Annotated in this window: 49 protein-coding genes and 3 tRNA genes (2 of these 52 cut by a window edge); 21 read left to right on the forward strand and 31 right to left on the reverse strand. The window is 60.5% G+C overall.

Annotation, left to right across the window (positions count from 1 at the left end):
• From ICM05_RS03935 to ICM05_RS03965, 7 genes are all read right to left on the reverse strand, one after another.
• A protein-coding gene (locus ICM05_RS03935; RefSeq protein ID WP_188023283.1) for an ABC transporter substrate-binding protein crosses the window boundary here: on the reverse strand, nucleotides 1-621 show its 5' portion. The gene continues 1209 nt to the left of window position 1, outside the view; the window shows 621 of its 1830 coding nt (coding positions 1-621); its start codon is at nucleotides 619-621; its stop codon lies off the left edge, out of view.
• Between the two features lie 263 nt (nucleotides 622-884).
• Nucleotides 885-957, reverse strand: a tRNA-Phe gene (locus tag ICM05_RS03940).
• 65 nt (nucleotides 958-1022) lie between these two features.
• Nucleotides 1023-1099: transfer RNA gene (locus tag ICM05_RS03945), tRNA-Asp, on the reverse strand.
• Between the two features lie 32 nt (nucleotides 1100-1131).
• Nucleotides 1132-1204 (reverse strand) — tRNA-Glu (locus ICM05_RS03950).
• Between the two features lie 142 nt (nucleotides 1205-1346).
• Nucleotides 1347-1634, reverse strand: coding sequence for a hypothetical protein (locus tag ICM05_RS03955; protein ID WP_188023284.1), 288 nt, complete (start codon nucleotides 1632-1634; stop codon nucleotides 1347-1349).
• A 72-nt stretch (nucleotides 1635-1706) separates the two neighbouring features.
• Nucleotides 1707-2999 (reverse strand): M18 family aminopeptidase, encoded by a 1293-nt coding sequence (locus ICM05_RS03960; protein WP_251364491.1) that lies wholly within the window; start codon nucleotides 2997-2999, stop codon nucleotides 1707-1709.
• 6 nt (nucleotides 3000-3005) lie between these two features.
• Nucleotides 3006-4553: a leucyl aminopeptidase gene (locus tag ICM05_RS03965; RefSeq protein WP_188023285.1), complete on the reverse strand. Its 1548-nt coding sequence runs from the start codon at nucleotides 4551-4553 to the stop codon at nucleotides 3006-3008.
• Nucleotides 4554-4650: 97 nt separating this feature from the next.
• On the opposite strand from ICM05_RS03965, the gene ICM05_RS03970 reads away from it, so the two are divergent.
• Nucleotides 4651-5679, forward strand: a complete 1029-nt coding sequence (locus tag ICM05_RS03970) for an LLM class flavin-dependent oxidoreductase (protein WP_188023286.1) — start codon at nucleotides 4651-4653, stop codon at nucleotides 5677-5679.
• Between the two features lie 102 nt (nucleotides 5680-5781).
• Here the strand turns inward: ICM05_RS03970 and ICM05_RS03975 are convergent, their stop codons facing one another.
• Nucleotides 5782-6066 carry a hypothetical protein gene (locus ICM05_RS03975; protein ID WP_188023287.1) on the reverse strand — a complete coding sequence of 95 codons (285 nt, stop codon included), beginning with the start codon at nucleotides 6064-6066 and terminating at the stop codon, nucleotides 5782-5784.
• Between the two features lie 86 nt (nucleotides 6067-6152).
• On the opposite strand from ICM05_RS03975, the gene ICM05_RS12915 reads away from it, so the two are divergent.
• The 4 genes from ICM05_RS12915 to ICM05_RS04000 all read left to right on the forward strand — a co-directional run bounded on the left by ICM05_RS12915 (nucleotide 6153) and on the right by ICM05_RS04000 (nucleotide 9127).
• Nucleotides 6153-7028 carry a GNAT family N-acetyltransferase gene (locus ICM05_RS12915; RefSeq protein ID WP_353055815.1) on the forward strand — a complete coding sequence of 292 codons (876 nt, stop codon included), beginning with the start codon at nucleotides 6153-6155 and terminating at the stop codon, nucleotides 7026-7028.
• An 83-nt stretch (nucleotides 7029-7111) separates the two neighbouring features.
• Complete coding sequence (locus ICM05_RS03990) at nucleotides 7112-7543, forward strand: GNAT family acetyltransferase (protein WP_188023288.1); 432 nt, start codon at nucleotides 7112-7114, stop codon at nucleotides 7541-7543.
• A gap of 14 nt (nucleotides 7544-7557) precedes the next feature.
• Nucleotides 7558-8019 (forward strand): MepB family protein, encoded by a 462-nt coding sequence (locus tag ICM05_RS03995; protein ID WP_188023289.1) that lies wholly within the window; start codon nucleotides 7558-7560, stop codon nucleotides 8017-8019.
• Between the two features lie 139 nt (nucleotides 8020-8158).
• Complete coding sequence (locus ICM05_RS04000; RefSeq protein ID WP_188023290.1) at nucleotides 8159-9127, forward strand: multidrug DMT transporter permease; 969 nt, start codon at nucleotides 8159-8161, stop codon at nucleotides 9125-9127.
• Between the two features lie 45 nt (nucleotides 9128-9172).
• Here the strand turns inward: ICM05_RS04000 and ICM05_RS04005 are convergent, their stop codons facing one another.
• The 6 genes from ICM05_RS04005 to ICM05_RS04030 form a co-directional block, all read right to left on the reverse strand.
• Nucleotides 9173-10384 carry a carbamoyl-phosphate synthase large subunit gene (locus ICM05_RS04005; protein WP_188023291.1) on the reverse strand — a complete coding sequence of 404 codons (1212 nt, stop codon included), beginning with the start codon at nucleotides 10382-10384 and terminating at the stop codon, nucleotides 9173-9175.
• An 11-nt stretch (nucleotides 10385-10395) separates the two neighbouring features.
• Nucleotides 10396-12582 carry a YhgE/Pip domain-containing protein gene (locus tag ICM05_RS04010; RefSeq protein WP_188023292.1) on the reverse strand — a complete coding sequence of 729 codons (2187 nt, stop codon included), beginning with the start codon at nucleotides 12580-12582 and terminating at the stop codon, nucleotides 10396-10398.
• A 6-nt stretch (nucleotides 12583-12588) separates the two neighbouring features.
• Nucleotides 12589-15168, reverse strand: a complete 2580-nt coding sequence (locus ICM05_RS04015; RefSeq protein ID WP_188023293.1) for a YhgE/Pip domain-containing protein — start codon at nucleotides 15166-15168, stop codon at nucleotides 12589-12591.
• Nucleotides 15169-15312: 144 nt separating this feature from the next.
• Nucleotides 15313-16398 (reverse strand): linear amide C-N hydrolase, encoded by a 1086-nt coding sequence (locus ICM05_RS04020; RefSeq protein WP_188023294.1) that lies wholly within the window; start codon nucleotides 16396-16398, stop codon nucleotides 15313-15315.
• Nucleotides 16399-16507: 109 nt separating this feature from the next.
• Nucleotides 16508-17188, reverse strand: coding sequence for a hypothetical protein (locus ICM05_RS04025; protein ID WP_188023295.1), 681 nt, complete (start codon nucleotides 17186-17188; stop codon nucleotides 16508-16510).
• A 72-nt stretch (nucleotides 17189-17260) separates the two neighbouring features.
• The gene (locus ICM05_RS04030) at nucleotides 17261-18661 is read right to left on the reverse strand and encodes a glutamate decarboxylase (RefSeq protein WP_188023296.1); all 1401 of its coding nucleotides are present in this window, start codon (nucleotides 18659-18661) and stop codon (nucleotides 17261-17263) included.
• A gap of 299 nt (nucleotides 18662-18960) precedes the next feature.
• Between ICM05_RS04030 and ICM05_RS04035 the strand changes: the two genes are divergently transcribed.
• Genes ICM05_RS04035 through ICM05_RS04055 form a run of 5 tightly spaced genes read left to right on the forward strand, consistent with a single transcriptional unit; the run spans nucleotide 18961 to nucleotide 22575 of the window.
• Nucleotides 18961-20319 carry an alpha/beta fold hydrolase gene (locus tag ICM05_RS04035; protein ID WP_251364492.1) on the forward strand — a complete coding sequence of 453 codons (1359 nt, stop codon included), beginning with the start codon at nucleotides 18961-18963 and terminating at the stop codon, nucleotides 20317-20319.
• 9 nt (nucleotides 20320-20328) lie between these two features.
• The gene (locus ICM05_RS04040; protein WP_188023297.1) at nucleotides 20329-20799 is read left to right on the forward strand and encodes a VOC family protein; all 471 of its coding nucleotides are present in this window, start codon (nucleotides 20329-20331) and stop codon (nucleotides 20797-20799) included.
• A gap of 43 nt (nucleotides 20800-20842) precedes the next feature.
• Nucleotides 20843-21316, forward strand: coding sequence for a tetratricopeptide repeat protein (locus tag ICM05_RS04045; protein ID WP_251364493.1), 474 nt, complete (start codon nucleotides 20843-20845; stop codon nucleotides 21314-21316).
• 38 nt (nucleotides 21317-21354) lie between these two features.
• A complete protein-coding gene (locus ICM05_RS04050) occupies nucleotides 21355-22149 on the forward strand; it encodes an alpha/beta fold hydrolase (protein ID WP_188023298.1) in 795 nt (264 codons plus the stop codon).
• Between the two features lie 51 nt (nucleotides 22150-22200).
• Entirely contained in the window at nucleotides 22201-22575 is a 375-nt protein-coding gene (locus ICM05_RS04055; protein ID WP_251364494.1) for a VOC family protein, read from the forward strand.
• A 28-nt stretch (nucleotides 22576-22603) separates the two neighbouring features.
• Here the strand turns inward: ICM05_RS04055 and ICM05_RS04060 are convergent, their stop codons facing one another.
• The 5 genes from ICM05_RS04060 to ICM05_RS04080 form a co-directional block, all read right to left on the reverse strand.
• Nucleotides 22604-23992, reverse strand: coding sequence for an FtsX-like permease family protein (locus ICM05_RS04060; protein WP_188023299.1), 1389 nt, complete (start codon nucleotides 23990-23992; stop codon nucleotides 22604-22606).
• Nucleotides 23989-24753 carry an ABC transporter ATP-binding protein gene (locus ICM05_RS04065; RefSeq protein WP_188023300.1) on the reverse strand — a complete coding sequence of 255 codons (765 nt, stop codon included), beginning with the start codon at nucleotides 24751-24753 and terminating at the stop codon, nucleotides 23989-23991. Before ICM05_RS04065 ends, ICM05_RS04060 begins: the two co-directional genes overlap by 4 nt.
• A gap of 573 nt (nucleotides 24754-25326) precedes the next feature.
• Nucleotides 25327-27165: a leucine-rich repeat protein gene (locus ICM05_RS04070; protein WP_188023301.1), complete on the reverse strand. Its 1839-nt coding sequence runs from the start codon at nucleotides 27163-27165 to the stop codon at nucleotides 25327-25329.
• Nucleotides 27166-27204: 39 nt separating this feature from the next.
• The gene (locus ICM05_RS12920) at nucleotides 27205-29295 is read right to left on the reverse strand and encodes a MucBP domain-containing protein (protein ID WP_188023302.1); all 2091 of its coding nucleotides are present in this window, start codon (nucleotides 29293-29295) and stop codon (nucleotides 27205-27207) included.
• A 14-nt stretch (nucleotides 29296-29309) separates the two neighbouring features.
• Nucleotides 29310-30098 (reverse strand): leucine-rich repeat protein, encoded by a 789-nt coding sequence (locus ICM05_RS04080; protein WP_188023303.1) that lies wholly within the window; start codon nucleotides 30096-30098, stop codon nucleotides 29310-29312.
• A gap of 274 nt (nucleotides 30099-30372) precedes the next feature.
• Here ICM05_RS04080 and ICM05_RS04085 point away from each other — a divergent pair, with 274 nt between their 5' ends.
• Entirely contained in the window at nucleotides 30373-31221 is an 849-nt protein-coding gene (locus ICM05_RS04085; RefSeq protein ID WP_215401735.1) for a M23 family metallopeptidase, read from the forward strand.
• 4 nt (nucleotides 31222-31225) lie between these two features.
• Here ICM05_RS04085 and chrA read toward each other — a convergent pair whose 3' ends face one another.
• Both chrA and ICM05_RS04095 read right to left on the reverse strand, forming a co-directional pair.
• Nucleotides 31226-32428: a chromate efflux transporter gene (chrA, locus tag ICM05_RS04090; RefSeq protein WP_188023304.1), complete on the reverse strand. Its 1203-nt coding sequence runs from the start codon at nucleotides 32426-32428 to the stop codon at nucleotides 31226-31228.
• Between the two features lie 32 nt (nucleotides 32429-32460).
• Nucleotides 32461-32955, reverse strand: coding sequence for an SRPBCC family protein (locus tag ICM05_RS04095; protein WP_188023305.1), 495 nt, complete (start codon nucleotides 32953-32955; stop codon nucleotides 32461-32463).
• Nucleotides 32956-33202: 247 nt separating this feature from the next.
• Here ICM05_RS04095 and ICM05_RS04100 point away from each other — a divergent pair, with 247 nt between their 5' ends.
• From ICM05_RS04100 to ICM05_RS04110, 3 genes are all read left to right on the forward strand, one after another.
• Nucleotides 33203-33925, forward strand: coding sequence for a VIT1/CCC1 transporter family protein (locus ICM05_RS04100; RefSeq protein ID WP_188023306.1), 723 nt, complete (start codon nucleotides 33203-33205; stop codon nucleotides 33923-33925).
• Between the two features lie 75 nt (nucleotides 33926-34000).
• A complete protein-coding gene (locus tag ICM05_RS04105) occupies nucleotides 34001-34336 on the forward strand; it encodes an MGMT family protein (RefSeq protein WP_188023307.1) in 336 nt (111 codons plus the stop codon).
• Nucleotides 34333-35235: a LysR substrate-binding domain-containing protein gene (locus tag ICM05_RS04110; protein WP_188023308.1), complete on the forward strand. Its 903-nt coding sequence runs from the start codon at nucleotides 34333-34335 to the stop codon at nucleotides 35233-35235. The genes ICM05_RS04105 and ICM05_RS04110 overlap by 4 nt, the downstream gene beginning before the upstream one ends.
• Before the next feature lie 90 nt (nucleotides 35236-35325).
• On the opposite strand, the gene pip is transcribed toward ICM05_RS04110, so the two are convergent.
• From pip to ICM05_RS04125, 3 genes are read right to left on the reverse strand one after another with little or no spacing between them, the layout of a single operon-like run.
• Nucleotides 35326-36294, reverse strand: a complete 969-nt coding sequence (gene pip / locus ICM05_RS04115) for a prolyl aminopeptidase (RefSeq protein ID WP_215401736.1) — start codon at nucleotides 36292-36294, stop codon at nucleotides 35326-35328.
• Nucleotides 36295-36303: 9 nt separating this feature from the next.
• Entirely contained in the window at nucleotides 36304-36930 is a 627-nt protein-coding gene (locus ICM05_RS04120; protein WP_188023309.1) for a response regulator transcription factor, read from the reverse strand.
• Nucleotides 36927-38186 carry a sensor histidine kinase gene (locus ICM05_RS04125; protein ID WP_188023310.1) on the reverse strand — a complete coding sequence of 420 codons (1260 nt, stop codon included), beginning with the start codon at nucleotides 38184-38186 and terminating at the stop codon, nucleotides 36927-36929. The genes ICM05_RS04120 and ICM05_RS04125 overlap by 4 nt, the downstream gene beginning before the upstream one ends.
• Before the next feature lie 244 nt (nucleotides 38187-38430).
• On the opposite strand from ICM05_RS04125, the gene ICM05_RS04130 reads away from it, so the two are divergent.
• Nucleotides 38431-38904, forward strand: coding sequence for a hypothetical protein (locus ICM05_RS04130; RefSeq protein ID WP_188023311.1), 474 nt, complete (start codon nucleotides 38431-38433; stop codon nucleotides 38902-38904).
• On the opposite strand, the gene ICM05_RS04135 is transcribed toward ICM05_RS04130, so the two are convergent.
• The 3 genes from ICM05_RS04135 to ICM05_RS04145 form a co-directional block, all read right to left on the reverse strand.
• A complete protein-coding gene (locus ICM05_RS04135; protein ID WP_188023312.1) occupies nucleotides 38901-41072 on the reverse strand; it encodes an acyl-CoA dehydrogenase in 2172 nt (723 codons plus the stop codon). The genes ICM05_RS04130 and ICM05_RS04135 overlap by 4 nt on opposite strands.
• A gap of 551 nt (nucleotides 41073-41623) precedes the next feature.
• Nucleotides 41624-43243, reverse strand: coding sequence for a DEAD/DEAH box helicase (locus ICM05_RS04140; RefSeq protein ID WP_188023313.1), 1620 nt, complete (start codon nucleotides 43241-43243; stop codon nucleotides 41624-41626).
• The gene (locus tag ICM05_RS04145) at nucleotides 43244-47713 is read right to left on the reverse strand and encodes an efflux RND transporter permease subunit (protein WP_251364495.1); all 4470 of its coding nucleotides are present in this window, start codon (nucleotides 47711-47713) and stop codon (nucleotides 43244-43246) included.
• Between the two features lie 101 nt (nucleotides 47714-47814).
• Between ICM05_RS04145 and ICM05_RS04150 the strand changes: the two genes are divergently transcribed.
• The gene (locus ICM05_RS04150; protein ID WP_188023314.1) at nucleotides 47815-49110 is read left to right on the forward strand and encodes a DUF445 domain-containing protein; all 1296 of its coding nucleotides are present in this window, start codon (nucleotides 47815-47817) and stop codon (nucleotides 49108-49110) included.
• Between the two features lie 44 nt (nucleotides 49111-49154).
• Here ICM05_RS04150 and ICM05_RS04155 read toward each other — a convergent pair whose 3' ends face one another.
• Nucleotides 49155-49799 (reverse strand): hypothetical protein, encoded by a 645-nt coding sequence (locus ICM05_RS04155; protein ID WP_188023315.1) that lies wholly within the window; start codon nucleotides 49797-49799, stop codon nucleotides 49155-49157.
• A gap of 172 nt (nucleotides 49800-49971) precedes the next feature.
• Here ICM05_RS04155 and ICM05_RS04160 point away from each other — a divergent pair, with 172 nt between their 5' ends.
• A complete protein-coding gene (locus tag ICM05_RS04160) occupies nucleotides 49972-50160 on the forward strand; it encodes a DUF3073 domain-containing protein (protein ID WP_188023316.1) in 189 nt (62 codons plus the stop codon).
• Between the two features lie 311 nt (nucleotides 50161-50471).
• On the opposite strand, the gene ICM05_RS04165 is transcribed toward ICM05_RS04160, so the two are convergent.
• From ICM05_RS04165 to ICM05_RS04175, 3 genes are all read right to left on the reverse strand, one after another.
• Nucleotides 50472-51215, reverse strand: a complete 744-nt coding sequence (locus tag ICM05_RS04165) for a phosphoglyceromutase (RefSeq protein ID WP_188023317.1) — start codon at nucleotides 51213-51215, stop codon at nucleotides 50472-50474.
• Nucleotides 51216-51232: 17 nt separating this feature from the next.
• Entirely contained in the window at nucleotides 51233-52351 is a 1119-nt protein-coding gene (locus ICM05_RS04170) for a folate-binding protein YgfZ (RefSeq protein ID WP_188023356.1), read from the reverse strand.
• 217 nt (nucleotides 52352-52568) lie between these two features.
• A complete protein-coding gene (locus ICM05_RS04175) occupies nucleotides 52569-52862 on the reverse strand; it encodes a hypothetical protein (RefSeq protein ID WP_188023318.1) in 294 nt (97 codons plus the stop codon).
• Nucleotides 52863-52995: 133 nt separating this feature from the next.
• On the opposite strand from ICM05_RS04175, the gene mshD reads away from it, so the two are divergent.
• The 4 genes from mshD to pstS all read left to right on the forward strand — a co-directional run.
• Nucleotides 52996-53898, forward strand: a complete 903-nt coding sequence (gene mshD / locus ICM05_RS04180) for a mycothiol synthase (RefSeq protein ID WP_188023319.1) — start codon at nucleotides 52996-52998, stop codon at nucleotides 53896-53898.
• Nucleotides 53899-53915: 17 nt separating this feature from the next.
• The gene (locus tag ICM05_RS04185) at nucleotides 53916-56042 is read left to right on the forward strand and encodes an RNA degradosome polyphosphate kinase (protein ID WP_251364496.1); all 2127 of its coding nucleotides are present in this window, start codon (nucleotides 53916-53918) and stop codon (nucleotides 56040-56042) included.
• Nucleotides 56039-57001 carry an NUDIX domain-containing protein gene (locus tag ICM05_RS04190; RefSeq protein WP_188023321.1) on the forward strand — a complete coding sequence of 321 codons (963 nt, stop codon included), beginning with the start codon at nucleotides 56039-56041 and terminating at the stop codon, nucleotides 56999-57001. Before ICM05_RS04185 ends, ICM05_RS04190 begins: the two co-directional genes overlap by 4 nt.
• 166 nt (nucleotides 57002-57167) lie before the next feature.
• On the forward strand, nucleotides 57168-57671 hold the 5' end (the start) of the coding sequence (pstS, locus tag ICM05_RS04195; RefSeq protein ID WP_188023322.1) for a phosphate ABC transporter substrate-binding protein PstS. Its footprint extends 588 nt past the window's final position; only the first 504 of its 1092 coding nucleotides appear in the window; the start codon lies at nucleotides 57168-57170; its stop codon lies beyond the right edge, outside the window.

The following is a 57671-nucleotide window of genomic DNA, read 5'->3' on the forward strand; positions in this document are numbered from 1 at the left end:
CTGTCCCGTCACTCGCGACTCGCCCTGCACTCGACCCTCGCCGAGCGCTCGAAGCGCCGCATCCAACGCGAATGCGGGAAGCGTCAGATCGCGAAGGGCCTCACCCGGTACCGGCAGCAAGAACCAGTCTTCAGCAGTCACGATTGCCGCGAGCGCGGATCGCGTGACCAGCTGATACCTCGTAAGCAGTCTCGTGATCTGTGTTGACACGGTACGAGGACTCGTACCAAACCGCGCCGCTATTTCCTTGTCCGAAAGCCCCGCCGCAATTAGCGTGGAGATCTCTATCTCACGCGATGAGAGCCCGCCTGGCGCATCAACCAAGCACTCGGCTGACAGCGATACGCGGGAGCACCCCGAACCGAACTCCTCGGGTACCAAACCGGCCGCAGCATCTGGCTCAGGTATTGAAACAGCACGACTCAAGCGAATGTGCCACCACTGCGTTCCGCGCTTCACCACGTACCCGGCAGCCGCCGCGTCAATGGTCTCGAAAGCCCACACGTGTTCACGCAAAAACTCGAACTGACCGGAGAGCTCACGTAGCTCGGCGTCAGGCAGCACAAAGTCCCATTCTCGGTGCCCTTGTTCGCTGCCGGGCTCGCGGAGTTCTGCGGGCATACAGCGAGCTTATTACGAGATGCGCAGAACTGAATTCACAGGAATCCGGCCACAGCGCTGCACACGGTTGCGGCCACTGCCGATCCCTCGAAGCGGAGCCATTCTGCCGAAACCATGCGTTTCATGCGCATGAAAGGGCCCATCTCGAGAGAAACCATCGATCTCGAGGGGCTGGGCCCAGGAAGGGCCAGCAAGGCACAAAAAAATGAACCCCCGCGATGTAGAAGCTACGCGGGGGTTCGGTGAAGGTGTAAAAGCCTTCGTGGCTCCGACGGGCGTCGATCCCGTGACCTCACGATTTTCAGTCGTGCGCTCTACCAACTGAGCTACAGAGCCAGATAATCACTGTTATGGCGATCACCTGAGATGAAGAAACCCTTCAAAAGAAGGGCTTTTCACCTTGGCGACCCTGACGGGACTTGAACCCGCGACCTCCGCCGTGACAGGGCGGCGCGCTAACCAACTGCGCTACAGGGCCATATTGTGTATTAAGTTGTGTTGGCAATCCAGTGACCCCAACGGGATTCGAACCCGTGTTGCCGCCGTGAAAGGGCGGAGTCCTAGGCCGCTAGACGATGGGGCCGAGGCTTTCACCCGCTGGCTTACGCTCGCTGGCTGCCGTGTTATAGCTTACGAGGAATGAGCAATATCTCGCAAATCGAGCCAAAAGCGCAGATCAGACGGTGTGTTAATGACGCACCGCCTTGCACAAGTGAGTGGGAAAACTAGCCGCCGAGAACGCGCTGCACTCGGTTGAGTGACATGTTCTCGAAGCGATCCACACCCACGCTCGTGCGCTGCTCGAAGTGGTACCCCATCTTGCCCTGCATGAGCATGCCGATGAGATGTGGCTCGTTTGCGTTCCACATAATCCAGGTGGGCTGACCGTTGGTGTTGGGGCCGAGGAAGGTGATCTCGATGTCCTGCGAACCAATGCGCTGGATACGCGGCTGCAACCGGTCGGTAGACAGGGCGAGCACCTGGTTCTCTGCCCGATTCTGCATCTCACTCATAGCTTGATCCTAGTCAATGTCTCTCCCTGGCGGGAGGCTAACTTGCGTCCGAAGACGCGAATGTTCAGGGGGTTACGCGAAAAACTCTGCAATAACGAGCGCGAGGCCGTGCAGATCATCGACGTGAGCGAGCTCACGTGCCGAGTGCATCGACAGCAGCGGCACTCCCACATCAACGGTGCGCATACCGATTCGGGTAGCGGTGAGCGGGCCGATGGTCGATCCGCACGGGACAGTGTTGTTCGACACGAAGTCCTGCGTCGGAACGCCTGCGGCGGCGCAGAGCGAGCGCCACAGCGCCCCACCGTGCGCGTCAGAAGCGTAGCGTTGGTTCGCATTGATCTTCAGCATCGGGCCGCGGCCTGCGAGCGGGCGCACGTTCGGGTCGTGCTTCTCTCCGTAGTTCGGGTGCACCGAGTGGCCGGCGTCTGCCGAGAGGCACCATGAGCCAGCAAGCGCGCGCTGGCGGTCTTCCACGCCGCCGCCGAGACCGGCCCAGAGACGATCAAGCACGTCGGCAAGGAACGGGCCGCTCGCACCGGAGCGTGTCTCGGAGCCGAGCTCTTCGTGGTCGAACGCGGCAAGCATTGAAATGGCGCCGTCAGCGGGTTCAGCAACGATGAGCGCAGCGAGGCCAGCGTAGGTCGAACTCAGGTTGTCGAGACGCGGCGAAGCGAAGAATTCGCTGCGGGCACCGATCCGCTCGGGATGCTGGGTGTCAAAGAGACGAAGATCGAAGCCCGCAATGTCGTCGGCCGTGATGCCCTCGTGCGCGAGGACCTCCGCGAGCGAGACATCTGCGCCAGCGATACCAATGATCGGCTGCGTATTGCGCTGACGATCAAGGTTCAGACCGCTGTTCGCCTCACGATCGAGGTGGATTGCGAGCTGCGGGATCCGCGCCACTGCCCCGGTGCAGACGAGCTTTTCCTCGCCAGCGCGCGTGACTACACGGCCGGCGACTCCGAGGTCACGGTCGAGCCAGGAATTGATCAGCGGGCCGCCGTACACCTCGACACCGAGCTGCGCCCAGCCGTGCGCGGTGAAGTCGGGCTGCGGCTTCAGCACGAAGCCGGGTGAGTCAGTGTGCGCGCCAAGTACGCGCACGGGGCTGGTCGCCGAGACGCCAGCACCAGCGCGCCACGCGATGATTGCACCGTCGCGGCGCACGAAAGCCGCTGGCGCAGCGGAGGCAGTGGGCCACGCCTCAGATTCGTCGAGCTCGACGAATCCGGCGCGCGTCAGCACCTCGGCAGCAGCAGCGGCCGCGTGATAGGAAGTGGGCGATGCGGCAACGAAGTCCGCAAAGTGCGAGATGAATGCATCTCGGTCAAAAACAGCCTCGTCGCGCATCGCCTCACCCATCGTTAGTTACTCAGCGTCTTCCTGTGCAAATTCAGCGGGAGCAATGAAGTTCTCCGCGAATTCAGCGAGCAGACGAGCGCCGAAGCCGGTCGAACCGGTCGAGCGCCAGAGATCGTCGCTCTCTGCCTGCATGGTGCCTGCGATATCGAGGTGGCCCCAGGGGGTGCCATCAACGAAGTCATTGAGGAAGAGACCAGCGAGGATCGCTCCGCCGTACGCGCCACCCATGTTCGAGATATCAGCGACATTCGACTTGAGCTGGTCGCGGTAGCGGTGATCGAGCGGCAGGCGCCAGATGTTCTCGTCAGTCGACTCAGCCGCTGCGTCAAGCTGCTCAGCGATGATGTCATCGTTTGCGAGCATCGCTGCGGTGCGGGTGCCGAGCGCGCCCATTGCCGCGCCAGTCAGCGTTGCGATGTCAACGATTGCGTCGGGACGGCGCTCGTTCACAGTCACGTCTTCGGTTGCGAGCACGATGCCGTCAGCGAGCACGAGGCGACCCTCAGCATCGGTGTTCTTGACCTCAACGGTCTTGCCGCCGCGGATCGTGAGCACGTCGCCGAGCTTGGTCGCACTGCCACTGGGCATGTTGTCGGTGCACATGAGCCAGCCGGTCACTGCGCTCTCGACGCCGAGGTCTGCAAGTGCGGTCATCGACGCGAAGACTGCGCCAGCGCCCATCATGTCGAACTTCATTGCTGCGTGCATTGCGTTCGAGGGCTTCAGGCTGATTCCGCCCGAGTCGTACATGATGCCCTTACCAATGAGCGCGAGGTGGCCCTCGGGATCAGCGGGACGGTAGCTGAGCTTGATCATGCGGGGTTCTTCGACCGAACCTGCGTTCACGCCAAGCAGGCCGCCGAGGCCCATCTCCATGATCTGCTCGCGGTCGTAGACCTCAACATCGAGACCGAACTCGGGGCCGATCTCAGCTGCGAGGTTGCCGAACTTCTCAGCGCTCAGGTGGCGGGGAGGAGTGTTGCCGAGGTCGCGTGCGAGCTCAGCGGTACGAGCGAGGATCAAGCCACGCTCGACGCCGTACTCTGCGTCTTCGAGATCTTCTTCAACGAGCTGGATCATAAGCTCATCAAGCACGACCGTCTTGGGGTCAGACTTCAGTGCATCGAAACGGTAGCGCGCGAGGATTGCACCCTCGATAGCTGCCTGCACTGCGACGTCAGCGTCCCAGTCGCGCGATGCGAGCACACCAGTGAGGTCGACCGCAATGCGACCAGCCTCGCGTGCACCGCGAGCGAATGCAGCGACCGCGTCACGCAGCTGTGCGGGGTTCTCGATCGGGTTTGCGCCGGTGCCAACGAGCACGGTCAGAGGCGTACCCGGCAGAAGCATGGTCTGGTTCGCAGCACCGGTGAAGCCGGCTGCGGCGAGCGCATCGCGACCGATCTCTGCAATGTCAGCGGGAAGCTCACCCTCCGAGGCAACGAACAGCGCGCGGGCCTGCGCGCCTTCGGCGAGCGTCGACGAGACGCTCACACCGGTCATGCGTTCGAGGGATGGAGCAGGGTTGAAAGCGGGATCAATCACAACACTCATACCTCTAAGCCTACTCCTGCGGTTCCTGACCGCACAGGCAGAATCAACTAATTCATATGCGCGGGAATATAACCCGCTGACGGGCGTTGCACCGAGTATGGAGAAATTTGGCTTTCTGTCCTTCGGGCACTACGGCAATGTGCAGGGATCACGCGTGCGCACCGCCGGTGACATGCTCAAGCAGACGATTGAAATCGCAGAGGGCGCTGATGAGATCGGCGTAAATGGCGCATACGTTCGCGTGCACCATTTCGCGAAGCAGGCGGCCTCGCCCGTACCGTTGCTCACAGCTATGGCTGCGCGCACCAAGCACATCGAGGTCGGCACTGGCGTCATTGATATGCGGTATGAAAACCCGCTGTATCTCGCCGAGGAGCTCGCTGCGCTCGATTTGATCGCGGATCAGCGAATCGCCATCGGCGTCAGCCGAGGATCACCCGAGACCGCCGTCCGCGGTTACGAGACGTTCGGCTACACGGGTGCCGAAGATCCCCGTGGCGCGGATCTTGCCCGTGCGAAGTTTGACGACTTCCTGCGCGCAATCGACGGCGAGGGTCTCGTCGAGGCTGACACCCGCATGGCTCCTCCCGGCTACCTCGCGATCGAACCGCAGTCTCCTGGCCTGCGTGACCGCATCTGGTGGGGTGCTGGCTCGCGAGCATCGGCAGAGGACGTCGGCCGCATGGGCCTCAACCTCATGAGTTCTACCCTCCTCACCGAGGCAACCGGTCAGTCGTTCGATGTGCTCCAGCGTGAGCAGATCGAGCTGTTCCGCGCCGCATACAAGGAGGCCGGCCACACGCGCACCCCGCGCGTCTCGGTCAGCCGGAGCGTGTTCCCGATCATGAACGAGCAGGACAACATGTACTTCGGGATCCGCGGCCAGGAAAGCAACGATCAGATCGGCATCATCGATGGCTACCGATCAACGTTCGGCAAGACCTACGCTGCTGAGCCAGACAAGCTCATCGAACAGCTGCTGCAGGATGAGGCGGTCATGGCGGCAGATACGCTCATGCTCACCATCCCGAACCAGCTTGGCCCCGAGTACAACCTCCATGTGCTCGAGTCGTTCGCGAAGCACGTTGCGCCCGCCCTCGGCTGGAAGCCGAACTGGGAGAAGTAAGGCCAGAGAAGCAGGACACTACTTCTCGTAGGTCAGCGAGAATGCATGACGTCGAGGGCGGTGGGAAATTCCCATCGCCCTTAGGCGTATCTGGAGTATCGCCTATTCGAACGCTTCCATGATGAAGATGCCGTCAACGTAAGCGCGCACGGGCTGGGGCTTGAACGCGGCAAAGAACTGAGCGCGACGTTTCTCGAAGCGCACGTGGTGCTGCTCGTTCGTCCCGACCGTGATTTCCCACGCCTTCATCGTGCTGAACGACAGGATCTGCACGGTACCCATCACCTTGACACCATCGACGGTGATCTTGATGCCGCCCCAGAACTCGTCAAACGAGAACTCAACCAGATGCTTCTCTTCGAAACCGACAACAAGGCTCATCTTCATGCACACGAGACTATCTACATGCCCAGCTCTCGCCAGCCAGAAAACCCCACTAGCTCCCCTACCCCGCAACTGACTACGCTTGACCCATGCCACTCTCGTTCCGCCCGAGTACCGATGATGATCTCGACTGGATTGTTGACCTTCGTGTTCGCGTGCTCCGCGCAGACTTTGAGCGCCTCGGCCGGTTTGACCCGGTGCGCGTTGGCCAGCGCATGCGCAACGTGTTCAAGAAGGAGAACACCCGCGTGATCTTGCTCGATGAGCAGGTTGCCGGCTGTGTGACCGTGCGCCACGAGCCCGGTGAGCGGTGGCTCGAAAACTTCTACCTCGACCCTGATTTGCAGGGCCGGGGCCTCGGCACGCAGGTGCTCCAGCGCATTCTCGCTGAGCCCGCCGCGACCCCCATGCGCCTGCACATGCTGCGCGGCAGTAGCGCCGGGCGCCTGTACGAGCGGCACGGATTCGTTGCCGAAGACGAAAAGGAACTCGACGTCGTCATGGTACGCCAACCAAAACTTGTCATTCGCCCGTGCGCCGGCCCCGCCGAGTACCCCGCGCTCGTTGCAATTTGGCGCAGCGCGGTCGACGCGACCCACGAATTCCTTGAGCCAGCTGACAGAGCGCGGATCGAGTCCAAGCTCACCACCGACTACTTCCCTGCGGTGACCCTCACGGTCGCAGAGCGGGGCGGTGTCCCGGTCGGTTTCGCTGGCGTCGTCGAGGACAGCCTCGAGATGCTGTTCGTGGCCGACGAGGTGCGAGGTCAGGGCATCGGATCCGCGCTCCTTACTGAGGTCGTTGAACAGCAAGCGGTCACGCGCGTCGATGTGAATGAGCAGAATCCGGGGGCGCTCGGCTTTTACCTGGCGCGCGGCTTTGCACAGACCGGTCGGAGCGAGCTTGACGGGGACGGTCGGCCGTATCCGCTCCTACACCTCGAGTTGCCCACAGACCATCAGTAGCCGACGCTCAGACTGGTGTCACGCAAGAGCACCGCTCGCGGTTCGTCTCGCTCAAGCCGATACGAGACCACTAGTCTTGGTAAATGCACATCCGCGAGTTCGAGCCTGACGATACCGATGCCGTAGTAGCGCTCTGGGAAGCGGCAGGTCTGACGCGCTCGTGGAACGATCCGCACCGTGACATTGAGCGCAAGCTGCAGGTACAGCCGGAGCTGTTCCTCGTTGCCGAGGGAGTGACCGGCAAGAACGAGCACGCCATCATTGGCACGGTCATGGCCGGTTATGACGGCCACCGCGGCTGGATGAACTACCTCGCGAGCAGCCTTGATGCGCGCGGGATCGGCGTCGGCCGCGCACTCGTGGAGTACGTCGAGGCCGCACTGTTCGCACGCGGCTGCCCGAAAGTGAACCTGCAGGTTCGCTCGACCAATGCACAGGTTGTCGAGTTCTACCGGCACCTCGGCTACGAGGTCGACGACGTGCTTTCGCTCGGGAAGCGCCTGATCGAGGACTAGCTCCGGCGCGCAACATGGGTTTCTTATCATTCGAGCGCTATCTTGCGCTGACAGGCGCGGCAGCTGGTTCGGTGGTTCCTGAGGAACAAAATACGGACTATGAATCCGGCCGCGTCGAGATCGATGGGCAGTGGTGGCGGATCCGCACCGCAAACGTCACCCCGACCAAGCCAGGCGCGTTCGTCGCCGTCTGGCGTCGCAATACCGCGGGTGAAACCGAACCGTTTGATGCGACGGACGAGTGCGCCGGGCTCCTCGTATTCGTCACCGACGGGGAGCGCATCGGCTGGTTCACCTTCGATCGTGCGTTGCTCACACAGTTGCGGATCAGCAGCACAGACGGGCGCACCGGGAAGCGCGGCTTCCGTGTGTACCCAGCATGGTCGACCGGTTTGAACGCGCAGGCGGAGCGCACGCAGCGAGCCCAAGCACCCGCGTTTACTGACGCCAGCGACTTCAGTGACTTCAGCGACTGAGCCAGAGTGCCGGTGGCCTTACAGCTTGTGGCGACCCCACTCGCAAACCGTAATTTGTCCGGACTATAGATCAAAGGTAATTCACAATATATGATCAGTTAATCCATCACTTTTGCCCAATCTTTTGAGAGGGTGTCCTTTGTCGATCGAATCAACAATCGCGGGAATTTCACTCGCTGTTATCTCTGCAATGTCGCTTTCTGCTGGAAACATCTGGCAGGCACAGGGTGTTGAAATCGCTTCAGCAACCCGCGGTCAACGATCCATGGCAATGGCATTGATCCGAACAAAGGTGTGGCTGCTCGGGACAGTCATGTTTGGTCTCGCAATTGTGTTGCAAATGGGCAGCCTCGCTTTTGCTCCGCTTATGCTCGTACAACCAATTGGTGTGTTGGCCCTCGTCTTCTCAATTTTCATCAATGCGAAAATCAGCGGGAAGAAACCCAGCATTTCGATCATCCGGGCGGTAGTGATCGCACTCATCGGCGTAGCTTCTTACGTCACAATCGCTTCATTGATCACGTCCCAGAGCACCATCACTGACGCACAACTCATCGCAGTCCTCGTCGCGCTGTGCGTTGCCCTGCTTATCGCGGCGGTGATTCGATTGCTGAGCAAAGGGAGTTCGCGGCATGCGCCGATCCTCTTCGTGTTCCTTGGAGGTATGTTCTCGGCCTTTGTAGCAACGCTGGGAAAGACCGTGCTCCTGCGCGTAGAAGCGCTGTTGAAGGACCACCACTTCACCGTGGATAGCGATGGCGTCCTGACGCTATTCTGTTTGATTGGCCTGGGAATTGCGTCGGCGCTCTCAATCTATTTCACGCAGACGGCTTACACCTGCAATCCTTCGGACGTTGTGGTCGCGGGGCTGACCGTCATCGATCCCGCGATCGCCGTAGTACTCGGCATTACCGTCCTGCATGAGGCGAATGGTGCTCCACTGTGGGCGCTACTCCTGATGGCATTTGCCGGCGCTGTGGCGGTTTACGGAGTTGTGCGGCTTGCGCAAGCGGAGACTGCGACAACTCCGTCGGATTCTTCTGCAAGCAAAGAGCCAGATAGCTCCACACTGACGCAAGACGGCGCGCACACCCCTTCAGCTGAGTAGGGGGCATGCGCGCCGAGTCATGAACTCGCGCGACTGCACAAGCGTCTAAATGCGCTGCGCGTGCACACGCTGCAAAGCTGCTGCGTCCTCCGGCGACTGCCCCTGAATCGGCTCACCGTTCCACACGATGTCTTCTCCCATAGCTTTCAGCAGTGCTTCACGTTTCCCCTTCGACAACGCAGCGCCATGCAGTAGGGCCGCAGGCCCCCACATCATTGCAAGCGAATCATGCCAGCCTTTCCCGATGTCACGAACTGAGATGAGGTCATGCAGCGAAGTCTTCAAGTGTTGTACCGGCTCGGTGAACGCATCAGCAAGCACCGCCAATTTAATTTCCCGCTCGACCCCGGGTTCAACGACAATCGGCTCGGTTACATTCCCGAGTAACGCCCGCACGAACTCATCAGTTTCGAGCAGAATGACACCGTTCGTTGGTCTCGGGTTGCATTCGATGGCGTCAAGCCCTCCAGCTCGCTTCACAAAGTCAAAAGACAATTGCCCGGTGTAGTTGGGGTCAAGGCAGTCTATGAGCTTCTGCGTGTAGTCAAGGGTGAGCGAGCTATCCTCCGCACGGAAGGCGATTCCAGTGCTGTGCGCCCACTGCTCAGGGGCACTGTACGTGCAATGTGCAGTGACTTTCCCATCGACGATGACACTATAGGTGCACAGCATTGGACCATCGACAAACGGCTGCACAAGCCAAGGCTGTTCTTCCGTTGGATGACAGTCTTCAACAGCCATTTTTTCAGCGAGTGGACCAGTGTTGGTCAACAGCCCAACGCCTCCGCGCGAGAACACCGCACGCGCGAAGTATCTCGGAAATCGAGCGATAGCTTCGTATAGCTCTTCTTCGTTCGACACTACGACAGTCTCAGGAATTGGCACGCCTGCTTGTTCAGCCAACCGCTGGAAACTTCCTTTGTCATGCAGCCGCGCCAACTTGTCAAAGCTCCCGGTAAAGAGCGTGACACCTTCTGGCAGATCTGCTGCACGCGCAGCCAGATAGAACGCTTCCTCAAATGTGGGAATAATAATGTCGAGATCGTGAGCGCGAACCGCCTCGCACACATCCGCGATGAACTGATCTGTCTCAAACCGCGGCGACGCCAAAAGCACGTGCCCTGCAAGATACTTTGAATGGCTCCCGATCGCACCATGGTAGGTATCTGCAGCGACCACATAGTGACCGCTACTCCCAAGCTTTCTAATGATGTCTAAGGCAAAAGTATTCCTAGAACTCGTAACCAGTGCGCGCATAACGTTCCCTTTCACATGAGTTTCGTTGACTCGAGAGCTCGAGCCAGGTTGTTGTTCATCTTGAGTACGGGCAGCCGAAGCACCAACCCGATGAGCAGCGCTGGCACGACGAAGAGTGCCAGCAATCCAAGCGATATCCAGTAGTCACCGTCGTAGACACCAGCGATTGCAGAGCGCACCGCATTGGTTGCGTGAGTAACAGGCAGCCACGGACTGATGTTTTGGAACCAGACGGGCAAAACTGAAAGTGGATATGCCCCTCCACCGGCGGAAATCTGGACAACAAGCAAGAACACCGCTGTGGCTTTGCCAGCCTCCCCGAAAGAAAGCACAAGCGTGTAGGTAATGAGCGCAAAGACGAGAGACATCACCCAGCCGGCGAGCAACAAGAGGAACGGGTGTGCTGGACGCACCCCAACAAACCCCATGAGGCCCAAGTACGCGAGTGAGCTTTGCGCCAGGCAGAGCAGCGCAAAGATGCCAAACCGCCCCAAGTACTCCTGACTCTTCGTCAGCGGATCACGATTCCGCAGTAGCTCCTGATTCACGTCGGTCCGGATCACTACCGCCAAGAGTAACGCGCCGACCCAGAGTCCAAGTACCGTGTAGAAGGGAGCCATCTGGGCTCCAAAGGAGTCGACCTTGAACACCGCAATCTGCTTAAGTCCTACCGGATCCGTGAGTTCCCCGGCAAGAATCGCTGAGTTCGACCCGATGAGTTCCGTAACCTCAGAGAAATCTCCAGTTTCGGCGGCTTTGTGCAGTGCACTAGCGAGTGTCGCGACCTGATTTGCACTAAGTCGTAAGTCCTTCGCAAGCGCTGTCGTTGTTGATTCCGCCTCGGTCAGGGTACTGATCAACGTCCCAGATCCGCCGTCGAGCGTCTGCGTTGCCTGTGCGAGGTGACCAGCGATCGAACCCACGTTTTCGCTGACCGAATCTAGACTTCCAGCAAGCTGTTCCAGCTTTGGGCGAAGATCCTCTTCAAATGAGACACGAGCTTGCTCGATTGCGCCTCGTGTCTCACTGGCCAAATCTCGAATCTCATCGACGACAACGGCGAGTTCCGCGTCGCCCTGATCGAGTGATTCCTGTGCTCGAGTGATTCGGTCTTGGAGCCGAGTTTGTCGCTCAATCACCTCATCCAAGTCAGTTACTGCACGCTCCAGCGCCTGCTGCAATGCCGGCACCGTCGCATTCTCTGATTGGGTTTGTAGTTCGGATCTGAGCTCTGAGTAGTGCTCTATCTGCGTGCCAACGTCGTCAGCTAATGCGCTGAGGAGTGCAGACATGGCGGCTGGCTGCTGCGCAACAGAAGATTCCAGCTGGTTCACACGATCAATGAGGTGCTGATAACTTGCTGACGTCTCAGACAAGGCTGATGAGATTGAATCCGTCGAGACTTGTAGTACGTCCTTCAATGTCCGCACAGCATTCAGGCCTTTACCAACAGCCCCCGCACTGTCATCTACTGCACCCCCAGCTGCTTCAGTAAGTGAGTTCGCACTCTCAACGAGAGCCCGACTCGACGACAGCAACGAACTGAGCAGATCAAGGGTACTCGCCGCAGTTCTCAGGTCGAGGACGGCGGAGTTCGCTGCGGTCGCGAGTCGTCGGACCGCAGATTGAGCTTCCGGAGATCCCAAATTCTGCGCAAGTGCAGAGATCGTGCTGAGTCCTACTTCGTTGAGGGACTTTGTAAACGTGTCATTGATCTTTGTTGAAACCTCCGTCGCCGCTTCATCGGTGATCTTTGGTGAAAGCGCATTCGTCTTCTCATTTGAGTAGTACTCGATATGCGCGGCTTCAGCACCCGGACTCAAAAAGGTCATCATGTCGCTACTGAAGGTTTCTGGGAGCACCAGCGCGGCATAGTACTCACCAGACCTCGTCCCTTCAATCGCTTCTTCCTGCGAGGTGAACACCCAGTTGAGGTCTGAGTTTCCCCGCAGATTTGAAAGCACCTGATCTCCGACGTTGAGAGGCATCGGAAACAACTCGCTGATGAAGCCTTTGTCTGTGTTTGCTACGGCGACCTTCAGGTTCTTGACGTTCCCGAATGGGTTCCAACTGGAAAGCACGTTGAACCAACCAAAGAACGACGGAATAACCACTACCCCGAATAGCACCACAATGGCGATTGCATTGCGTGTAATCTTCTGCAAATCCGTTCGGATGAGCCAAACAATGTTCTTCATCTGTGCTTACACTCGCTCTCTGAGCTCATCAAGCCTGGTGTCTGAGTGAGTAGCATTTTCCTCGTGCGCAAGCTTCAGCTTGAGTTCTGGCGCTGGAAGGCTCCCCAGCTTCTTCGCGAATCGCAGATTCTGCTTGAGGTACTCGAGCACCACAACCACTCCGATTGTTATGAGGCACAGAAGCCCCCACAATCCCAGTACTGTCGTCCTCGAAGCCGGCAAGAGCCAGGCGATGACTACGAGGACAGCAGTGACGCCTGCCCAAATCAGGAGCGATAGCCGCAGCAGCGTAAGATGGCGTTCTTCAAACCAATGCGCTTGTCGCACTGTTCGCTCACGGAATTTCTGACGGTTGGTGAGCGCCTGAACGAGCTGAGTTACTCGGCGGCGAGACCCGAGCACCTGGACGTTCTCGCTCAAGAAGAGCCCCGTCATACTGAGCTTGCTGTTGAAGAGTCGCGCAAAATTGCCAAGTCTTTGTCTGAAGAATAGCCCCAGTGCAAATGCAAGCACAGCATAGAAAGTGAGCACTAAGAATGAGCGCCAGTAGTCACCGTGGTAGAAGCCTCCAATGGTCTCGCGCATTGCGTCGATGCCATAGGTGAATGGGAAGAACGGGTACAGCGCTCTAAAGAAGCCAGGCATCATTTCGATCGGGTAAATTCCTGATGCACCTGGAATCTGCATGATCACCAGCAGAATCGCCATTCCCTTTCCGACGTACCCAAAAGACATCGCCAGCGCATAGATAATCGCCATGTATACAAACCCGGCAAAGATGCTGGTGAGAACGTACGCAGCTGCGCTGGCCATCTGCACCCCGATAACGACATTTCCCACGCTGACGAGCAGCGCTTGGAAGAAATTAATCGTGGCGAGCAGCATCCAACGACCGAGGTAGGCCTGCCTCACTGTGAGGTCTTCGACCCCCTCAGTGTCCACTTCAAGCTTGAGCAGGACAACCAGCACAAACGCAGCAATCCACAGTGAGAGGTTCGTAAACAGTGGGGCCATTGCGGAGCCATACGTCTTAACTGGGAACACGATCTTTTCTTGAACGGTCACAGGCGACGCCATGAAGTCGGCAATCTTCGCAGGGTCCAAGTTGCGCAAGCTCTGCGCCTGCTTCCACAGCTGCGCCGATTGCAGTGCTCCGACATCGGCTCGGAGTACCACGAGTTGTTGCCGGAGCATGTCAAGATTTTTCCCCATCGCTGTCGCAGCAACGCCCGCGTCACTCAATACGTCTTCCAAAGTGTCTACGACCTGTTCGGCCTCGACGAGCAACGCCTTCTGTGCGCCAAGAGACGCAGCGAGCCCGCCCGCTGAGGCAGTCAGGCCGCTGAGCGCCTGGTTGAGTTGAGGAAGTGCGTTCTGGGTGGCGGCGCCAATAGAACTGGTAGCTTGAGCAGAGCTTTCAATTGCGTTACGCATCGTTTGCGCGGCAGCTTGTATTTCGGTATTCGTCTGAGCCACCTCGGTGTTCAGCGACTCTAGCTTTTCTAGTACCTGCTGGTCAGCTGTATTCTGCGTCTGCAGCCCAGCAATCGCGGCAGAAATCTCTTGATATTGCGGGTCTCCTGGCGAGAGTGTTGCGAGCACTCCTTGGAGTTCGGTCAGCACTCTTCCATTCGCTTCAACAATCGCCGACGCATCGCTTGTTGCGGTAGCAAGCACGGCAGTCGCCTGATCTATGCCTGCGGTTGCAGCTGAAAATCTCTGATTCAGCTTCGCAGAAATATCAGCGAGCTTTGCCGAACCGGTGACGCTGACGCCCGTCAGAGAGCCGGACAATGCTGTAATCCCGGTCTGCACCTCGTTGACAATGCCGTCGAGCTCGGAAATCACCGACTGGGTTCCGTCGATGGCATCTCGAGCATTTTGGAGCGCAGACCTCACGTCTCCCAACGCAGAGTCGCCAGCAGTGAGCACCGCACCAATATCGGTTACTGCTTTCTTGGCGGTATCGACCTGAGAGAGCACTTTTCCCAATGCGTTGAGCGATTGATCTTGAGCACTTTCAATGTGGCTGTTGATCTCGACGCCAGCTTGTTCAAGGGTGGTGGTGAGGGTCTCAGAAACTGTAGAAACAAAGTTTGAATTGATCTGAGTTTGCACGGTCGTTGCCCCGACTCCCGTGATTTTTGGTGCGATCGCGTTCGCTTTCTCATTCACGTAGTACTCAAGCTCGGGCCGAGTGAAGTCCCCCGTCGTGACGCTGAGAAGGTCACTACTAAACTTCGCAGGCACGACAATGGCCGCGTAGACCTCTCCGGATTTCACCGCATGCATCGCGGCTTCTTCATCCAGGAATTGCCAGCCCAACTGATCATTCTGCTTAAGTTGAGCAACTACTTGGTTTCCGACGTTCACCTCGCCAGTAAGTGTTGACGAAGCACCGGTATCCAGATTCACAACGGCAACTTTGACAGCCTTCGTATCGGAGTATGGATCCCAAAACGCAATGATGTTGAACCATGCGTAGAGCGACGGAATGATGATGATGCCGACCAAGATAAGGATTGCCTGAGGAACGCGGGCGAACCGTTTCAGGTCCCGAACATAAACTCTGAAGACGTTATTCACTAACGCTCCTCAACCTTTGAGTCGATGTACGCATTGTTTACCGCCTCTTCCTCATTGATACCCAGTGCAAGCACTGCACTGGAGTCTGGGCGGGGAATACCGGGGCAGCCATCTTTCGGCTGCCCCGGGCCCCTGAGACTGCTGTTAACTTGCTGCTTTGCCCAAGCCGAGTTTCTTAAAGACCTTCGCCATCTCCTCGAATTCATCCTGCTTCTTCGCAACGAACTCGAGTGCTTCCCGACCGACACGAGAGAATTCCAGACCGAGTTCGCCGGGATTATGGAACTTATGGCTGACGTCACCAGAAAGGCCGCCTTCAAGCGCGAGCTTTCCAACGAGGTCGAGTTTCAACTCTTCTGTGCCCTCTGCGAAGCTGAGCTTTTCAAAGTCAACCCACACAATGTTTGGTCGGGTCGTTGATTCAAACGCGTAGCGCTTGTTTGTCAGGTCAGCAACTACCTGCCAGATAGTTTGCGATGCATCCGGTTTTCCTGGCTCAGGGGTACGGAACGGCTGCGCAGCATTTCGAATGATGCTGAACATCGCAGCCATAGCCTGCAGTTGAGTTTTCGGCTGTACCTGATGCTCGACGTAGTATGACGCACGAGCAAAACGGTCGCTTGCGAGGGTAGATCCAGGGAGCGGCTTGTCACCGCCGAGCCCGGTGATTTCCTTCGCGAGTTCAAGCTGCTTGTCATAGGTCGGCGAATTCGTCATGACTTTGTAGTCGCGGCTGTGGTAAACCTGTGCTTTCCCACCAACGTACTCAATGATTGCTGAGTCACCCGTTGCATCGTTGAGTGCCAAGTGAAGCGTAGGTACCAGATGACCTGTCGGATCAAACAGCTGCGATACTCTGACGTCAGTACTGTTTGTCCATTCAACAGCTTCTGCAACGGTTGCAAAGTTGTCGAGATAGTACTGCAACCAAACTGACTGGCTGAGCTGCACATCTGATTCATCTGGCTTCCCGTAATCTGACTCAGCGAGCCAGAGAATGTGTCCAGCAAATCCTGCCTCGTTCATTCCGTCAGTGGCAATGAGATCAAACGCAGTAGCGATGACGCTGCCGTACTTGGACTTCCAAGAAAGTTTGCCGTTCACACCATCAGCCCGCTGGATTCCCCGAGGCATCTTCCACAGGTTCGTCAAGAGATCCATATGGAAGTCCATGTTTCGACCGACAATTACGGCGCCGTTTGCGTCAGGCCACAATACTCTTGTGCACATAGCTTGTACCTTTCCTTGCTGTGTTGTCTTCACCTCTAGAGTTCAGACTTGTTCAATTTCAAATATGTAGATGATCTTTTTTCGCTGAGGCAGTGGCGCATTCAGAGCGCTATGAACGTCGCAGGTTGGCTGTTCCCCGGTTCCAGGGCATTCCCGGCAATGCGACTGCGGATGCCGCCACAAAGCAGATCGCGCCGATGAAAGTTCCCCAGTTTGCAAGCGGAGAGTCTTTTGTCGTCCCATCGTCGAGCACAAACGCACCGACCGCGGAGAACGCGAACGCGATGCAACCAATCATGTTGATGTGCGCCGCCCACCAGCCAGGATTCGTCGGCGCCCAAACAGTCGCTTCCGCACGATAGAAAGCGACATACACCAGGAATGCACTGACGAGGAAAGCAACTGATCCGCCTGCATCTGGGTTCCAGACGAAGCGTTTCTCTGAGTCAACCGACGCTGCTGTAAGCGCGGACGTCGTGCTCACGTTGAACAGCAAGGTTCCAAAGGTCTGAGTCGCTGCGGCGAGCCATTCCGCGCGCAGCGCCTTTCCATGTCCTGTGTTCTTCGTCGCGTCGCCACTGAGAACGAGCTGGAATAGGCCTGCCGTAGTAAAGAACCAGGCTCCGACAAAGCACACCCAGTTCGTGAAGTTGGCTCCCGCAAACCCCCAAATCGAAGCAGCAGAACCAAGCGCGAAAAGCGAGCCACCGACGATGAAGTACCAGCTCTGCTTTGCAACATTCGGCACGAGAAAGCCGGCGCGACCCTTCTCAGCAATCGTGTGATTCATACTCACTCCAGATAAAGAGGAATCAGCAACCGGCTCTTCGCCGCCCTGAGCGGTTTTCTACGGAGCGTTCGACTAGTGCGCAAAACTTTGCTTCTTCGCTTCGCGAGGGAGTGGAGTTTCCAAGCTCGTGAGGAAATCAACCTCTTCTTGAATTGCGATCAGCAGGTAACCGGCAAGGTCTTTGCTGAGGTCGGCGCGAACAACGATTCGCTGAACTACGATGTCTGAAATGTCATCCGGCATCGGGTAAGCGGGCACCAGCCAACCTCGCATTCGCAGGCGATCAGCCAGGTCGTACAGGTCCCAATTTCGCTTGCCTTTCTTGAGCTTCCAAGCAAAGACAGGAATCGTGTCGCCTCTGCTGATCAACTCGAAGTCCGGCATTTTGGCAATCGCTGAAGACAGGTAGGTTGCCACGTCGATAGAACCCTGCTGCACGGTTCGGTAGCCTTCACGTCCGAGACGGAGGAACTGGTAGTACTGCAACAGCACCTGCGAGCCAGGCCGAGAGAAGTTGAGCGCGAGCGTTGGCATATCGCCGCCGAGGTAACTGACGTGGAAGATCAGACTCTCTGGGCAGACGGCTGTGTTGCGCCACACAACCCAACCGACACCTGGATATACGAGGCCATACTTATGCCCAGAGGTGCTAATTGAGTTCACGCGTTCGATGCGGAAGTCCCACTCAAGTTCAGGCTGACAGAATGGCGCAACCATCGCTCCGGAGGCGCCGTCAACGTGGATCTTCACGTCAATGCCGGTGCTCGCTTGAATCTCATCAAGCTTCGCGGCAATTTCCTTTACCGGTTCGTACAGGCCGGTATAGGTCTGGCCAAGGATGGCAACGACGCCAATCGTGTTCTCATCTACGTACTTCTCTAGCTCAAATCCGTCGAGCACGAGGTGTTCCTCTGTCACGGGAACATAGCGAGCCTCAACGTCCCAGTAATTGCAGAACTTCTCCCACACAACCTGCACGCCCGCTGAGAGGACGAGATTCGGCTTGTCAGTAGCCTTTCCTTCGTTCTTTCGTCGTTCCTGCCACAGGCGCTTGAGCGCGAGCCCACCGAGCATGCAGGCCTCTGAAGAACCAATCGTGGATGTTCCGATGGTGTTGGTCTTATCGGGAACATTCCACAGGTCAGCGAGCATTCGCCAACAACGATCCTCGATTTCAGCCGTTGCAGGATACTCGTCCTTGTCGATCATGTTTTTGTCGGCGGCCTGCAAGTGCAACTTCTGAGCGTTGTCATCCATCCAGGTAGAGACAAAGGTTGCGAGATTCAGCCGAGAGTTGCCGTCGAGCATCGCCGAGTCGTGAACAATCTGGTACGCCGTGTCTGGGTCCATCATCCCTGCGGGCATCTCGAATTTTGAGAGGCTCGTCGCTTCTCCGGGTCTCGTAAACACAGGATTGATTTCAAGCTGCGCGGCAGCACTTTGTTCTACAGCGGCACGGTAACGTTCAGACATTATTGTCCTCTCAAGGTCATGTATGTGACGAAATGGATGAACTTCGGGTCATGCAACGAACGGTCTTTTGGAAGAACGCATCACGAATCAGGGTGCGTTCCGGTCCGAAGACAGCGGGGATGGCGCCGCGTTTGACGGCAGCTCATGATTCGGTGGCGCGTAAAAGGAAACTTCACTTTTCTTGCCCCCTCACGAATCCGGTACTTCCTAAAAATGGAAATCAGATCTCAGAATCGGCGTCATTGCCAATAACTCTGAGGAACTTGAAATCACCCTAATATGAAATATCTAGGTTGGCTATGGGTAATTCATTCAGACCAGAAAACTTCATCTCATCTTTCGAAGTTCATTTCAAAGCACCGGCAAGAATCTGCAGGTTCACCTCACTCTTGGAAGCGTTACGTTGCAGCGACGTAGTATTTACGACAAATACTTCAGTGAGGATTGGCGCGATGATCCGGAACCCCGCACGCACAGTAGGTGAGCTTGCGATGCTGGCGGTCGCGAAGCGCTACTCGGGCATACGAAGCCTCACCCGACCTGCAACGGACTCAACACCCGAGTTTGAGCTGACGTACATTCGCACCGGCCAGCCATCTCAATTGCCTCCGGTTCTGATAATCCCCGGTGGACCCGGACTTTCTTCCGTGCTGCCCTACGGGCGATTGCGAGGACTCGCGTCACAGGCTGGGATCGATCTCATCATGATTGAACACCGCGGAGTCGGCCTATCGCGCCGCGACCATTCCGGAAAGGAGCTTCCCGCCTCGGCCATGCGCGTACGGTCAGTTGTCGAAGATATCGTTGCCGTGCTCGACCAAGAGCATGTCATGCGTGCCACGATCGTCGGCTCGTCTTACGGAAGCTACATTGCCTCCAGTTTTGGCACAGCCCACCCTGATCGGGTTTCAGCAATGCTCCTCGACTCCGCGCTGCAATCCAGCGACCACTTAGAGACCGAACGAAAAGCTGTGCGCGAAACGCTCTGGAACCGAGACTGCAAATCCACACAACTGACACGTCAATTGGCGAGCAAAGGAGTTGAGCAAAGAGTCCTTCTCGACGTAGCCCGCGCAGCCTTTGAACTGGGTGGAGATCGACTCCTCGAACCGCTACTCCGAATGCGCTTGAAGAATCCGCGTTCATTGGCCTGGAAAACGCTCGAGGCGTATTCCACACGAGACGCGTCCATCTCACGAATTCCCGGAGTCTATGAGTTTGATCTTGTTGGCGTAATTGGCTTTCGTGAGCTCGGTTACGGCGCCCCGCTAGACGGGTTGCCCTTGGATCCCGCACTCACTTACTCGCAGCTCGCGGACAGATTCCCACCGTTCGCCGGCGAGCCTTTTGACCTGCTCAGTTCCGCAAAGGAGTTCCACTGGCCGTTATTGCTCCTCTCAGGTTCTCGCGATCTGAGGACCCCGTCTGAAATCGCATCGGCCATGGCCCATGCTGCTCCGAACGCAGCACTCGCGATGATAGAAAATGGTCATAGTGCCCTCGACACTCATCCCCTTGCGCTGCTGAACGCCTTGAGGTGGCTTGCCGCAGGTAAACACCATCAGGTTCCGACCATCACACACAAGCTCAACAATCTGCCCAAACGGGGTTTGGCTGCACGCTTTCCGCAGCTGCTCCAATTGCTCGTCAGCGACTAGTCTCAGGCTATGACCGAGTCGCAGCAGTTCTCACCTCTCAACCGCGTCAATCTCATTTGCCTCGGCGTCACCGATCTCGTGCGCTCACGAGCGTTCTATCGCGACGGCCTGGGATTCACCACCCCGAACAATGAAGATCACCCAAACATCGTGTTCTTCAACAACCGCGGGACCAAGCTTGAGCTGTACCCCCGGGCTGCCCTCGCGGCTGACATCGGTGGCGATACCCCGCCCCAGATGAGCGACCCGGCAACCCTCTTCACGGGGATCACGCTCGCCTACAACGCGAAAAGCGAGGCAGAAGTCGACGCGATTTTCGCCAAGGTCGAAGGCATTGGCGGATCAATCGCAAAGGCCCCAGAGCGCGCGTTCTGGGGCGGGTACAGCGGATATTTCCGTGACCCAGACGGCTACTACTGGGAGGTCGCGTATGCAGACTCTTGGAAGTTCGACGAAAACGACATGCTCATTATTGAGTAGCGCCCGCCTGAGCAGGCAAGCCGCAACCACATACACTCGTCCCATGGCTGAGCAGAGTTGGGACAACCGAATCGCTGCGTTCTGGGACACCGCCGATGACGGCAATCCAGAGGCGACACTCGAGTCGATGCGCGCGCTTGTCGCAGAACGTCCAGCCACCGATGCCGCTGGCATCTACGAGTGGGCCTCGGTGCACGATTTCCTCGGTCTTGAGGCTGAAGCGATTCCGCTGTACATCGCCTCGCTGGCAGCCGGTCTCGATGGCGAACGCAAGCCACAGGCGTTCATCCAACTCGGCAGCTCACTGCGCAATGTCGGTCGCGCCGATGAGGCCGTCGATCTCCTCGCAGAGCAGAAGAGCAACGAGGTCACCGGCGACGCTGCACAAGCGTTCCTTGCGCTCGCGCTACACACGGCAGGCAAGCCAGATGAAGCGCTGCGCATCGCCCTGACCGCGCTTGCGCCCACGCTCCCGATGTACCGCGGCGCAATCACGAACTACGCGAACGAGCTGTAGTTTCGACGTTCGCGGATCCGCGCCGGTACCATTACCCAATGATCGCAGCGACTTACGGTGCAGGCACGCCCCTCTTCCTCATTCATGGCTTTGGGGTCGATCACCGGATTCTGCTGCCGCTCGAAGAAGCACTGCATGGCTCAAACTGGCGACGCATCTACCTCGATCTGCCGTGGGCAGAGGGGGCAGTCGACACCGCAGTAGCGACCCCGCGCGAGCTCGCAGACTCGGTGCTTGCCGAGGTGCGGGAAGTAGTTGGGAATGGCACGTTCGCGATCCTCGGCAACTCGTTTGGCGCCATGATCGCACGCCACGTCGCGCACGAATTGCGGGCGCAGTGTGCGGGCGTCGCCACGCTCGCCGGGGCGTTTGAGCTTGATTCAGCACGACGAAGGTTGCCCGCTCGGGAGGTCGTGTTGCGCGACGATCAGGTGCTTTCGCAGGCGGGCGCGGATCGTGCAGACTTCGAGGCCATGGCCGTCATCCACACCTCTGCGGCGTTGCGGCTCTTCCAGGAGTACGCGTTGCCTGGCATTCGTGGCGCGCAGGAGCCGGTGCTCGAGCGTCTGAGTAGGAGCTACACCGACGCCTACCGTCCCGAGGACGAGCACGCCGCGCCATTCGATGCGCCGGCGCTGCACATCTTTGGCCGGCAAGATCAGGTGGTGGGGTGTGAGGACGGTCTCTCGCACCGCGCGCACTACCCCCGGGCCACGTTTGCGGTGCTCGATGGGGCCGGTCACAACCTGCACTTCGAGCAGCCCGCCGTTACTGGAGCGTTGCTCGCTTCTTGGCTCGATGCGGCTTCAGCCCATATCGCTGTGGAGAACTAGTTTTCCACTCGACAGCAGCCCCATGACGAACGAGAATAGGACTCCCATCCTTTGACGAACGGAGTCCCCATGGTCAAGCTCGGCATGATCACGATCGATACGACAGATCCGCGCGAGCTCGCGACGTGGTGGGCAGGGCGCCTCGGCGGTCAGCTCATTGACCAGTACGATGGCTGGTTCTGCATGGTGACGATTCCCAATACCGGTCTCAATCTTGGTTTCCAGAAGATTGAGCAGCCGACGCCAGGCAAGAACCGTATTCATCTTGACTTCTCAGACGCTGGCGCTGGCGGCCGCGAGCAGGTCATCGCAGAGTGGATCGCCGCGGGCGCCACACATTTGGGCACCCGCGGCGATGAGAACTTCGCGTGGGACACGTTCGCTGATCCGCACGGAAACGAGTTCTGCGTCAGCGATCCGCACTAGTCAGTGTCGGCTCGGGGTCGGCGCCCGCTCAGTCGACGGCGAGTGCCAAGACGGGCGACACCTTCGTAGCGCGCCGAGCGGGGCCGGCAGCCGCAATGCAAGCGAGCCCGATACCGAACACTGCGACGCCCACAATCAAGATCCACGGCACGACCGGCAAGACGAGCCCCACCTGCGAGCCGACCATCGACTGGGCAGCAACCCAACCATAGAAGACGCCAAGCACCACACCAGTGCAGAACGCGGCGAGTGTCATCTGGGCGCTCTCAGCCATGATCATGCTGCGCACCTGTGTACCGGTGAAACCAATCGCGCGCAGCAGGCCGAGCTCTCGAATACGCTGCACGACACTGAGCGACAGCGTATTCACGAGGCCCACTGCTGCGATGACACCGGAGAATCCTACGAGCAGGGTCAGAACTGCCGAAGTTACTGTGAGCGTCTGTTCAAGCACCGCTTCAGAAACCGGATCTTGCGCAAACATCTCCTTCACACCGGCGGTGTAGGTGGCGAGCGCGACTGCGAACATCACCACGAGTGTGATGCCGATCACGAGGCCGATCGTCGAGCGTGCGCTGCGCTCGGGGAAGCGTACGGCGTTGGCTGCCGCGATCTGGCCTGTCACTCCCCTGCCAGTCACCCGGCCAGCGAGGCGCAGAATCGGGGGCATGATGAAGTGCGCGCCGACGGCAATGCCAGTGAACGAGATGAGCCCACCAACAAACGAGACCATGAGCGCGAGCGGCGTCGCAAAACTCAGCGCAACACCGAGTGCAAGCGCCGCAGCACCGATGATGATGAGGGTGATCGCCACCACGGTACGACCGCTACGCCCGCGTGCCTGCTCGGGGCGCAGCTCTACCGCAGCCCGGGTGGCCTCGATGGGCGAGACGCCAGCCACACGCTTAGATCCGGCCCATGCAGCGAGCCAGGTCGTCGCAATGACGATCAGCGCGGCAGCAACAATCAGCGGATCGAACAGCGGATACGTCAGCCCGGCGTCAAGCCAGCCAGCCGAAGTGCCCACAGCGACTAGCCCGGCAGCAAGCCCGATCGCGAGCACAACGCCAATGACCGCACCAATTGCGCCCATAGCGAGGCCTTCAAGCGCAACCTGATTGCGTACCCGCGCGGAGGTGGAGCCGAGCAGGCGCAACAGCGCAATCTCTCGGGTTCGACCGGCGATGACGGTCGCAAACGTGTTCGCCGTCACGATCGCGCCAACGTACAACGCGATGACGATGAAGATGATCGACACCATCAGCAACATGAGTCGGAACGTGCCCGACTCTGCCTGCATTCCAACACTCAAAACCTCAGTCATGATGCCGGTGAGCAGGATGAGCGTTGACGCGAACAGGGTGCCAAGCGCGGCAACGACTATGGTTGCGGTGTGTTCGCTGATCCGGGATCTCATGCCGCAGCCGCCTCGAGATTCAGCATCGTTGCCGAGATCTGCTCGGCGGTCATCGCACCAGTGTCTTTGACGATCTTGCCGTCAGCGAGGAACAGGATGCGATCGGCGTAGCTCGCAGCCACCGGATCATGCGTGACCATCGCGATGCTCTGTCCGCTTTCCGTCACCGCGGATCGGAGCAACAACAACACCTCACGGCTCGTGCGCGAGTCGAGTGCACCCGTGGGTTCATCAGCGAAGATCACCTCGGGACTCGTCGCGAGCGCGCGGGCGATGGCAACGCGCTGCTGCTGACCACCGGAGAGCTCGTGCGGGCGGTGGTCCACGCGCTGGGTCAGCCCGAGATACTTCACCAGCGCATCAATGCGCTGCTGCTCTTCGCGGTTGGGCTTGCGTCCGTCAAGCGCGAACGGTAGTTGCAGATTGCCCATCACGTCGAGCGTGGGTACGAGGTTGAATGACTGGAAGACAAAGCCGATCCGCCGCCGGCGCAGCTTCGTGAGTTCAGCGTCGCCCAGGCCAGTTATGTCGGCGTCACCCAGCCAGACGCGGCCGCTCGTCGGTGAGTCAAGGCCGGCCATCAGGTGCATCAGCGTCGACTTACCGGAGCCAGACGGCCCCATGATCGCCGTGAACTTTCCACGCCTAATGCCAATTGACACGTCATCTAGTGCGGCGACCCGTTGTGTTCCTTCGCCGTAGTATTTGCCCACGTTCGCGACGCGAGCCACGAGGCCCAGCTCACTCGTTTTTGTTTCCATACCCCGAGGCTACGAGCGAGCACTGGGGGCGCGGATCGGCCGACGGTACCTCCGTCCCAATACTGAAGTACCGGCTGTTGCACCCGAAAGTGCCACAGCCGGTACGCTGGATCAATCACTGCGCCACCTTCACCGCTGACCATAATTCCGAATGTCACAGTGGAAATGCAGACTTGAGTGTGCACGGCGAACAGATCTACCAGATGACCTTGGCTCGGAAGGGGCGACAAAGAGCTTCAACGGACACGTCAGCGTCGTCTCCTCAGTCTGAAATCGAACTCATTTCAGAGTCAATAGCGCAGTCGCGCTTTCCAGACCAAGACCAAACAATGTCGCTGCCTTCCCAGTTCTCTCATTGAAATGTGACCGGAAAGGCGTATCGAAACCAGACAAACCCTGAATTCGTTACGCTCTCCACACGACAGAATCAGTTCGTTTGCAGAGAGATTATCGAGGAGTGCAACTGTGCTCAAGAAGATTCATTGCGCTGCCACAACAACGAAGGTACACAGCGGGGAATGTCCTCTGCATGAGCGCCACTCCCCGCTGAACGTACTGTGCTACGTCTCGACGCTAACCAATGCGGCGCCTACGCGCGGTTACCAGCAGCCCCAACGCGAGCAGAACACAAGCTCCACCCCCGAGCGCAATCAACAACGGGGTCGCCTCACTACCGGTGTTTGCCAGAGCACCACCGCTTCCAGCATTCGCGCCGTTCTCACCGTTCACACCAGGCTTCTCGCCCTCAGGTTCTTGACCTTCAACTTCAGGACTATCTGTCCCATCGACTACGACGGTGATGGTTTCAGTAAGCCCTCCAACGGTCGCTGAGACCTCACGTTCACCTGGACCCACGAAGGTAATCTCGTTGCCCTCTGCGGTGTCGGCCGCGTTCGTTGATGAGAACGTCGCGTAACCAGTGACATCATCGATCTCGGCCGGGGCAGCGGCAACCGCTGCGACGGCATCGGAGTTCTTTCCCTGCGCCGCCGCGCCGAGCCCGACGACGGTGAACGCAACCGTTTCACCGTCTGCAGCGACACCATCCTCGGTAGCGACGGGCTGGTCGATACGGAGCTGATGAATTGTAGACGCAACCGAGACTTCCAGTTCACCTACCTTGGTGGAGTCCTCATTCAAGGTAGCAGTCATCGTCTGCGTCGTCGTGAGACCAGCGTTGTTGTAATCAGTGGGGAACTCAACGGCTGAACCATCCTGCTCAACACCACCGAGCGTCAACGTGACCTCATTGGTGACGTCGTCCACTACATTCCCAAGAGCGTCAACGGAGGTAACGGCGTAATCGTGCGTCGAGCCTTCAATAACGCTGTCTGCACCAAGAATCTTGAGACCAGAAATGTACTTCGTGGCCTGTGTTTTGTAGCCTTTCCAGAGCGGCTCAGTAAAGACCTTTGTGGGGTCTTCATCAGCCAGGTACTCGCCCGGGAACGTAATCACTACGTCTTGAGTTTTTCCAAATGCACCGTTGGTGTGAGCATCACTGCCATCTGCAAATGTCTTCGGAGCAGGGCCGAGAAATCGCACTTCAGTGAGCGTGTGCTCGTAGGTGTCAGACTTATATCCAAATGCCCGGGTCATGATTGAACTGACTCGAGGTGGAATTGTGACCGAGGTAAGCGGATTGTGGGCAAACGCGGAGTCACTGATTCCGACAAGCGTTTCAGGGAGATCGATGCTCGTGAGCTTGTTGCTCGAGAATGCACCCGTTCTGATGGTCGTCATATCGACTGGCAGATTTATCTCAGTCAGCTGATTGCCAGAGAATGCGTAAGCACCGATCGAGACGTCTCGCTCGGGCAGGTCGAGCAATTCCAACTGGCCGTTGTAGAACGCCATGTCACCAATGCTCGTGACCGACTCCGGAAGCTCTACCGAGGTCAGCTTGGTGCTATTAAACGCATACTCACCGATGCTCTCGAGACCGCTGGGAAATATCGCAGTTTCCAACGGCGTCGTGCCAAACGCGTAACTCCCGATACTTGTCACGCCCTCGGGAATCACCACATTCGTGAGCTTGCTGTTCGAAAACGCATTCGCCCCGATACTCACAACCCCCTCTGGAATTTCTACAGAAGTGATGGGCTGATAGTTAAAGGCTGGCCCGATGGTTGTCACCGGGTACGTCTCGCCCCCGACAACCACTTCCCCCGGAATCTCGACCGAAGGCCCGCTCCGTGAAGCGTCATACCGGGTTGCCGTGGCCCCTGCCGCTGGCTCCTCATCATTAATGGTGAACGTGATCCCGCTCACGGGGTCGAGCTGTTCCACGACTGCAGCGTGAGCTGGGGAGCTGAGCCCAAAGGTCACCTGAATCGAGAGGGCGGCAACCGCGCCGAGGGCAAGCCCCGCATGCGTGCGTTCACGGGTGCTACACCGTCGACTGTTACTCATTTTCATTACTGTGCTTTCTGTGTTTCAGATCTCAAATGTTCACGAACGCGAATGGCGGCGGATCATGAACGCTGACCCTGCTGCGAGTAGCGCCAATGCGCCAAGCCCTGCACCAAGCAGCGAGCTGCCACCGGTGTACGCGAGTGCTGCGCCAGTCACGGGAGTTTTGGTGCCGGGCGCTGTTGTACCACTGCCGGGAGTCTCTTCGCCCCCAGTTCCCGGGGTCTCAGCATCTGTCACCACGACGTACTCGAATGTCACTGTAGTCGTCTCGGTGTTAAAGACACCGGTCACGCTGTTCGGTACCGCGTTCCTGGTTTCCTGAACGTCAACTGCGCTGACTGCGGAAAGCACGTACCCGGGAATATCGGGTGCGACTGCCGTGAAATCGGTGTTCCACCGGCCGCTCATACGATCCGCATCTCGAATCTGCTTGCCAGCGGTATCGACAAACTGCACGTCGACCGAAAAGTCGAGTGGCAGCACCACGTCAAGCACGGATGATTCATCGCCCGGCTTCACTACAAGCTCGCCCAGGTTCGCATCAACCGCGCGAACGGTTGCATTTGCCGCGGGGTGGGCGGGCACGTTGACCGCGGGGAACGTGTGCGTTTCGTCAGGCTGCACCCATTCGGCTTCACCGGTATACAGGTCGATCATGCACGCGAAGTCTGCAGTCTGCGTTACCGGGTTGCTGGCTGCGTCGATGGCTGCACCGTCTTCAAAGCTGAAGCTCACCTCACGCGTAACGGCCTGTGTCCCACTCTGGGCAAGTTCCACGTAGGGCACATCGATGTAGTTCTGAGCACGGTAGGTGTCATAGACGATGTCGCCGTTCTCATCGCGCCAGTCTGGGAATGTCGCGAGTGTGCCGTCTGACAACTCGTCAAACACTCTGTTCCTCGCTTGGAAATAGGCGTAGTTGAAATCGGTATACACGTACGTGATTGGTTGTGACGCGCTTCCGGGAGCTTCCAGCGCATCGTACTGCTCGTTGATCGCCGCGATTGCCGCTTCTACGACGCTTGCACGATCATGCGCGCCGTCTCGAATACCTTCCAGAGGAGCCATAACCTCCGCTACGAGCGCTTGATACTCCTCAAACTCGTATACCTCTTCTGGCGCATAGAATTCACCAGCTGCTTCATTGAAGTTCACGTCAAAGAACCAGTTATTCACAGAAAACTCGAAAAAGTTCTCATTGGTGAAGTCCCCAAGCGTGAATTCATGCACTCCAGGTTGCCCGACATCGATAACGAGCGACCGAGCGTCCGGATCGGCATCTACTACCATGTCAGCGGCTTGCGCCATTGCTACATATTGCTGCAGCTGCCCTTGATATCCCCTGAGATAGTCAAGATCAACGCGTTTCACCCATGCAAGCGTGGCATCATAGATCGCATTGTAGGTTCGTGTTTCAGCTTCTGCAGATGAGATCCCTGAAGCCACGAATCCGGCGTGTAACTCATCATAGATTTCAGGGATTGCCCCACTCTCCACCCACATTTCGGTATCGATTTCCATGTAGGCGGAATGCAACTCCGGGAGTCCACCTATCAGCCTCAAACTCATTGCACGGACCAGATCGAGCCTCTGCTCGTGCGTCCACCCTCTCTGAATCTCCCAGAGTTTGTCTTCGCTATAGGCCTCGGCTATCGCACTCGTAAGATCCTGCTCGAACGCATAATAGGCGAGAAGTGCTTCACGAAGGATCTCGGAGGAAATGCCCCCGGCCGTTTCAGCTTGAGGCTCTGTGGCGGCAACAGCCGTCGCGTACTTTTCGAAAAGCATCGGTACAACATCCGTCAACACGTGCTTCGTTGCAGTTGGCGTCTCGCCGCCAAACAGCACGTCAACCTCAGTGATTGCCTCGGGGAGCGTTGTCGTGAGGTAGTCTTCCCGATACATGTGGAAGTACTCGTAGTCTTCATTTATTTCGGTTCGCGGTGCCTCATAGAACGAGCGTGTGACGCTTTCGCCGTTGTCTGGCACACATGCCGCAGCGAGATTCTGTGCGTTGTTTACCGGCTGCCCGTCAACTGCGACAGCATTCGCCGCCGTAGCGCCACCGAGTATGAGACCAGCAGTGAGCGCACTTGCGAGCGCTCCGTTCCAAAGTCGTTTCTTCACGAGCGATTCCCCATCTACATTGATTTTTGGCGAAGTTGAGTGCGAAAACATGCCAACCCCGCGGCGCCAGCGCGAACGCCGGCGAGCGAGAATCTGCCGGTGTTCGCGAGACAGGTGCCCCCGTTCCCCGCAGGCGTGGCCGGTTTCAACGTGGCAGGGTTAGTCGGCTCCGGCTCTGGCACAACGTCTTCGGGCTTACCGTCTTCAGTCACGACGATCGTCACGGTCCTGCCCAGCGAAGGCTGCCGATGATCCGCGCTCTTGAGGAGCCAGAACGCCTTCCCCCCAAAGGAGTCATGTTTGTCCGCAGAGTTGTCCGTAAAGACATTGCCCGTCATCTGCCAGACCGTGTTCGGCAGATTCGCTTCTGAAAGATTGTTGCGAACACAGGCCTCGTCACCCATGATCTGAATTCTTGGCGGCAGCTTGATGTCGGTCAGCTCGTTATCAGCGCACGTAAGGCGCTCAGTTTTCAAAACGTCGTCCGCGAGGTCAACGTATTCCAGCTTCCCGTGCAGAGACGTCATCATCCCGATGCGGGTCACTGTCTCGGGATGCTCAACCGAGGCAAGGTCCTTCCCCGAGAAGGCGTAGTCATCGACCGTTGTAACGGGATATCCGACACCATCGACAGCGTGCTGCTCTGGAAGAGCAGCTGCCGGATCCTCGGCTTTGCCGTACGCCGTCGCTGTTGCGCCCGCGGCGATTGTCGCTGTGCTGACAGGCACAGCGATTGCGCGAAAGGCCAATCTTGCGCGCAATTCGTGCGCCAACTCACAGGCAAAGCCGGTGCTCTTGCTCACTGTTTGCCCTTCGTGCTTCAAAGATTCACTCACGTTCGAATTCCACGAGACTGGACGACGAATCCAGCACCGGTTTCCGAGGCGCCAGTGCCACGGGGCGTTCAAACACCTTCCAAGCTGAATTATGGCCTAGTTCAGGCAAAAACAACAGGAAAAATATAGGCGTCACATATTCATCGGCGAGTCCCCTCCGCCCAGGTGGTATTCGCCTGAACACGCGATAATAGAACTTCCACCGACAGAGTCGGCTGACCCCCACACCAGGAGTTCTCTGATGCGTTCGGTTTTCGTCGCCATGTACCGCGTGCGTAGCGTGATTTTCGCTGCGTCAACCGTCGCCTTACTATGCCTCGCGTTCTTCGCACGATACTTCCCCGCAAACGTTGCCGAAACCATCACTATTGTTCTCGGCGGTCTTGGCTTCGGCGGCTGGGTACTCGCAGGTCTGCTGATGTTCAATGGCGGATCCATGCGCCCGAGCCACTCATCTGTCACCGTCGCATCACCGGTACATGGGCGATGGCTCGCCATCAACAGTCCTGCCTCGCGCACGCCAAGCCACGGCACCCGCGCATACGGTCAGTCCCACGCGGTGGATCTCATCTTTGAGCCCGAGGGTTGGCAGCGCCCTGAATTCGGCAGTTGGCCTGGCATGCGCGAACCCGAAGATTACCGCGCATTTGGCCAGCCTGTACACGCAATGATCTCGGGAACCGTGGTGCGCGCATCCGATTGGCGCCGCGATCATAAGTCCCGCACCAACTCAGTCACGTTCTTGTATCTCATGGCCGAAGGAACGGTTCGTGAGCTCGGCGGCCCGGGGTTCGTCGTGGGGAACCACGTCGTGATCCGCGGTGATGATGGCACGTATGCCGCGGTCGCCCATCTCCAGCGCGGATCGCTCCAAGTTCGCAAGGGGGATCGCATCGAAGCGGGCGACCACATCGCCAACTGCGGCAACTCGGGCAACAGCTCGGAGCCCCACGTGCACGCCCAGCTTATGGATCGTGGTTCATTCTGGACCGGGCAGGGCATTCCCGTGGAGTTCGCACACATCGCTATTGATGACGGCGACGTTCTCGAGTCTGGGATGCCAAAGAACCAGCAGCACCTCACTCGCTGAAACGCTATGCCCCAGAGAGCAGACTCACGGCCACGCCGCCAACTGCGCCAAGTATCACCACGATCCAAGGTGACGCCTTGGTGGTGAGCAGCAAGACCAGGCATCCCACCGCAAGCACTAGCGTTCCTATCGAGGTAATCCCGGCAGGCACGATTGGGTAAATGAGCGCCGCAGCCATGATGCCAACCACTGCCGCGTTTGCCCCACGCATTGCGCGTTGCGCGCGCTCGTTCGAGCGAACCCGCGTCCAGAACGGAAGCACACCGATGAGCAAGAGCATGCCCGGCAAGAAGACGGCGACCAGAGCGATCACTGCGCCGAGCACGCCCCCTGGTCCGACACTGGAAACGGCCCCAAGAAAACCGGCAAATGTGAAGAGCGGTCCAGGCATCGCCTGTGTCGCGCCGTACCCCGCAAGGAAATCTTGTGCGCTCACCCACCCTGAGTCCACCACCCCTGCCTGGAGGAGTGGGAGTACCGTGTGTCCACCCCCAAACACCAACGCGCCAGCACGGTAAAACTCGCCGAACAGCGCGTAGGTAGTGCGTGGCGCAACGACCGCAACGACCGCGCCACCGGCAAGGACACCGCCGAAGATCGCGAGTGCCCACGCACCACCACGGCGCGAGATTCGTGTCGCGACAGGTGCCACAACCGTCGCCGGGGCGTTGCGGCACAGCAGCAGTCCGGCCAGTGCGCCCAAGGCTATGAGCAGTGCCTGACCCGGCACCCCAAACAGCCCGAGCACCGACAGAACCGCTACGCCAAGGGCAATACCCACGCGTTGCAGATCAGGCGTCAGCGTGCGCGCCATCCCTACGACCGCGTGAGTGACGACCGCGACGGCAACGGCTTTAAGCCCAAGTAGTAGACCAGCACCCACCGAGCCGCCGAACATGTTTGCGCCGTAGGCAAACGCCACGAGCACGGCCGCTGACGGAAGCGTGAAGCCAAGAAAGGCCGCAATCGCGCCACCGAATCCTGCGCGCTGCAAGCCAATCGCGAACCCGACTTGGCTCGACGCTGGCCCGGGAAGGAACTGGCACAGGGCAACAAGATCCGCGTACTGCTCATCGGTCAGCCACCGTTTGCGGTCGACAAACTCAGTTCGGAAGTAGCCGAGATGCGCTGCGGGCCCACCGAACGAGGTCAGACCCAATTTCAGGAAGACACGAAAGACCTCCCAAACGGCACGAACGTCACGCATGTTTGCTCACCCGAACCGTTCTTAACTGGTGGCTACTCGGCGATGAGCGCTTCGTATTCTTCCTGCAGGGCAGGGAAATACTGATCGAGCATCGGCTCCTCAGATTCTTCGGTCGCGGCTACGAGTAGGTCAAGGTAGTACTCCCAGCCCGGGCCGATCTCACCGATCTCTTCGTCACCGTTGAGGTGATGAATGAAGGTCAGTACCGAGTCAGAGCCATCCTCCTCGAGTAGCAGCTCGAGACGCCAGTTACCCGATTCGTTGTCAGAGGTGATCGCGAGACGGTGCGGAGCCTCGCACGCGTCGATCCGGAACCGCATCGACGGTTCCCCCGCTTCAAACCGCATGTGCACCTGCACAGCACCGCCCGGTCGTGCATCGCCCTCGAACGGACCGAACCAACGGTCGGTGAAATCGCGATCGGTGAGATACTCCCACGCTTCCTCGGCTGGCAGTGCGAGGGAACGGAACAGCTGCAAATCATTTCCCCGGCTTGTTCGAACCAGGCGACCGCTCACATACGTCATTTCTGACCTCATTCCCAACTGCCGCGCGCGATGCGCTGCGCTGTGTAGTTTATCCGGTCGGCCCGCACTCGTCGGGCGCGGATCACAGCTTCGCCATCCGCACACTCAAACCCCGCACAACCTGCAACTAAACTTCGCCGCATCGAAGTTCGATTTGCGCCGCAAACGAGGTCAAAACACGGCTTCTCCCTCGCTCAAAATCGTTGCTACAGTTGGGTTTTTGAGCAGAAGGGAAGGTGAATAGATCGTGAGTGAGATCGACATTTCCCGTCCGCATGAGTGGGATCACACCCACTCGGATGTGTCTTCTGGGTGGCTTCGCGCGTCGGTGTTCGGCGCGATGGATGGACTCGTGTCAAACATTGGTTTGATCGCGGGTATCGCCGCGGCGGGCGCACACAGCTCCGTCGTGCTGCTCACCGGTGTCTCGGGCCTCATCGCGGGTGCGATTTCGATGGCCCTTGGCGAGTACACCTCGGTGCGCACGTCGAATGAACAGCTCGTGAAGGAGCTGCGCACCGAGCAGGCAGCGCATCAGCGCAACCCGGTTGGTGAGCAGGCAGAACTCGCGTCGCTCTTCGAACGTCTCGGCATGGAGCACCAGACCGCGTGTGATGCTGCCGAGCAGGTGCACGCGAACTCCGAGTCAGCGATCAAGGTGCATCTGTCGCAGGAGCTCGGCCTGAGCGTCGACGACCAGCCGTCACCCATGGTTGCCGCGGTCTCGTCGTTCCTGTCGTTCAGCGTCGGCGCGCTCATTCCGATCCTGCCGTACCTCTTCGGCTTCGGGAACCTGTGGCTCGCCCTCGTCTTCGGCGGCGCCGGCCTCATCGTCGCTGGCAGCCTCGCCGCGTTCACGACCGGTCGCAACTGGTTCGCCGGCGGCCTGCGTCAGCTCACGTTCGGTGGCGTCGCGGTGATCGCCACGTTCACGATTGGCAAACTCCTCGGGGTCGAAACGCCCATGTAGTTGGGCCACGGCATGTGGGGGCGGATCCGCCCACTCGTGTCACCGCAAGCGCCGTACACAAAGTACCCTTGATACATGCCAAATCAGGAGCTTGTTGACGCCGTCCTTGACGTCGTCGAACGCATCCCTCCTGGCCGGGTCATGACGTACGGCGATGTTGGGATTGCGGTCGGGGTCGAAGCGCCCCGCGCGATCGGTCGTGTCATGGCGCTGTTTGGGCAGGCATCGCCCTGGTGGCGCGTGGTTCCCGCGAGCGGTCTGCCGCCGCAGGGCCACGAGCGACCGGCATTGCCCCACTACCTTGCGGAGGGCACGCCCCTCCGTCGGCCGGAGTCTGACGACTATCGCATCGCGCTGTCATCGGCTCGGCTCCCCTACACGCACGAAATTTACGCGGAGGTCGCCCTGTGAACACCGAACCCGAGAACTCCGGCGAAGCAGCGACCGAGGATCCGGTCGTCGAGACCACTCCTGCGGTTCAGCCTGCCGCGGAAGAACCGGCGGCACCGACAGGGATCCGCCTCGGATTCGTGCGCGGCGCGGCCCCGAGCCGCTGGGCGAAGCGCTGGAAAGAAATCACCGGCGAACGTCTCGAGCTCGTCCCGGTGAATGCCGTGTTCGGCCACCGCATCGCGAGCGAGGCCAACTACGACGTGCTCCTTGAGCGCACGCGTCCCGGCGAGATGCCCGCTGACCGTGGCGCAAACAATGAGGAGCGCCGCTCGCTCCGTCTCTACACCGAGGCCGTTGGCCTGGTCGTGGCGGCGGATCACGAACTTGCGGAGGCCACCTCGGTCACGCTCGAAGACATCGCGCTCGTGAAGCTGCTCGACCACCCCGACCACGTCGCTGACTGGCCGGAGCCCGAGCGCTGGGAAGATCCCGCGTGGATGCCGAAGAAGGCGGCCGTTGCACTCGACATCGTCGCGACAGGCGCCGGCGCGATCCTGCTCCCACTCCCCTACGCGCGTCACGCCGTGTCGAAAAAGGAGCACTGCGTGATCCCGGTTGCCGAGAGCGCCGGACTCAACGGCGGTCACATCTGGGCAACGTGGGGCGCGGATCGCGACAACTCCGAGGTGCAGGCGCTCGTGGGTGTGCTCCGCGGTCGCACGGTTCGCAGCTCACGTCCCGGCGCAGACGCTGATGCTCCGGTCGAAGCGCCCAAGAAGAAGGTACAGCAGCAGCCCAAGAAGCAGCAGCCGAAGCTCAAGCCAGGCTCGCGCGGCGCGCAGCTCCAGGCAAGCCGCGAGCGCGCCGAGCGCAACCGCGCGATGAAGGCGGCGGCGAAGCGCCGCAAGCGCCGCTAAGCGCTCGCGTACAGCACAACACACACAGCAGGAAGGCCGGTCAGCATGGAGCTGACCGGCCTTCCTGCGTTCACGCTGAGGAGCGAGACGTTAACCCGCGAAGCGGTCCGTCGCCCGCACGAGCGCATCGGTGATGCCGGGTTCACCAGCGGTGTGACCCGCCTCGGTGATGATGCTGAAGTCAGCCTCGGGCCATGCGCGGTGCAGGTCCCATGCGGTGCGGATCGGCGTGCACGCGTCGTAACGCCCCTGCACGATGAAGCCGGGAATGTGGCGAATCTTGTCAACGTTGGCAATCAACTGGCCCTCTTCGAGCCAGCCAGCGTTCTTGAAGAAGTGGTTCTCGATCCGCGCAAATGCGACCGCCGATGCGACGTCGTTGCGCGCTTCTTCGATGCCCTCGTAGTCGGGGTGCAGCTTGATCGTCGAGTTCTCCCAGACCGTCCACGCGACGCCTGCTGGCACGTGTACCGCGGGGTCGGTGTCGAACAGGCGGCGGTTGTACGCCTCGACGAGGTCGTCGCGCTCGTCCTCCGCGATGGGTGCGAGGTAGTCCTCCCACATATCGGGGTAAATGAAGCTTGCGCCTTCCTGGTAGAACCAGTTGATCTCCTGCTTGCGCAGCGTGAAGATGCCGCGCAGCACGAGCTCGGTCACACGGTCGGCGTACTTCTGTGCGTAGGCGAGCGAGAGGGTGGAACCCCATGATCCGCCAAATACGAGCCATGCGTCGATACCGAGGTGTTCGCGCAGGCGCTCGATATCGTCGACCAGGTGCCAGGTCGTGTTGGTGGCGAGGTCGGCCTCGGGTGCGCTCGCGTGCGGGGTCGAACGGCCGCAGCATCGCTGATCGAAGATGATGATGCGGTACTTCTCCGGGTCGAAGAAGCGGCGCGAATCAGGGGTGCAGCCACCACCGGGTCCACCGTGCAGGAAGACGGCGGGCTTGCCATCAGGGTTACCGCAGGTCTCCCAGTACAGTTCATGGCCATCTCCCACGGCGAGCATGCCGTGGTCATAGGGCTCGATCGGTGGGTACAGGCTGCGCAGTTCGGTCATGTGGCTAGCTTAGATCCAGCCCTGCTGCCAGGCGTGCTCTGCGGCCGAGTGCCGCGAGCTCACGCCAAGTTTGGTCATGGCCGCCGAGAGGTAGTTGCGCACGGTTCCTGGTGAGAGGAAGAGCTGATCCGCGATGTCCTGGACGCTCTCCGTCGTCCGGCTGGCGCGCAGGGCATCAAGCTCGCGATCGGTCAGTGGGCAACGCTCAGCGGTGAGGGCGGCCGCCGCAATCTCGGGATCGATGTAGCGCTTGCCAGCGGCCACGTCGCGAATGACATCGGCAAGCTCACCGGCTGGCGTCGACTTCGGCACGAACCCGGCGACCTTTGCGGCGAGCGCGCGGCGCAGCACGCCTGGGCGCGCGTGCCTGGTGACGATGATGGTGCGAGCGGTCGGAACGTCTTCGGCGATGCGGATCGCGGCTTCAATACCGTCTGCGTTCGGCATTTCGAGATCGAGCAGGCACACGTCAGGCTGGGTCTCGCGGGCGAGGACGATCGCTTCGGCGCCGTCGCCTGCACCACGCACAACATCGATGTCGGGTTCGAGCCCGAGCAGCGCCTCGAGTGCGCCGCGGATGAGGTGTTCGTCGTCTGCAATAAGGAGGCGGATCTTCTCCTGCGCTGCACCGGTCACTTCGCTGTTCCTTCCACAGAGTCTGGGATTCCAGACGTCTGCCCGGTACCGAGCGGCACCTCCGCTCGGAGTTCAAATGTACCGGTGTGCGGATCGCGACCACTCACCAGCGCACCACCGGCCGCCTCAACTCGCAGTCGCAGTCCAGCAAGGCCAGAGCCAGGAGTGCGTCCCGGAACCGCGACTGGGTCACCCGCTGCAACGCCGTTGTTGGTCATGCGGAGCACACAGCGGCCGCCTTCGCTCGTGAGCGAGATCGCAGCGGTCGTGGCATCACTGTGGCGCAGGATGTTGGTCGTGCCCTCACGCACCGCCAGCGCGAGCGCGTGCTGCGCGCGGGTATCTCGCGGGCTCACCACCAGGTCGAGGGTGCACTCGGCGCCCGCCAGGGTGAGCACGTCGCGCGCGTTCTCCAGTTCTTCAGCGAGGCTCACCTCACGCAGTCCGGCGACGAGCGCACGGGTTTCCTCCATCGCTTGCTTGGCGATGAGGCGGATCTCTTGCACCTGCGCCGCAGCCTGCTCGTTCGCCGGTGCCGGTGAACGCTCCAAGAGGCGCTCCGTGAGTTCTGCCTTCAGCGCGATGACCTGGAGATGGTGGCCCTGAATGTCGTGCAGGTCACTCGCAAAGCGCAGCCGCTCCTGGGTGACCGCGAGCTCTGCCGCTGCCTTGCGGGCGTCATCGAGTTGTTTCACGATGCCCCACATCCACAGGCTGAGCAGCAGCATGGTTGGCATGAACGCCGCATAGATGAGCACGAACCAGATCGGCCCCTGCAGCATCGGCGCCCACGCCGCGGCCTCCTGCGTCCACAGCGGAATCAGGCAGAACACCGCACCCAGCGTCAGCAGCCACCACCGCACTCGACGCGACACGAGGCAGCTCATGAGCGAGAGCGACAGCCAGAGTGGTACCGCGGCGAGCAACGACAGCCCTTCACCGAAGAAGCCGCACGCCCAGGCGAGCACGCTCGGCACCACAAGCGCCGCGACCCATGCCCGAGATGGCAGCCCACCGTCGATGCCGGCACGTAAGAACCACGACCACCGAACCTGCACAATGCACGTCACGAGCATCAGCACGACGAGCAAGGCAAGCAGCGGGCTCCACCCCTCTGCGATCCGCTCGGCGAGCATCAGCAAGGTGAAACCACAGATCACAACGAAGAACATCACGATCGATGCGAGCGTGTAGTTCCACGTGGCGTTGACACCTGCGCCGGTCTCACGTGTCTGGGGGAAATTCTGCGTATCCATCGCGTTCCAGCCTATGGCGTGACAATCTCAGCGACCCATGACAAATGTCACACAAACACCGTGCAGATTCACTCGCGATCACGTGATCGGCGGCACTACAGCGGCAGGCCAGCCCTCGAAAGGATAGATACATCGCCGCTGCGGGATCCGCCCCACTGGCCAAGATCACCCAGCCACCATCGCTCAGCGCCCATCGCCCAGCGAACAACCCAGGCCGCACACCTCCCGGCCACGAAAGGTCATCATGCTCACCACGTTCCAGGACTTCGCCGCTTCGCTTCCCGAGGCGCTGCAGTGGCTCGGGGTCTTCCTCGTCGCTGCGATTCCGTTCGTCGAGTCCTACTTCGGTTCAGCAATCGGCGTGCTCGCTGGCATCAACCCCATCGTCGCTGTCGCTGCGGCGATCTGCGGCAACATCATCTCGATGCTGATCTTTGTCCTCTCGGCCCACGGCATCCGGTCGAAGGCCACCGCAAACCGCGAGCCCGTCGCACTCACCCCGAAGCGTCAGAAGCTGAAGGATCGCATGGACCGCTTCGGCGTCCCCGTCGTGAGCCTGGCCGGCCAGATCTTCCTGCCCAGCCAGATCACCTCGGCCGCAATGGTGTCATTCGGTGCTTCGAAGAACCTCGTCATCTTCTGGCAGATCATCTCGATCATCATCTGGGGCGTCCTGTTCGGCGTGCTGGCATCGCTCGGTGTCGCGGTCGTGAGCTAGTCGGCGGATCGAGCTGCGCGCTCCCGAGCGCGCAGCTCCTTCTCGTGTATCGGCCAGGTGCCCGCCGCCTTCTGCGCTGCAACGTAGTCGGCGGCTTCCGCCTGCCGTTCGGCCTCAATGCCCGTGGCGATCTCTGCGCGGAGCAATTCCGGCGTAAGCGCAAACGCATCGACCAGGTCGAGTGCTTGCACGCGCAACCGGCCAATGAGCCGGTCGATGTAGGCGGTGACGGCCTCGATCCGCGCCCCTGACAGACGTCCCTCGATGAGGTACCAGGCAGCATGCCGCTCGATGAGTGAGAATCCGAAGAGGTCGCGCAACCAGGTGAGGACCTGTCGGGTGTCACCGTCGTAGACGCGGCCGAGTGCATCAGTGAAGGCTTCCCACTGGAGCAGCTCACCGTGCGCCCTGGCAGCCGCGATGAGCTTCGCCTGCTGCGCGTTGAAGGCTTGCTCGCTCGCGATGGCCTTCGCACGCTTGTCACCGTGCGGGACGTGCTTAGTTGCCTCCCGCATCGCGAGCGCGATATCGGCGACCATGGTCTGCACGCGATCTGCGAGCAGCGCGTGCTGTGCCTCGCTCGTGCGCAAGCTTTCGACCGAGCGACCCACCTGGCCGAGGTCGGCGATGCTCTGACCGACCTGTCGCAGCCCGAAGCGGCTCACGCGGTCGCCCAGCTGAGCTGCGGCTGCCTTCACAAGCGCGGCCCGGTCACCGTCCTTGAACTGCTTCGCGTAATCGGTGAGGAGGCGCTTGCCGACGAGCTGCAGCAGGATGTGGTTGTCACCCTCGAACGTGGCGTAGACGTCGAGATCGGAACGCAGCCCGGTGATGCGGTTCTTGGCCATGAAGCCGGATCCGCCGCACGCTTCGCGCACCTCCTGGAGCGTATCGAGCGCACCCCAGGTCGACAGTGGCTTGAGCGCCGCAGCCAGGGTCTCGAGGTCCTCGCGATGGGCATCCGAGTCGTTCGTGCCAGAGAACACCTCATCAAACACGGTCAGCAGCCGTTCGCTCGCGAAGCCCATGGCATAGGTCTCTGCGATCCGCGGAATAATGCGCCGCTGATACTGGCCATAGTCAAGCAACACGGTCTCGGCGCCCGATGCGCCGGAGAACTGACGCCGCTCACTCGCGTACTTCACCGCAATCGTGAGGCCGGCCTGCATCGCGCGTACGGCGGATCCGTCGAGCGAGACGCGACCCTGCACGAGGGTGCCGAGCATCGTGAAGAAGCGGCGACCCGGGCTCTCGATCGGAGAGGTGTAAGACCCATCTGGCGCCACATCACCGTACTTGTTCAGCAAGTTTTCACGTGGAACGCGCACGTGGTCGAACGCCAGCCGACCATTATCGATGCCGTTCAAGCCACCCTTCACACCATCGTCCATGCTCTGGATGCCAGGCAGCATCTTTCCATCCGGGGTGCGGATCGGGACAAACAGCGCGTGCACGCCGTGGTTCACACCCTGCGTGATGAGCTGAGCGAAGACGACTGCCGCTTCGCCGTGGAGGGCGGCATTGCCGAGGAATTCCTTCCACGCGCCAGCGAACGGCGTATGAATGATGAACTCTTGGGCGTCTGGGTCATAGGTTGCGGTCGTACCGATCGAAGCCACGTCAGAGCCGTGACCGATCTCGGTCATCGCGAATGCCCCGGGGATCTTGAGGTTGATCACATCCGGCAGCCACTTCTCGTGGTGCTGCCGCGTGCCGAGGTGAAGAATAGCCGAGCCAAACAGCCCCCACTGCACGCCAGCCTTGATCTGCAGCGAGGGGTCAGCGAGAACGAGCTCCTGGAACGCGGCGAGGTTGCCGCCCTGGTTGTCTGATCCGCCAAGGTCTGACGGGAACGCGCGCTGAATCGCCTGGTGTTCGACAAGGCGGTGCAGCTGCTCGAGGACTCTGGTGCGGTGCTCGTCCATCGGAAGGCCGGGGATGCCCTGGAACCTTGGATTTTTGGCGATTTCTCGCGATTCGAGGCGCTCCTTCTGCCACTTGCCGAGGAGGAGGTTCGTGAGCTCTTCTACATTGATCTTGGGGATCGTGGGGGTTGGGCCCGTGTAGAGGTTGTGGGTGTTGGTTCGCTCGTTCGTGTGTGCATGCTCGTGCGTGCGTGCGTGCTCCGTCTTGCGTGCGTGCTCGGTCTTGCGTGCGTGCTCGTTCATCGGAGGTCCTCCTTGACACTCAAAACTCTCGGAACCGGGCTCACTCCTGTGGCTGCTGTCGGTGCCCCGGTGTTATCGCCAGGCTAGGACTTCGACTCGTCTTGGATCCCAGACGTCTGGGGTTCCCACATGCGCTCTGCGCTGGCGCCGCCGCACTTCTGTAGAGTCCGCACAACAGATGTCGGAACTCAGTGTTGGGGTCGCACATGAGGTGTCGCTCCCGCGCCGATCCGCTGCCGCACTCTTGCCACAGCCTCCGCCCCGCTCTTGCCGTAGATATGCAATCGGCCGCCCATATGCGATTTGGAGCTCTTTTCTGCATATTGACGGCGGATCGCATATCTACGGCAACGGCTCTCCTGCCTACCGTTCTTCGCCAGGGTCAGGGACTGCGGCGTCCGTAAGACGAATTCGGAGGTTTTCGTACTACCGAAGCTCGATCTCTGACCGAAGCGAAAAGCGGCAGCACACACAAAAGAGGGGCGAAGCCACAGGCTTCACCCCTCCCAGAAGGACGGCGACGCGCAACGCGCGCCGCCGCGCTCCCTCGCCTAGTCGCGCAGCTTCGTCGGGTTCATGCCCGGCGTGAACGGACCAAAGAACACGGGCTTCACGCCGGCCTCGTCGAGCAGCGCCTTCGTGAGCTTCTGGCGGTTGCGCAGCGACAGGGTGAACACGTTGCCGCGCTTGCCCGCGCGGCCGGTACGGCCGGAGCGGTGCAGGTATGCCTTGTGGTCGTGCGGGGCGTCGACCTGGACAACGTGGTCAACGTCATCGACGTGGATGCCGCGGGCAGCAACGTCGGTTGCAACGAGGACGCGGGCCTTGCCCGTCGCAAACTTCTCGAGGTTGCGCTCACGTCGAGCCTGGCTCAGGTCGCCGTGCAGCGCCACTGCCGAGACACCGTTGACGGTGAGCAGCTCGGTAACGCGCTCGGTGCCGAGACGGGTGCGGCAGAACATCATGACGCTGCCCTTGAGCTCAGCGAGCTGCACGGTGGCGGCGTCCTTCTCCTCGCGCTGCACGAGCAGCACTCGGTGCGGAACATTCTTGCCAGCACGCGCATCAACCTCAATCTCGTGTGCGCGGGGCTCGCTCAGGAATTCCTCCACGAGCTCCTGCACGTCACGATCAAGCGTCGCCGAAAACAGCATGCGCTGGCCACCGCGAACGGTCTGACGCATGATCTTCTGCGTCGAGTCGAGGAAGCCGAGTTCGCAGAGGTGATCCGCCTCATCGATGACGGTGATGAGCACCTCACGCAGGTCGAGCTTTCGGCGCTGCACGAGGTCGATGATGCGACCGGGCGTACCGATCACAATGTCGATGCCACGCTCGAGCGCTACCACCTGCGGGTCGATGGGCACGCCACCGACGAGCTGCGCGGTGTACAGACCGACCGAGCGAGCGATGGGCTGCACCGTGCGGTCAATCTGCAGCGCGAGCTCACGCGTCGGCGCAAGGATCACGGCTCGGGGCTTGCGGATCTCTGCCTTCGGCATCCGCTCGCCACGCTTCAGCTTGGGCTTCTTGGGCGCCGGCGGAATCTTGCCAGCAGCTTTCAGGAAGAGCATACGTTCAACCAGCGCGGCACCGAAGGCGATCGTCTTGCCCGAGCCGGTCGCCGCCTTGCCGAGGATGTCATGTCCCTCGATCGCATCGGGAATCGTCGCGACCTGAATCGGGAACGGCTGGCTCGCACCCAGCTCACCGAGGGTGCGCACAATGTTGCCGCCGAGGCCGAGGCCTTCCCACGTTGCGTGCGCGGCGTCGGCCGCGGTCGTCACCTGAGTCTTGATGTTTGCGAGCTTGGTGCCCGAGTCCTGACGCGGAGCATCAAGCACCACGGGACCCTGCGCACCACGAGCTCCGCCCTGCGCGGGGAAGTTCTTCGCCTGGCCAGTCTTTACGGGAGCGCCCTTCGCGCCACCATCGCGACCGCCACCGCCACGAACCTCACCTTCACGGCGCGAGCCATCACGACCAGCGCCCTTCGCACCGAAGTCGCCTCGCTTTTCGCCGCGCGGATCCGCGCCTCGTCCGCCAGCGGAACGGTCAGTGGCGCGCTCCCCTTCAGGAACGCCGAACCGGCCGGCCTTGGTCGGGCGCTTGCCACGACGCGGGTCGTAGTTCCCGGGAGCTTTGAAGCCGCCACTCTTTTTCTTTGCCACTTACGCGCGCCCGCTTTCCGTTTCGGAGTCGTTGTCTGATTCTGTTTCGCGCTCTGAGTCGCCATCGACTTCCTGCGCGGCCTGCCACATGAGTTCTTCCCAGTTGATCTCACCAGTGATCGGGATTGCGCTCGCGGGCACGTCCTCGACCGAGGGCTTGCGATGACCGGGGAGCGGATCGGAGGTCGTTGCGGCGTTCAGGTCAGCCGCAGCGTCCTCGTCGTCAGCTTCGGCATCGGCATCGTCTTCAGCCTCGACTGGATCCGGTTCGACCAGTTCCCAGCCGGCGGCCTCAATCTGCGCAGGAATGTGCTCGGGTTCAACGAGCAGCTCGTCTTCAGCGGTCTCATCCGCTTCGTCTGCATCGATGACCTCGGTCTCGGCAAACGGGGGCACGACTTCGATCTCCGAAGTGTGGATCGCGATGCGATCAATGCCACCAGTCGCGGGCTCGCTCGTCACGTTGAGACCCAGCGTACGAAGAGCTGAGGTGACCGTTGCGGGTTCCTCATCGATTTCAACTTCACCCGGCTCAACCGGTGCAACGGTTTCTACGGGCACAGCCAGGGCAGCGGCCTCAGCAGCCTCAGCAGCCTCAGCCTCTTCTGCTGCGGCAACATCGCTCGCGGGAGCGTTCAATCCTGCCTGCACCAGGTTGTTCAGCAGCGCCTGCTGCGCGTCAACATCGATCAGACTGCTGCGCACCTCAGTCGGGAACGGCACCTCAGCGTCGACCTCAACCTCAGTCGCAGCCTCAGCCGCAACCTCAGCCTCGGGCTCCGCATCACGCTCTGCCACGCGCTCTTCATCTTCGAGCGCCTCGGCAGCCACGGCCGCAGCCGCCGCAAGGTCAAACGGGCGATCGGCAGCGTGCGCCAGCTCAGACGAGGGCGCCGAGCTTGTCTCGGGGGTCGTCTCAGGCGCGGGAAGCTTCACGCCGGGATCACCAGCGAGCGCGTTCAGTTCGTCAGCGGTCAGCTCGAGATCTGCGGGCGAAACCGGCGGACGCTCAGCCGCGCGACGGCGGAACAGCGACGCCCCTCGCTTCATCGCTTCACTGACAGCCGCGCTCGCGCTTCCTGCGCCGCGCACCTCAGCCGCGGCCGAGGCATACGAGGGCGCTTCGAGGCCGGTGCCTGCGGTGATGAGACCGGCACCAGTGCCAGCCCCCGCGACCGCGCCCTCAGCGATACCAGCTGAACCAGCTGCGCCGGCTACCTGGGTAAAGCCGGTCCGACGCCTGCGCCCGAAGCTCTCGCCGCCGGTGGGCGCGGATCCGCCGTCACCAACAATCGGACCGCGGCCGCCTCGACCGCCGCGGCCACCTTCACGGCGTCGCTCGACGAGGTAGTACAGGGTCGGCAATACGACAAGCGTGAGCACCGTCGATGTCAGCAGGCCGCCGATGACGACCACCGCGAGTGGCTTCGAAATGAAGCCGCCACCGCCACCACTAATACCGAGCCCCATTGGCAGAAGCGCGAGGATCGTGGCAAGTGCCGTCATGACGATTGGGCGCAGACGCTGCAGTGAACCGTGGATCACCGCATCACGCAGAGGTTCGCCCTGGTCGCGGTACTGGTTCACGAGGTCGATGAGCACGATCGCGTTGGTCACAACAATTCCGACGAGCATGAGCACACCGATGAGCGACGCGACGCCGAGCGGGGTGCCCGTCACGAGCAGCAGCAGTACCGCACCGGTCGCTGCAAACGGCACCGAAATGAGCAGCAGCAGCGGCTGCAGCAGGCTGCGGAACGTCGCCACCATCACAACGTAGACGATGAGAATTGCTGCGAGGAGCGCGACACCGAGCTGACCGAATGCCTCCGACTGCTGCGACATGACGCCGCCGATCTCGGCGCTTGCGCCCGCGGGCAGCTTGACCGAGTCCAGTGCGCGGTTCACCGCAGTACCAGCGCTGCCGAGGTCGTCGCCATCGGGAAGCGCAGAAACGGTCACCATACGCTCGGTGTCTTCGGTGCGAATCGAAACCGGGCCGTCAGCGATCTCGACCGTCGCGAGTGATGCAAGCGTGCGCTCGCCCTGCGCGGTCTGAATCGTCAGTGCCTCAACGGCAGCCTTATCGTTCGGGGTATCGCGGTCGGTGAGGTACACGCTGACCGCGGTGGAGTCGATCGTGACCTGGCCGATCTGCTGTGGCTGCATCTGGTTCACTACCATTGCGGCGACAGCGCTCTCGGTGAGACCAACCTTTGCGGCGCTCGTCCGGTCAACAGCGACCTTGAGGTACGGGCGCGACTGGGCGAGGTCGCTCTCGACCTGCTTGATACCCTTCTGCGTCTGGAGCTCAGCTGTGACAGCTTCGGCTGCCTGCTCGATGGTCTCCTGGTCAGGGCCAGTCACGTAGATCTCGATCGCCGATGACATGGTCATTCCGCCGCCTGACTGGGCAATCGCGAATTCACCAGCATCGCTCAGGTCGTCGACGGCCGCACGGATTCGGTTCTGAACCTTTTCCTGGTTTGCATCAGGGTTGGTCGTAATCGAATACGTCACGACGCCATCGCTGCTGCCACCGAACATGGCACTCATACCGCCGGAGCCGCCGATCGAGACCTGCACGGTCTCAACATCAGCCATGTCGACAAGTGCATCTTCGACGCGCTGCGCCTGATCGAGCTGCGCTTCGAGGCTCGTGCCGGGCTCAAGCGTCTGCGTCAGACCAATCGAGTTCTGCTCGTCAGAACCCATGAAGTTCGTCTTCATGAGCGGAGTCATCGCCATCGTGCCAATGAACACGGCAACCGCAATGATGATCGTGACGCCAGGCTTCAGCAGGGTCCACTCAATGATCGGGCGGTACCAAGACTGCATCTTCGTGCTGACGCTGTCTTCGGTGTAGCGACGCGGCTTCTCAGCCAGCTTCGCAGCGTCTTCGTCTGCGGGACGCACGAACCAGTACGCGAGCACGGGCACGATCGTGAGCGATACCAGCAGCGACGCAATGAGTGCGAACGTCACGGTGAACGCGAACGGACGGAACATCTCGCCAACCATGCCGGCCACAAACGCCATTGGCAGGAACACCGCGACAGTCGTCAGCGTCGAGGCGGTGATCGCGCCAGCAACCTCACGCACCGCGTGCACAATCGTGGCGGCGCGGTGCTCTTCGGTCTGCAGATGACGCTTGATGTTCTCAATGACCACGATCGAGTCGTCAACGACGCGACCAATCGAGATTGTGAGCGCGCCAAGCGTGAGCATGTTCAGCGTGTAGTCCGCGAAGTTCAGGCCAACGAATGTGAGCAACACTGACACGGGAATCGAGATCGCCGTCACGAGCGTTGCACGCACCGAAACGAGGAACAACAGAATCACGATGACCGCAAAGATCAGGCCGAGCAGGCCCTCGGTGGTCAGCGTGTGAACCGCGTCCTGAATGTAGGGCGCCTGGTCAAAGACGACCTTGAGCTCGATGCCGTTGAGCTTGTCAGTAAGCGTATCGAGCTCGGCCTGTACCGCCTTCGAGACATCGACCGTGTTCGCAGCCGAGGTCTTGGTGACAGCAATCGTGATTGCGGGCTCACCGTTCACGCGTGAGATCGAGCTCACGGGGTTCTTCTCGAGGGTGACCTCAGCAACGTCAGCGATCGTCGCGGGCGTCGCAATTGGCTCAGGCTCTACAGACTCGTCTTCATCACCGCTGTCCCCGAACACGCCGTCAGTTTCGACAGGCACCTGCGGTAGCATCGCCGAAGCGGGAAGCGGGATCGCGATCGCACCAACCTGCTCGACCGAGTCAACCTCGGTACCAAGCTGAACCGCGAGCGTGCGGTCCTCATCGTCCACCGTGCCAGCAGCCATCAGAATGCCGCTCTGCTGGAGCGCAGCAGTCAGGTTGTCACGCGTCAGCCCACGGTTCGCAAGCTCCGTATCGTTCGGAACGATCGAGATACGGTCTCCAAGCGCGCCGAGCAGCTGGGCATCACGAATGCCAGGCAGGTCCTTGATCGCGGGAACCGCGACCCGCTGCAGCAGATCCGCCGCTTCCTCAGCATCCATATTCGATGCCGGAGTCGCCGAGATCTGAACCACGGGGAAGTCATCAATGCTGCCCGACATGACCTGGCTATCAGCAGAATCAGGGAGCACCCGTGCGAGGCGGCTTACGGCGCGCTCGACCTTCTGCTCAGTGCTCGCGAGGTCCACGCCATAGGTGAACTGAGCGAGCACCACCGAGGAGCCTGTCGACGACGTTGCCGTTGTCGTTTCAAGGTTCGGCACTGCTCGCAGCGCAGTCTCAATCGGGGTCGAGACGTCGTTGTTGACGACCTCAGGCGATGCGCCAGGGTAGGTCGTCATGACGGCAACCGTCGGGAACTGCACGGAAGGCATGAGCTCCTGCTTGAGAGAGCTCATGCTGAGCGTTCCAAACACCGCGGCGACGATCGTGACAAGTGCGATCAACGCGCGGTTCTTGAGGCTCAACGCTGTGAGAAACTGCATAACTACCAGTATCCCACCCGCACCTGCGGAGCGCTTCAAGTATCCACAGTCTGACCAGCCAATACTGGGCGTGGAATCCCGGAGCGAGGATAATGATTCCTATGTCAGGCCGTCGCTCTCGCCGCTCGCTCGGCGCCGTCACCCCCGCAGACTGGGACCGTCTGCACGCCCTCCGCCGCATGCAGGGCATCGCGCTCGGCCTGCTGTGCTTCATGGCCGTCGTCTTCGTGATCTCGTTCGCGCTCGAAGCGAGGTACCCGTGGCTGTCCTACGTTCGCGCGGCGAGTGAGGGTGGCATGGTTGGCGCACTCGCTGATTGGTTCGCGGTCACTGCGCTGTTCCGTTACCCCCTCGGAATCAAGATTCCACACACAAACATCATCGCCGAACGCAAGGACGAGATCGGCGAAGGGCTCGGATCCTTCATCGAGGAGAATTTCCTCGCAGACGACGTCATCGACGCCAAGCTCGCAGAAATCAGCGGATCGCAGATCGCGGCCGAGTGGCTCACCGTTCCAGAGAACGCGGATCGCGCCGCAGCCCTCACCGCAGAAGCACTCACCGCGATGCTCAACGTACTCGACGACCGCGACGTACAGCAGCTCCTCGAGTCACTCGTGCGCACGAACATCATCGAGCCTGACTGGGCGCCCACGATTGGCCGCGCCACTGCAACATTTGTCGATGGCGGTCACCACGAGGCGGTTGTGAGCATCGCTGCCGATCGTCTCGAACAGTGGCTCGTCGAGCACCCACACGTCTTCGACAACATGGTCTCTGCACAGCTCCCTGCCTGGGTTCCGAGCATTGTGAGCGGCTTCGTTGACAGCAAACTCCACGCGGAGGCAGTGAAGTTCGCCCACAACCTCGCAACAGATCCAGAGCACCCGTTCCGGGCGACCATTGGCGAGTTCATTGGCACACTCGGCCGCGACCTCCAGACCAAGCCGTCACTGCAACAGCAGGTTGAATCCCTCAAAGCTGAGGTGTTCGACAGTCCTCGCGTTCGGGCCCTCGCTGAGCATACCTGGGACATGGTGCGATCCGCGCTCACGATAATGTTGGCGGATCCCGAAAGCGAACTGCGCCGTCACATCACCGCAGCATTCAGCCAGTTCGGCAACCGGCTCGCAAGCGACGAAACGCTGCGGACCAAGATCGACACCTGGATCACCGCCGCCGCAAGCCATCTCGTTCGCAAGTACCGCCACGACCTGTCGCAGGTCGTGGTCGACACGGTTGAGCGGTGGGACGCGAAGGAAGCCGCCGAGAAGATCGAACTCCAGGTTGGCAAGGACCTGCAGTTCATCCGCATCAACGGCACCGTGATCGGTGCGCTCGCTGGGCTCGCGATCTACACGATTGCGACGCTCGTTATCGGCCCGCTCGCGCACTGACCTATTGACAACGCCAATACGCCCGTGCTGCGAGTGAGGCAGCGTTACTTGGCGTAGCCGTACGGCAGCAGGATGTCTTGCACGCGATCACTCGCGGCGGTGTGATCTGAGCGGGTGGTCACGGCGCACCGGTCGACATTGCAATCGACACCCTCAGAGGTGGCCTCGGGGACGGTCAGCACGACCTCAAAGGTGCCAGCCTTGGTGTCGAGGTAGGAGTGGGTTGCGAAACTCTTCCACGCCCAATCGCTCGTGACCCACGCGCTTGCGAGCGGATCCTCAGCGTCAACCTCGCCATCCATCGCGCCTTCAGGCAGCCCGCCGAGACACGGACCAGGCTTCACATCGGGGGTCGCGGGAATTGCGCAGAAACCAACGTATATGCCGATCCCGGCATCGAAGCCAGAACCCGTCACGACGATCCGGTCCCCGGGCTTGAGCGCCGACATATCGAGGTCATCACCGCTCGCGCTGCGAACCTCAACCGTGCGGTTGCGATCGTCCTCGCCACGCGCGGAGTCCCGACTTACGTAAGAATCAGGAACCACCTGCCCGGACGAACCCGCGCTCTGGTGCGTGAAGATTGGAATGACGATGACCGCGACCGCGCCAAGCACCACAACTGCAATTACTAGCAGTGAAATAAGCAGCGCCCGCACTGTGGGGCGGCGACGGGAAGCGGTAGTCATGCCTCAATCGTAATGCTCAGCCGAAGATTACCGAAGAGGCGGTTCTCAGACGCTGCAAGCGATAGGTCTGATAGGTATCGCGTGCTAGAATCTGCCCTATACGTCTATATTGAATGAGTTTTGCCTCGCGGGATTAATGCTCGTGGGGCCTGAGTTGGTAAGGGGGTCACGCATGGGGCGCGGCCGTCAAAAGGCAAAGCACACCAAGGTCGCTCGGGAGCTGAAGTACTTCAGTCCAGAGACGAACTATTCGGCGCTCGAGCGCGAGCTCGCGACGAAGTCTCCGACACAGTCGGAGGAAGAGATGTGGGCTGAGTACGCCGACAAGTACGACATCGACGACGATGAGGACGAGAACTAACTCTCTCTTCTTTGCTTCCGGCCGTTCCTAGAACGACCGCGCAAATTCGACGCCATCACCACCCCGATGGCGTCTTTTGCGTGCCCGCGGGCTGTTCTGCGCCTGTGCCCTGTGCTCACCGCCTCGGGCCACCTCACCTTCGGTAGCGAAAAGTCGCTTCGGTATGACTGATTCAGGGGAATTCGTCTTACGGAAGCTCGATCTCTGACGCTCGCGAAGTGCGGACTGGCAGGCAGCAGGCAGGCGACGGCGGCAGGCAGCAAAAAGGGGAGCCCCACACGGGACTCCCCTTTCACGCAGTAGCGAGAAGCTTACTTCTTGCCCTGGGCTGCGACAGCAGCAGCGCCGGCAGCAGCAGCCTCGGGATCGAGGTAGCGGCCCTTGCCAGTCGGGGTGCCGTCTTCGTTGATCTCATACACGAGCGGCATGCCGGTCGGGATGTTGAGCGACGCAATGTCTTCGTCCGAGATGCCCTCGAGGTGCTTCACGAGTGCACGCAGCGAGTTGCCGTGTGCGGTGACGAGAACAGTCTTGCCCGAGTTGAGCTCAGGAAGGATCTCGCCTTCCCAGTAGGGAACCAGGCGCTTGATGACGTCCTGGAGGCACTCGGTCTGGGGACGTTCGCCGTCAATGCCGTTGTAGCGCGGATCGTTCGCCTGCGACCACTCGCTCGAGTCCTCGAGCGCGGGGGGCGGGGTGTCGAACGAGCGACGCCACTCCATGAACTGATCCTCGCCGTACTTCTCAAGGGTCTCAGCCTTGTCGAGGCCCTGGAGCGCACCGTAGTGACGCTCGTTGAGACGCCACGAACGCTTGACCGGAATCCACAGGCGATCAGCGTTGTCGAGCGCGAGGTTCGAGGTCTGAATCGCACGGCTCAGCAGCGAGGTGAAGAGGACGTCGGGCAGTACGCCTGCGTCTGCGAGCAGCTTGCCAGCAGCGGCGGCCTCGCCTTTGCCCTTCTCAGTAAGGCGGCAGTCCACCCAACCGGTGAAGAGGTTCTTCTCGTTCCATTCGCTCTGGCCGTGGCGGAGCAGGATCAGGGTATTGGTCATGGTTCCAGTCTATTCAGTCAGATTCGTTTGAGCTTCGGAATGTTGGCTGTTGCGCCAGCATCTGAGGGAACGATCACCTCAGGGGTGGCCGCGATGATCTCACCGCTGTCTTCGGTGCGCACTTCGAGCGCGACGTCCTCAGGGATTCCACGCTTCACCAGCGCGAGCGCAATGGGACCCCACTCGTAGTGGTTTGCGGCGCGGGTGATCCGCCCCACTGGGCGAGCCTCAGCGTTGGCTGATTCGCCAGCGCGGTACACAAGGGTACCGGCGGTCGGCAGCTCGCCGGCCGAACCGTCAAGGTGCAGCATGACGAGGCGACGCGGCGGATGGCCAAGGTTGTGCACCTTCGCGACGGTCTCCTGGCCGCGGTAGCACCCCTTGTTCAGGTGCACGGCGGTGCGGAGCCAATCAAATTCGTGCGGGATCGCTCGCTCATCAACATCGCTTGCGAAGTTCGGGCGCCAGGCACGAATTTCGAGCGGATCGAGCGCCAGCGTGCCAGCTACCGACACCGTGCCAGCTTCGACGAGCTCGACCACGCCAGTGAGCGCAGTGCGCGGGAAAATGAACGCGACGAACGACCAGTCAGCGCCCGGGTGCTCACCGCGGGCGTACTGGACGCCACCGCGCTGGAGGCTCGCCCAGGGGTCACGCCATTCAGCGGCAGCGGTTCCGAGCGCACGCAGGTGGGCGGCAGCGCGATCCGCGCCCGTCTCGTCACCACCGTCAAACGCGCCGACAACCGCATAGTCAGCGGTGACGTTCGTCACCTCAACTCGCAGCGCAAAGCGCATACGCATGAGGAAGTTCGTGAGGTCATCGCCGGCGTCGGGCGCGACCGTCAGCCAGCAAGTTTCACCGTCGTCCACGAGGCGAATTGCATGCTGGATGCGCCCATTCGGGTCGAGCAGGAGCGTCTCGACGCCCTCGCCCGGCTGAACACCAAGCAGGTGCTGCGAAGTAAACGAGTGCAGCCAGCTCAGCCGGTCTGGACCGCTCACCGTGACAACAGCCTGGTCAGACAGGTCAACGATTGCTTGACCGGCTTCGAGAGCGCGCTGTTCTGGCAACGGTGAACCGTAATGCGCAGCAACGCCTCGTTCACCGAGCGCGACAGCGCCCGGCAGATGCATGAAGGGACTACTCACTGGAATGACCTCCGAGCTCGTAATGGTTCAGGGGCCGAAGCGAATACGCGTTGTTTAGCGCTGGCCCTTGAAGAGCTTGTAGATGACCGTGCCGGAAACCCATGCAATAGCCAACGACGCAAGGCCAAGCAGGCCGAGGAAAAAGAGTTCAAGCGCGAGAAGCATGATGCCAGTGTACTCCTAATTCTGAATTTGTTCCGGTCTAGATGCGACCGATGAGCGTACCGATGCCATCAACACCAGCGGTAATCAGCACGCAACCGGCGATACTGAAGGCCAAACGCGTGATGAAACCGTTCTTCTGTGCGGTGCCCAGCTGCAAGGCGAAGGTTACGAGCGAGCCGAGCCCGATGGCGAAGACGAGCCACGCAACGCGGCTCTCTGCTGGCGCAAAGACCAGCACCATGACGCCGAAGACCGCCGCGACCGCCCACGCAGTTACGAGTCGACCGATATGCCACGGGTGCGATTCGGGGGCCTCATTGGTTGCGCTCATGGTTTCCATCTTTGCACACGCCGTGAAAACCATCATCGAAAGCCTCTACTCGGTTGCGTTCCCCTTGGAATGTCAGGGGTCCCCCGTAAGATTGCAAGCACCAAAGGTTCTCAAACCTGAAGGAGGAGCACCGATGTTCACACTTACCGTCGTTTCGCAGAAAGACCTCGTTTCGGGTGTGCGCACGGCCCGTTCCATTGCGGCTGCAGCAGAGGCGTTTGATGGCGCTCCCCCGGTCTCCGATCAAGCGTTCATTGCAGCAGAATCCGGTGCTCGGGAACTCTTCCTTGCAAGCGAGGTTGGCGCAGAGGCAATTGGCTTCGGCATTCTCGGCGAAGGCGAACTTGATGTTGTGGTCCTTCCAGAGCAGCGCCGACATGGCGTTGGCACCGCGCTCGCGAATGGCATGCTGACCGGCGTCACTGCAGCGATCCGCGTCTGGGTGCATGGCTCGCAGCCTGATGCCGAAGAGATTTTGTCGAGCAAGGGCTTCACCCCGGTGCGCACGCTGCTGCGCATGTCGCTTGACCCGGCGCTGTTGCCCACCGCATATCCTGAGCTCCCCGAGGGCACCACTCTCCGCACGCTTGACCCGACAAGTGACGCAGACGCTGACGCCTGGGTTGCGGTGAATGCAGCGGCGTTTGCTTTCCACCCCGAGCAGGGTCGCATCACCGTCGCAGACTTTGCCCGCATGATCGAAGAGCCCTGGTTCGATGGATCTGAGCTATTTTTGCTCGAGACAAAGGGAGTCGAAGGCCTCGCAGGGTACGGCTGGGTGAAGACTGTTGCCGACCCCGCTGGCGGGGCGCCAGACACCGAGCTCTACGCCCTGGGTATGGCGCCGGCTGCGGCCGGCCGTGGCCTTGGTCGCGTACTCCTCGATCAGACGCTCGCCCACATGCGCACCCACGGCCCCAAGTCTGTGTCACTGTATGTCGACGGTGAGAACACCCGTGCAGTCAAGCTGTACGAGCACAACGGCTTCACCGTCGCGGCACGTTCTGCACAATGGCTACGCCCCGAGACCCGCTAACTGTAAGAATGGGAACTATGAGCGACGATACGCCCACCATCGAAGGTTTCGAAGAGCCGCTGCCCGCAGATCGATACATCGATCGCGAGCTCAGCTGGCTCGCATTCAATCAGCGCGTGCTGGAGCTCGCTGAAGACCCCTCGGTGCCGCTCCTCGAGCGCGCCAATTTCCTCGCCATTTTCGCTTCGAATCTTGACGAGTTCTTCATGGTGCGCGTCGCTGGTCTCAAGCGGCGCATCCTCACCGGCCTCGCCGTGCCGACCAACGTGGGTCGCGCCCCCACCGATGTTCTCGCAGACATCATTAACACCGCCTACGAGCTGCAGAAGCGTCACGCACGCTGCTACTCAGAGGTAGTGAAGCCCGAGCTTGCCGCAGCTGGCGTCCGCATTGTTGATTGGCAGAGCCTCGACTCAGCTGATCGCGTGGTGCTGAAGGACTACTACGAGCACCACATCTACCCCGTGCTCATGCCGCTCGCGGTCGACCCCGCGCACCCGTTCCCGTACATCTCAGGCCGCGCGTTGAACCTGTCGATCCGCGTCTTCAATCCGCGCACTGACAAGGTCGAGTTTGCGCGCCTGAAGGTGCCGCAGATGATCCCGCGGTACGTCCGCGTCGACCGTCGCGAGACCGAAGACAACGTCCGCTTCATTCCGCTTGAGGCGCTGATCGCGAACCAGCTCGACGGACTCTTCCCCGGCATGGAAGTCATGGACCACCACGTCTTCCGCGTTACTCGTAACGAAGACGTCGAGATTGAAGAAGATGAGACAGAGAACCTCATCCAGGCGCTCGAGAAGGAGCTGCTGCGTCGCCGCTTTGGTCCGCCCATCCGCCTCGAGATCTCGGACGACATGGACGAGGCCACGCTCGACCTCCTGAAGCGCGAGTTCGACATCGACCCCGAGCAGGTCTACGTGCTGCCCGCACCGCTCGACCTCTCAGGTCTCTTTGCGCTCACCAGTATTCCGCGCCCTGATCTGAAGTTCACGCCGCACATCCCCGTCACGCATCCGAAGTTCCGCACCAGCTCGCCGAGCGAGAAGCCCGACACGTTCGCGGCAATCGCACGTCGCGAGGTGCTCGTGCACCACCCGTACGAGTCGTTCGCGACCAGTGTGCAGGCGTTCATCGAGCAGGCAGCAACCGACCCCGATGTGCTCGCCATCAAGCAGACCCTCTACCGCACCTCGGGCGACAGCCCCATTGTCGCCTCGCTCATCAAGGCGGCAGAGGCTGGCAAGCAGGTGCTCGCGCTTGTTGAGGTCAAGGCTCGCTTTGACGAAGAAGCGAACATCACCTGGGCACGCAAGCTAGAGCAGGCGGGCGTGCACGTGGTCTACGGCATCGTGGGTCTCAAGACCCACTGCAAGCTCGTGCACGTCATCCGTGAAGAAGCTGGCAAACTCACGCACTACTGCCACATCGGTACGGGTAACTACAATCCCAAGACGAGCCGCATCTACGAAGACTTCGGCTTGTTCACCTCATCTCCCGAGGTCGGTCGTGACGTCACGAAGCTCTTCAACGTACTGTCGGGCTACGCAATCGAGACTGATTACAACCGACTCCTCGTCGCACCCCTGCAGCTGCGCGCTGGTCTGCTCGAACGCATCGAGCGTGAAACCGAGAACGCGCGCGCTGGCCTGCCCAGCGGCATCAAGTTCAAGGCGAACTCGATGGTCGATGAGCAGATCATCGATGCGCTGTACCGTGCAAGCCAGGCTGGCGTGCCCATCGAAGTATGGATCCGCGGTATTTGCTCGATCCGCGCCGGCGTTCCCGGGCTCTCCGAGAACATCCAAGTGCGCTCGGTGCTTGGCCGCTACCTCGAGCACTCACGCATCTATGCGTTCGAGAACAACGGTGACCGCGAGGTCTACATCGGCAGCGCCGATCTCATGCACCGAAACCTCGACCGTCGCATCGAGGTGCTCGTTCGTATCGCTGAACGAGAGCACCTTGCACGCATCGATCGCTTCTTCGAGTTCGCGTTCAGCGACGACGTCTCGTCCTGGCGCATGTTGTCTGACGGCAGCTGGGACCGCCGCGTAGTGAGCGATGAGGGTGAACCGCTCCCTGATCTCCAAGACCTGGTCATGGTCGACCGCACGGAGGCGCGCGATCGGAGAAACCGTTGAGCAAATCCCTCTTCGCAGCAGGCACAGTCTGCTGGCGTCGCGTGACGAACGAGCGCGGCGTCGAGCAGATCATGGTGCTGCTCATCCATCGCACGAAACAGCGCGACATTTCCTTCCCCAAGGGCAAGCTTGACCCGGGTGAGAGTATGCCGCAGGCAGCCGTGCGTGAGACGCTCGAAGAGACCGGCCTCAAGGTGGGCCTCGGAGTCAACCTCGGCACTATCCAGTACCCGCTGTCCAAGAAAGACCCCAAGCAGGTCAAGACGGTGCAGTACTGGGCCGCTGAGGTCACTGACGCAGCAGTGCAGGCTTCCACGTTCCGCCCAAACAGCGAAGTTGAAGCGCTCGAATGGTTGCCCGCAGATGAGGTGAGCGCACGTCTCACCTACGCTGCAGACCGCGACCTCTACGACGTGTTCCTGAAGCTCGTCGCCCGCAACGCATTCGACACCTTCTCAGTTGTGCTGCTCCGCCACGCAAAGGCAGAGCCACGCAGCGATGCCTACCCTGTCGATCATCAGCGCCCGCTCGCGCCCGCCGGCGAAGAGCAAGCCGAGAAACTCGTTGCGATTCTGCAGCCGTTCGCTCCGAAGCGGCTCATTTCATCGACCGCAACCCGATGCTTGCAGACCGTCGCTCCCCTCGCAGCACACCTCAACAAGCGCGTGCGCGAGAAAGACGGACTCAGCCAGGAGGCCTGGGAAGCGGGCGACCTCACCGAGCTCCGCTCAGTCATCGGCAAGGTGGTTCGGAAGACTCGCAATGCGCTCATTTGCACGCACCGTCCGGTGTTGCCTGACGCAGTCCGTGAGCTCGCCCTCGCAACCGGCAGTCTGCCTGGCAGCTACCTGCAGGAAGCCGCTGAGCTACCACCAGGCGCTTTTTCTGTCTTCCACTTTTCGAAGCAGAACCCAGGTGCCGGCATCCTGAGCGTAGAGACCTACCCGGTGAAGTTGTAAAGCTTTCGCTCGCTGAGTGAACGTGCAGTTCACAGAGGCAGTGCGTTCGTTCACCCGCTGTTCACTTTGTGGCATCCCTCAGGTCATTCAAGCTTTCTACCGTAGAGATGTGGCCAATTCCGGTCGCACCAAATCACGATACTTCTCCAGACGGGATGAATCTACGGTGAAGCTTTCAGCTCTGACCAAGGCCGCAATTGTCAGCGGCGCCGCTGCACTCGCACTGACCTCGTGCGCAGCAAACGAATCCGGCTCGACCGCTCCCGCCGAGTCGAACCTGTCGGGCGAGATCATCGGTGCAGGCGCATCGTCGCAGGGATCCGCTCAGGAAGGCTGGATCGCAGCCTTCCAGACCGCAAACTCGGGTGTCACCGTGAACTACGACCCGACCGGCTCCGGCGCAGGCCGCGAGACCTTCCAGCAGGGCGCATCGTCGTTCGCTGGCTCGGACCGCGCGTTCAAGACCGACGAGATCGCAGCAGGCCCCTTCGGCTCCTGCGCACCTGACACCGGCATCGTTGAGTTCCCGGCATACATCTCGCCGATCGCGCTCATCTTCAACCTCGACGGTGTTGACTCGCTCAAGCTTGACGCTTCGACTGTCGCCAAGATCTTCTCGGGTTCGATCACCAAGTGGAACGACCCGGCAATCGCCGACCAGAACCCTGGC

The sequence above is a fragment of the Leucobacter sp. cx-42 genome, from assembly GCF_014529985.1.
Lineage (GTDB): Bacteria > Actinomycetota > Actinomycetes > Actinomycetales > Microbacteriaceae > Leucobacter.

Excerpts from the sequence above, each read along its gene's own strand:
- ICM05_RS04155 (WP_188023315.1), bottom strand. The coding sequence starts at position 49,799 with ATGACTACCGCTTCCCGTCGCCGCCCCACAGTGCGGGCGCTGCTTATT.
- ICM05_RS04185 (WP_251364496.1), top strand. The coding sequence starts at position 53,916 with ATGAGCGACGATACGCCCACCATCGAAGGTTTCGAAGAGCCGCTGCCC.
- ICM05_RS04085 (WP_215401735.1), top strand. The coding sequence starts at position 30,373 with ATGCGTTCGGTTTTCGTCGCCATGTACCGCGTGCGTAGCGTGATTTTC.
- ICM05_RS04135 (WP_188023312.1), bottom strand. The coding sequence starts at position 41,072 with ATGAACGAGCACGCACGCAAGACCGAGCACGCACGCAAGACGGAGCAC.
- ICM05_RS04070 (WP_188023301.1), bottom strand. The coding sequence starts at position 27,165 with ATGAGTAACAGTCGACGGTGTAGCACCCGTGAACGCACGCATGCGGGG.
- ICM05_RS04165 (WP_188023317.1), bottom strand. The coding sequence starts at position 51,215 with ATGACCAATACCCTGATCCTGCTCCGCCACGGCCAGAGCGAATGGAAC.
- pip (WP_215401736.1), bottom strand. The coding sequence starts at position 36,294 with ATGACCGAACTGCGCAGCCTGTACCCACCGATCGAGCCCTATGACCAC.
- mshD (WP_188023319.1), top strand. The coding sequence starts at position 52,996 with ATGTTCACACTTACCGTCGTTTCGCAGAAAGACCTCGTTTCGGGTGTG.
- ICM05_RS03975 (WP_188023287.1), bottom strand. The coding sequence starts at position 6,066 with ATGAAGATGAGCCTTGTTGTCGGTTTCGAAGAGAAGCATCTGGTTGAG.
- ICM05_RS04170 (WP_188023356.1), bottom strand. The coding sequence starts at position 52,351 with ATGCATCTGCCGGGCGCTGTCGCGCTCGGTGAACGAGGCGTTGCTGCG.
- ICM05_RS03990 (WP_188023288.1), top strand. The coding sequence starts at position 7,112 with ATGCACATCCGCGAGTTCGAGCCTGACGATACCGATGCCGTAGTAGCG.
- ICM05_RS04105 (WP_188023307.1), top strand. The coding sequence starts at position 34,001 with ATGCCAAATCAGGAGCTTGTTGACGCCGTCCTTGACGTCGTCGAACGC.
- ICM05_RS03960 (WP_251364491.1), bottom strand. The coding sequence starts at position 2,999 with ATGGGTGAGGCGATGCGCGACGAGGCTGTTTTTGACCGAGATGCATTC.
- ICM05_RS04050 (WP_188023298.1), top strand. The coding sequence starts at position 21,355 with ATGATCGCAGCGACTTACGGTGCAGGCACGCCCCTCTTCCTCATTCAT.
- ICM05_RS04035 (WP_251364492.1), top strand. The coding sequence starts at position 18,961 with ATGGGTAATTCATTCAGACCAGAAAACTTCATCTCATCTTTCGAAGTT.
- ICM05_RS03995 (WP_188023289.1), top strand. The coding sequence starts at position 7,558 with ATGGGTTTCTTATCATTCGAGCGCTATCTTGCGCTGACAGGCGCGGCA.
- ICM05_RS04150 (WP_188023314.1), top strand. The coding sequence starts at position 47,815 with ATGTCAGGCCGTCGCTCTCGCCGCTCGCTCGGCGCCGTCACCCCCGCA.
- ICM05_RS03955 (WP_188023284.1), bottom strand. The coding sequence starts at position 1,634 with ATGAGTGAGATGCAGAATCGGGCAGAGAACCAGGTGCTCGCCCTGTCT.
- ICM05_RS04065 (WP_188023300.1), bottom strand. The coding sequence starts at position 24,753 with ATGGAAACAAAAACGAGTGAGCTGGGCCTCGTGGCTCGCGTCGCGAAC.
- ICM05_RS04030 (WP_188023296.1), bottom strand. The coding sequence starts at position 18,661 with ATGTCTGAACGTTACCGTGCCGCTGTAGAACAAAGTGCTGCCGCGCAG.
- ICM05_RS04020 (WP_188023294.1), bottom strand. The coding sequence starts at position 16,398 with ATGTGCACAAGAGTATTGTGGCCTGACGCAAACGGCGCCGTAATTGTC.
- ICM05_RS04040 (WP_188023297.1), top strand. The coding sequence starts at position 20,329 with ATGACCGAGTCGCAGCAGTTCTCACCTCTCAACCGCGTCAATCTCATT.
- ICM05_RS04010 (WP_188023292.1), bottom strand. The coding sequence starts at position 12,582 with ATGAAGAACATTGTTTGGCTCATCCGAACGGATTTGCAGAAGATTACA.
- ICM05_RS04005 (WP_188023291.1), bottom strand. The coding sequence starts at position 10,384 with ATGCGCGCACTGGTTACGAGTTCTAGGAATACTTTTGCCTTAGACATC.
- ICM05_RS04145 (WP_251364495.1), bottom strand. The coding sequence starts at position 47,713 with ATGCAGTTTCTCACAGCGTTGAGCCTCAAGAACCGCGCGTTGATCGCA.
- ICM05_RS03970 (WP_188023286.1), top strand. The coding sequence starts at position 4,651 with ATGGAGAAATTTGGCTTTCTGTCCTTCGGGCACTACGGCAATGTGCAG.
- chrA (WP_188023304.1), bottom strand. The coding sequence starts at position 32,428 with ATGCGTGACGTTCGTGCCGTTTGGGAGGTCTTTCGTGTCTTCCTGAAA.
- ICM05_RS12915 (WP_353055815.1), top strand. The coding sequence starts at position 6,153 with ATGCCACTCTCGTTCCGCCCGAGTACCGATGATGATCTCGACTGGATT.
- ICM05_RS04060 (WP_188023299.1), bottom strand. The coding sequence starts at position 23,992 with ATGAGATCCCGGATCAGCGAACACACCGCAACCATAGTCGTTGCCGCG.
- ICM05_RS03965 (WP_188023285.1), bottom strand. The coding sequence starts at position 4,553 with ATGAGTGTTGTGATTGATCCCGCTTTCAACCCTGCTCCATCCCTCGAA.
- ICM05_RS04125 (WP_188023310.1), bottom strand. The coding sequence starts at position 38,186 with ATGGATACGCAGAATTTCCCCCAGACACGTGAGACCGGCGCAGGTGTC.
- ICM05_RS04095 (WP_188023305.1), bottom strand. The coding sequence starts at position 32,955 with ATGACGTATGTGAGCGGTCGCCTGGTTCGAACAAGCCGGGGAAATGAT.
- ICM05_RS04025 (WP_188023295.1), bottom strand. The coding sequence starts at position 17,188 with ATGAATCACACGATTGCTGAGAAGGGTCGCGCCGGCTTTCTCGTGCCG.
- ICM05_RS04160 (WP_188023316.1), top strand. The coding sequence starts at position 49,972 with ATGGGGCGCGGCCGTCAAAAGGCAAAGCACACCAAGGTCGCTCGGGAG.
- ICM05_RS04045 (WP_251364493.1), top strand. The coding sequence starts at position 20,843 with ATGGCTGAGCAGAGTTGGGACAACCGAATCGCTGCGTTCTGGGACACC.
- ICM05_RS04130 (WP_188023311.1), top strand. The coding sequence starts at position 38,431 with ATGCTCACCACGTTCCAGGACTTCGCCGCTTCGCTTCCCGAGGCGCTG.
- ICM05_RS04175 (WP_188023318.1), bottom strand. The coding sequence starts at position 52,862 with ATGAGCGCAACCAATGAGGCCCCCGAATCGCACCCGTGGCATATCGGT.